Source organism: Anabaena sp. 54, from assembly GCF_017355725.1.
In the GTDB taxonomy this organism is placed as follows: Bacteria; Cyanobacteriota; Cyanobacteriia; order Cyanobacteriales; family Nostocaceae; genus Dolichospermum; species Dolichospermum heterosporum.
The window spans coordinates 1-57,071 of the sequence record NZ_JAAVWA010000027.1; the positions used below are offsets into that span (position 1 = coordinate 1).

At 38.4% G+C, this 57,071-nt stretch carries 59 protein-coding genes, 2 tRNA genes and 3 pseudogenes; 32 read left to right on the forward strand and 32 right to left on the reverse strand.

Annotation, left to right across the window (positions count from 1 at the left end; translation table 11 throughout):
* Nucleotides 1-193: 193 nt before the first annotated feature.
* A complete protein-coding gene (locus HEQ36_RS19760; protein ID WP_053540892.1) occupies nucleotides 194-532 on the reverse strand; it encodes a hypothetical protein in 339 nt (112 codons plus the stop codon).
* Nucleotides 533-856: 324 nt separating this feature from the next.
* Complete coding sequence (locus HEQ36_RS19765; protein ID WP_168635879.1) at nucleotides 857-1,744, reverse strand: alpha/beta hydrolase; 888 nt, start codon at nucleotides 1,742-1,744, stop codon at nucleotides 857-859.
* Between the two features lie 143 nt (nucleotides 1,745-1,887).
* On the opposite strand from HEQ36_RS19765, the gene HEQ36_RS19770 reads away from it, so the two are divergent.
* The 11 genes from HEQ36_RS19770 to HEQ36_RS26085 all read left to right on the forward strand — a co-directional run bounded on the left by HEQ36_RS19770 (nucleotide 1,888) and on the right by HEQ36_RS26085 (nucleotide 10,439).
* Nucleotides 1,888-2,199 (forward strand): carbon dioxide-concentrating mechanism protein CcmK, encoded by a 312-nt coding sequence (locus HEQ36_RS19770; protein ID WP_053540890.1) that lies wholly within the window; start codon nucleotides 1,888-1,890, stop codon nucleotides 2,197-2,199.
* An 87-nt stretch (nucleotides 2,200-2,286) separates the two neighbouring features.
* Nucleotides 2,287-2,634: a carbon dioxide-concentrating mechanism protein CcmK gene (locus HEQ36_RS19775; RefSeq protein WP_039199651.1), complete on the forward strand. Its 348-nt coding sequence runs from the start codon at nucleotides 2,287-2,289 to the stop codon at nucleotides 2,632-2,634.
* A 720-nt stretch (nucleotides 2,635-3,354) separates the two neighbouring features.
* Nucleotides 3,355-4,488 carry a HetZ-related protein 2 gene (locus HEQ36_RS19780; RefSeq protein WP_168635878.1) on the forward strand — a complete coding sequence of 378 codons (1,134 nt, stop codon included), beginning with the start codon at nucleotides 3,355-3,357 and terminating at the stop codon, nucleotides 4,486-4,488.
* Nucleotides 4,489-5,093: 605 nt separating this feature from the next.
* Nucleotides 5,094-6,389 carry an RNA-guided endonuclease IscB gene (iscB, locus tag HEQ36_RS19785; RefSeq protein ID WP_290708323.1) on the forward strand — a complete coding sequence of 432 codons (1,296 nt, stop codon included), beginning with the start codon at nucleotides 5,094-5,096 and terminating at the stop codon, nucleotides 6,387-6,389.
* A 130-nt stretch (nucleotides 6,390-6,519) separates the two neighbouring features.
* Nucleotides 6,520-7,203 (forward strand): Crp/Fnr family transcriptional regulator, encoded by a 684-nt coding sequence (locus HEQ36_RS19790; protein ID WP_168635876.1) that lies wholly within the window; start codon nucleotides 6,520-6,522, stop codon nucleotides 7,201-7,203.
* A gap of 111 nt (nucleotides 7,204-7,314) precedes the next feature.
* Nucleotides 7,315-8,235: a class I SAM-dependent methyltransferase gene (locus HEQ36_RS19795; protein WP_168635875.1), complete on the forward strand. Its 921-nt coding sequence runs from the start codon at nucleotides 7,315-7,317 to the stop codon at nucleotides 8,233-8,235.
* Nucleotides 8,228-9,205: a PrsW family intramembrane metalloprotease gene (locus HEQ36_RS19800; protein ID WP_168635874.1), complete on the forward strand. Its 978-nt coding sequence runs from the start codon at nucleotides 8,228-8,230 to the stop codon at nucleotides 9,203-9,205. Before HEQ36_RS19795 ends, HEQ36_RS19800 begins: the two co-directional genes overlap by 8 nt.
* 32 nt (nucleotides 9,206-9,237) lie before the next feature.
* The gene (locus HEQ36_RS19805; protein WP_168635873.1) at nucleotides 9,238-9,468 is read left to right on the forward strand and encodes a type II toxin-antitoxin system VapB family antitoxin; all 231 of its coding nucleotides are present in this window, start codon (nucleotides 9,238-9,240) and stop codon (nucleotides 9,466-9,468) included.
* Nucleotides 9,465-9,893, forward strand: a complete 429-nt coding sequence (locus HEQ36_RS19810) for a type II toxin-antitoxin system VapC family toxin (protein WP_168465443.1) — start codon at nucleotides 9,465-9,467, stop codon at nucleotides 9,891-9,893. The genes HEQ36_RS19805 and HEQ36_RS19810 overlap by 4 nt, the downstream gene beginning before the upstream one ends.
* 140 nt (nucleotides 9,894-10,033) lie before the next feature.
* A complete protein-coding gene (locus tag HEQ36_RS19815; protein ID WP_168635872.1) occupies nucleotides 10,034-10,324 on the forward strand; it encodes a type II toxin-antitoxin system Phd/YefM family antitoxin in 291 nt (96 codons plus the stop codon).
* A 22-nt stretch (nucleotides 10,325-10,346) separates the two neighbouring features.
* Nucleotides 10,347-10,439, forward strand: coding sequence for a type II toxin-antitoxin system YoeB family toxin (locus tag HEQ36_RS26085; protein WP_367142411.1), 93 nt, complete (start codon nucleotides 10,347-10,349; stop codon nucleotides 10,437-10,439).
* A 114-nt stretch (nucleotides 10,440-10,553) separates the two neighbouring features.
* Here the strand turns inward: HEQ36_RS26085 and HEQ36_RS19825 are convergent, their stop codons facing one another.
* Complete coding sequence (locus tag HEQ36_RS19825; RefSeq protein WP_168635871.1) at nucleotides 10,554-11,822, reverse strand: 6-carboxytetrahydropterin synthase; 1,269 nt, start codon at nucleotides 11,820-11,822, stop codon at nucleotides 10,554-10,556.
* Nucleotides 11,823-12,061: 239 nt separating this feature from the next.
* On the opposite strand from HEQ36_RS19825, the gene HEQ36_RS19830 reads away from it, so the two are divergent.
* On the forward strand, nucleotides 12,062-12,856 hold the full coding sequence (locus HEQ36_RS19830; RefSeq protein WP_039199638.1) for an RNA methyltransferase: 795 nt from the start codon (nucleotides 12,062-12,064) through the stop codon (nucleotides 12,854-12,856).
* Nucleotides 12,857-12,977: 121 nt separating this feature from the next.
* Here the strand turns inward: HEQ36_RS19830 and HEQ36_RS19835 are convergent, their stop codons facing one another.
* On the reverse strand, nucleotides 12,978-13,202 hold the full coding sequence (locus HEQ36_RS19835; protein WP_081981308.1) for a hypothetical protein: 225 nt from the start codon (nucleotides 13,200-13,202) through the stop codon (nucleotides 12,978-12,980).
* A gap of 65 nt (nucleotides 13,203-13,267) precedes the next feature.
* On the opposite strand from HEQ36_RS19835, the gene HEQ36_RS19840 reads away from it, so the two are divergent.
* Nucleotides 13,268-13,843, forward strand: coding sequence for a thermonuclease family protein (locus tag HEQ36_RS19840; protein ID WP_039199637.1), 576 nt, complete (start codon nucleotides 13,268-13,270; stop codon nucleotides 13,841-13,843).
* Nucleotides 13,844-14,150: 307 nt separating this feature from the next.
* On the opposite strand, the gene HEQ36_RS19845 is transcribed toward HEQ36_RS19840, so the two are convergent.
* The 5 genes and pseudogenes from HEQ36_RS19845 to HEQ36_RS19865 all read right to left on the reverse strand — a co-directional run bounded on the left by HEQ36_RS19845 (nucleotide 14,151) and on the right by HEQ36_RS19865 (nucleotide 18,061).
* Nucleotides 14,151-15,626, reverse strand: coding sequence for an ABC transporter permease subunit (locus HEQ36_RS19845; RefSeq protein ID WP_168635870.1), 1,476 nt, complete (start codon nucleotides 15,624-15,626; stop codon nucleotides 14,151-14,153).
* Between the two features lie 126 nt (nucleotides 15,627-15,752).
* Nucleotides 15,753-15,942 (reverse strand): annotated as a pseudogene (locus HEQ36_RS19850) (hypothetical protein).
* Between the two features lie 115 nt (nucleotides 15,943-16,057).
* Entirely contained in the window at nucleotides 16,058-16,609 is a 552-nt protein-coding gene (locus tag HEQ36_RS19855; protein WP_051155249.1) for a hypothetical protein, read from the reverse strand.
* Complete coding sequence (locus tag HEQ36_RS19860; protein ID WP_168635869.1) at nucleotides 16,606-17,217, reverse strand: hypothetical protein; 612 nt, start codon at nucleotides 17,215-17,217, stop codon at nucleotides 16,606-16,608. Before HEQ36_RS19860 ends, HEQ36_RS19855 begins: the two co-directional genes overlap by 4 nt.
* Nucleotides 17,171-18,061, reverse strand: a complete 891-nt coding sequence (locus HEQ36_RS19865; RefSeq protein ID WP_233455455.1) for an McrB family protein — start codon at nucleotides 18,059-18,061, stop codon at nucleotides 17,171-17,173. The genes HEQ36_RS19860 and HEQ36_RS19865 overlap by 47 nt, the downstream gene beginning before the upstream one ends.
* A gap of 154 nt (nucleotides 18,062-18,215) precedes the next feature.
* On the opposite strand from HEQ36_RS19865, the gene HEQ36_RS19870 reads away from it, so the two are divergent.
* The 9 genes from HEQ36_RS19870 to HEQ36_RS19910 all read left to right on the forward strand — a co-directional run bounded on the left by HEQ36_RS19870 (nucleotide 18,216) and on the right by HEQ36_RS19910 (nucleotide 26,004).
* Nucleotides 18,216-19,397 (forward strand): bifunctional 2-polyprenyl-6-hydroxyphenol methylase/3-demethylubiquinol 3-O-methyltransferase UbiG, encoded by a 1,182-nt coding sequence (locus tag HEQ36_RS19870; protein ID WP_168635868.1) that lies wholly within the window; start codon nucleotides 18,216-18,218, stop codon nucleotides 19,395-19,397.
* Nucleotides 19,398-19,522: 125 nt separating this feature from the next.
* Nucleotides 19,523-20,008 carry an ATP synthase subunit I gene (locus HEQ36_RS19875; RefSeq protein ID WP_172891155.1) on the forward strand — a complete coding sequence of 162 codons (486 nt, stop codon included), beginning with the start codon at nucleotides 19,523-19,525 and terminating at the stop codon, nucleotides 20,006-20,008.
* Nucleotides 20,009-20,105: 97 nt separating this feature from the next.
* Nucleotides 20,106-20,861, forward strand: coding sequence for a F0F1 ATP synthase subunit A (atpB, locus tag HEQ36_RS19880; protein ID WP_027403078.1), 756 nt, complete (start codon nucleotides 20,106-20,108; stop codon nucleotides 20,859-20,861).
* A 146-nt stretch (nucleotides 20,862-21,007) separates the two neighbouring features.
* Nucleotides 21,008-21,253, forward strand: coding sequence for an ATP synthase F0 subunit C (gene atpE / locus HEQ36_RS19885; RefSeq protein WP_013192016.1), 246 nt, complete (start codon nucleotides 21,008-21,010; stop codon nucleotides 21,251-21,253).
* 375 nt (nucleotides 21,254-21,628) lie between these two features.
* Nucleotides 21,629-22,060, forward strand: a complete 432-nt coding sequence (locus HEQ36_RS19890) for a F0F1 ATP synthase subunit B' (protein ID WP_168635867.1) — start codon at nucleotides 21,629-21,631, stop codon at nucleotides 22,058-22,060.
* Between the two features lie 153 nt (nucleotides 22,061-22,213).
* A complete protein-coding gene (locus HEQ36_RS19895; RefSeq protein WP_027403080.1) occupies nucleotides 22,214-22,780 on the forward strand; it encodes a F0F1 ATP synthase subunit B in 567 nt (188 codons plus the stop codon).
* A complete protein-coding gene (gene atpH, locus HEQ36_RS19900) occupies nucleotides 22,777-23,331 on the forward strand; it encodes an ATP synthase F1 subunit delta (RefSeq protein ID WP_027403081.1) in 555 nt (184 codons plus the stop codon). The genes HEQ36_RS19895 and atpH overlap by 4 nt, the downstream gene beginning before the upstream one ends.
* A 101-nt stretch (nucleotides 23,332-23,432) precedes the next feature.
* On the forward strand, nucleotides 23,433-24,953 hold the full coding sequence (gene atpA / locus HEQ36_RS19905; RefSeq protein WP_039200455.1) for a F0F1 ATP synthase subunit alpha: 1,521 nt from the start codon (nucleotides 23,433-23,435) through the stop codon (nucleotides 24,951-24,953).
* Between the two features lie 103 nt (nucleotides 24,954-25,056).
* Entirely contained in the window at nucleotides 25,057-26,004 is a 948-nt protein-coding gene (locus HEQ36_RS19910; protein WP_053540871.1) for a F0F1 ATP synthase subunit gamma, read from the forward strand.
* A 148-nt stretch (nucleotides 26,005-26,152) separates the two neighbouring features.
* Here HEQ36_RS19910 and HEQ36_RS19915 read toward each other — a convergent pair whose 3' ends face one another.
* From HEQ36_RS19915 to HEQ36_RS19955, 9 genes are all read right to left on the reverse strand, one after another.
* Nucleotides 26,153-26,503 carry a DUF5615 family PIN-like protein gene (locus tag HEQ36_RS19915; protein ID WP_168635866.1) on the reverse strand — a complete coding sequence of 117 codons (351 nt, stop codon included), beginning with the start codon at nucleotides 26,501-26,503 and terminating at the stop codon, nucleotides 26,153-26,155.
* Nucleotides 26,504-26,815, reverse strand: coding sequence for a DUF433 domain-containing protein (locus tag HEQ36_RS19920; protein WP_027403085.1), 312 nt, complete (start codon nucleotides 26,813-26,815; stop codon nucleotides 26,504-26,506).
* 67 nt (nucleotides 26,816-26,882) lie between these two features.
* A complete protein-coding gene (locus tag HEQ36_RS19925) occupies nucleotides 26,883-27,296 on the reverse strand; it encodes an HNH endonuclease signature motif containing protein (protein WP_168635865.1) in 414 nt (137 codons plus the stop codon).
* On the reverse strand, nucleotides 27,286-27,663 hold the full coding sequence (locus HEQ36_RS19930; RefSeq protein WP_168635864.1) for a hypothetical protein: 378 nt from the start codon (nucleotides 27,661-27,663) through the stop codon (nucleotides 27,286-27,288). The genes HEQ36_RS19925 and HEQ36_RS19930 overlap by 11 nt, the downstream gene beginning before the upstream one ends.
* 107 nt (nucleotides 27,664-27,770) lie before the next feature.
* The gene (locus tag HEQ36_RS19935) at nucleotides 27,771-28,010 is read right to left on the reverse strand and encodes a hypothetical protein (protein ID WP_168635863.1); all 240 of its coding nucleotides are present in this window, start codon (nucleotides 28,008-28,010) and stop codon (nucleotides 27,771-27,773) included.
* Nucleotides 28,011-28,119: 109 nt separating this feature from the next.
* Nucleotides 28,120-28,362: a YgiT-type zinc finger protein gene (locus tag HEQ36_RS19940; protein ID WP_027403088.1), complete on the reverse strand. Its 243-nt coding sequence runs from the start codon at nucleotides 28,360-28,362 to the stop codon at nucleotides 28,120-28,122.
* Between the two features lie 121 nt (nucleotides 28,363-28,483).
* On the reverse strand, nucleotides 28,484-28,768 hold the full coding sequence (locus HEQ36_RS19945; RefSeq protein ID WP_199308414.1) for a DUF4258 domain-containing protein: 285 nt from the start codon (nucleotides 28,766-28,768) through the stop codon (nucleotides 28,484-28,486).
* 202 nt (nucleotides 28,769-28,970) lie between these two features.
* On the reverse strand, nucleotides 28,971-29,144 hold the full coding sequence (locus HEQ36_RS19950; RefSeq protein ID WP_160170634.1) for a hypothetical protein: 174 nt from the start codon (nucleotides 29,142-29,144) through the stop codon (nucleotides 28,971-28,973).
* A 251-nt stretch (nucleotides 29,145-29,395) separates the two neighbouring features.
* Complete coding sequence (locus HEQ36_RS19955; RefSeq protein ID WP_168635862.1) at nucleotides 29,396-29,584, reverse strand: hypothetical protein; 189 nt, start codon at nucleotides 29,582-29,584, stop codon at nucleotides 29,396-29,398.
* Between the two features lie 695 nt (nucleotides 29,585-30,279).
* Between HEQ36_RS19955 and HEQ36_RS19960 the strand changes: the two genes are divergently transcribed.
* From HEQ36_RS19960 to HEQ36_RS19980, 5 genes are all read left to right on the forward strand, one after another.
* Nucleotides 30,280-30,339, forward strand: a complete 60-nt coding sequence (locus tag HEQ36_RS19960; protein ID WP_290708339.1) for a hypothetical protein — start codon at nucleotides 30,280-30,282, stop codon at nucleotides 30,337-30,339.
* Between the two features lie 256 nt (nucleotides 30,340-30,595).
* Complete coding sequence (locus HEQ36_RS19965; RefSeq protein WP_168635861.1) at nucleotides 30,596-30,997, forward strand: hypothetical protein; 402 nt, start codon at nucleotides 30,596-30,598, stop codon at nucleotides 30,995-30,997.
* 6 nt (nucleotides 30,998-31,003) lie between these two features.
* Complete coding sequence (locus HEQ36_RS19970; protein WP_168635860.1) at nucleotides 31,004-33,064, forward strand: SUMF1/EgtB/PvdO family nonheme iron enzyme; 2,061 nt, start codon at nucleotides 31,004-31,006, stop codon at nucleotides 33,062-33,064.
* A 354-nt stretch (nucleotides 33,065-33,418) separates the two neighbouring features.
* Complete coding sequence (locus HEQ36_RS19975) at nucleotides 33,419-33,724, forward strand: hypothetical protein (protein ID WP_233455454.1); 306 nt, start codon at nucleotides 33,419-33,421, stop codon at nucleotides 33,722-33,724.
* Nucleotides 33,725-34,016: 292 nt separating this feature from the next.
* The gene (locus HEQ36_RS19980; protein WP_168635859.1) at nucleotides 34,017-34,619 is read left to right on the forward strand and encodes a Uma2 family endonuclease; all 603 of its coding nucleotides are present in this window, start codon (nucleotides 34,017-34,019) and stop codon (nucleotides 34,617-34,619) included.
* Between the two features lie 108 nt (nucleotides 34,620-34,727).
* Here HEQ36_RS19980 and HEQ36_RS19985 read toward each other — a convergent pair.
* The 9 genes and pseudogenes from HEQ36_RS19985 to ffh all read right to left on the reverse strand — a co-directional run bounded on the left by HEQ36_RS19985 (nucleotide 34,728) and on the right by ffh (nucleotide 41,713).
* A tRNA-Thr gene (locus HEQ36_RS19985) sits at nucleotides 34,728-34,799 on the reverse strand.
* 79 nt (nucleotides 34,800-34,878) lie between these two features.
* Nucleotides 34,879-34,961 (reverse strand) — tRNA-Tyr (locus HEQ36_RS19990).
* Nucleotides 34,962-35,458: 497 nt separating this feature from the next.
* Nucleotides 35,459-36,235: a DUF6816 family protein gene (locus HEQ36_RS19995; protein ID WP_168635858.1), complete on the reverse strand. Its 777-nt coding sequence runs from the start codon at nucleotides 36,233-36,235 to the stop codon at nucleotides 35,459-35,461.
* A gap of 248 nt (nucleotides 36,236-36,483) precedes the next feature.
* Nucleotides 36,484-36,894, reverse strand: a pseudogene (locus HEQ36_RS20000) (ChuX/HutX family heme-like substrate-binding protein); the annotation flags it as partial.
* Between the two features lie 97 nt (nucleotides 36,895-36,991).
* Nucleotides 36,992-37,945: a PhoH family protein gene (locus HEQ36_RS20005; RefSeq protein ID WP_168635856.1), complete on the reverse strand. Its 954-nt coding sequence runs from the start codon at nucleotides 37,943-37,945 to the stop codon at nucleotides 36,992-36,994.
* 360 nt (nucleotides 37,946-38,305) lie between these two features.
* A complete protein-coding gene (locus tag HEQ36_RS20010; protein ID WP_053541388.1) occupies nucleotides 38,306-38,692 on the reverse strand; it encodes a KH domain-containing protein in 387 nt (128 codons plus the stop codon).
* Nucleotides 38,693-38,699: 7 nt separating this feature from the next.
* Nucleotides 38,700-38,960, reverse strand: coding sequence for a 30S ribosomal protein S16 (gene rpsP, locus HEQ36_RS20015; protein WP_027403099.1), 261 nt, complete (start codon nucleotides 38,958-38,960; stop codon nucleotides 38,700-38,702).
* A gap of 379 nt (nucleotides 38,961-39,339) precedes the next feature.
* Nucleotides 39,340-40,092, reverse strand: coding sequence for a Uma2 family endonuclease (locus tag HEQ36_RS20020; RefSeq protein WP_168635855.1), 753 nt, complete (start codon nucleotides 40,090-40,092; stop codon nucleotides 39,340-39,342).
* 172 nt (nucleotides 40,093-40,264) lie between these two features.
* Nucleotides 40,265-41,713 (reverse strand): signal recognition particle protein, encoded by a 1,449-nt coding sequence (ffh, locus tag HEQ36_RS20025; RefSeq protein WP_168635854.1) that lies wholly within the window; start codon nucleotides 41,711-41,713, stop codon nucleotides 40,265-40,267.
* Nucleotides 41,714-42,388: 675 nt separating this feature from the next.
* On the opposite strand from ffh, the gene HEQ36_RS20030 reads away from it, so the two are divergent.
* Together HEQ36_RS20030 and HEQ36_RS20035 are read left to right on the forward strand one after the other, a co-directional pair.
* Nucleotides 42,389-45,634: a type ISP restriction/modification enzyme gene (locus HEQ36_RS20030; RefSeq protein ID WP_168635853.1), complete on the forward strand. Its 3,246-nt coding sequence runs from the start codon at nucleotides 42,389-42,391 to the stop codon at nucleotides 45,632-45,634.
* A 427-nt stretch (nucleotides 45,635-46,061) separates the two neighbouring features.
* Nucleotides 46,062-47,022, forward strand: a pseudogene (locus tag HEQ36_RS20035) (IS110 family transposase).
* Nucleotides 47,023-47,201: 179 nt separating this feature from the next.
* On the opposite strand, the gene HEQ36_RS20040 reads toward HEQ36_RS20035, so the two are convergent.
* A complete protein-coding gene (locus HEQ36_RS20040) occupies nucleotides 47,202-49,061 on the reverse strand; it encodes a protein kinase (protein WP_168635852.1) in 1,860 nt (619 codons plus the stop codon).
* A 269-nt stretch (nucleotides 49,062-49,330) separates the two neighbouring features.
* On the opposite strand from HEQ36_RS20040, the gene HEQ36_RS20045 reads away from it, so the two are divergent.
* Both HEQ36_RS20045 and HEQ36_RS20050 read left to right on the forward strand, forming a co-directional pair.
* Nucleotides 49,331-49,825 (forward strand): hypothetical protein, encoded by a 495-nt coding sequence (locus HEQ36_RS20045; protein ID WP_053540854.1) that lies wholly within the window; start codon nucleotides 49,331-49,333, stop codon nucleotides 49,823-49,825.
* Nucleotides 49,826-50,100: 275 nt separating this feature from the next.
* The gene (locus tag HEQ36_RS20050; protein ID WP_168635851.1) at nucleotides 50,101-51,684 is read left to right on the forward strand and encodes a metallophosphoesterase; all 1,584 of its coding nucleotides are present in this window, start codon (nucleotides 50,101-50,103) and stop codon (nucleotides 51,682-51,684) included.
* Nucleotides 51,685-51,783: 99 nt separating this feature from the next.
* Here HEQ36_RS20050 and asnS read toward each other — a convergent pair whose 3' ends face one another.
* Both asnS and HEQ36_RS20060 read right to left on the reverse strand, forming a co-directional pair.
* Nucleotides 51,784-53,175 (reverse strand): asparagine--tRNA ligase, encoded by a 1,392-nt coding sequence (gene asnS / locus HEQ36_RS20055; RefSeq protein ID WP_053540852.1) that lies wholly within the window; start codon nucleotides 53,173-53,175, stop codon nucleotides 51,784-51,786.
* 88 nt (nucleotides 53,176-53,263) lie between these two features.
* Nucleotides 53,264-53,608: a hypothetical protein gene (locus HEQ36_RS20060; RefSeq protein WP_053540851.1), complete on the reverse strand. Its 345-nt coding sequence runs from the start codon at nucleotides 53,606-53,608 to the stop codon at nucleotides 53,264-53,266.
* 66 nt (nucleotides 53,609-53,674) lie between these two features.
* Here HEQ36_RS20060 and HEQ36_RS20065 point away from each other — a divergent pair, with 66 nt between their 5' ends.
* The gene (locus HEQ36_RS20065) at nucleotides 53,675-53,953 is read left to right on the forward strand and encodes a DUF6439 family protein (protein WP_039204523.1); all 279 of its coding nucleotides are present in this window, start codon (nucleotides 53,675-53,677) and stop codon (nucleotides 53,951-53,953) included.
* A gap of 106 nt (nucleotides 53,954-54,059) precedes the next feature.
* Here HEQ36_RS20065 and HEQ36_RS20070 read toward each other — a convergent pair whose 3' ends face one another.
* Nucleotides 54,060-54,509, reverse strand: a complete 450-nt coding sequence (locus HEQ36_RS20070) for an anti-sigma regulatory factor (protein ID WP_027403110.1) — start codon at nucleotides 54,507-54,509, stop codon at nucleotides 54,060-54,062.
* A 410-nt stretch (nucleotides 54,510-54,919) separates the two neighbouring features.
* On the reverse strand, nucleotides 54,920-56,302 hold the full coding sequence (gene rlmD, locus HEQ36_RS20075) for a 23S rRNA (uracil(1939)-C(5))-methyltransferase RlmD (RefSeq protein WP_053540850.1): 1,383 nt from the start codon (nucleotides 56,300-56,302) through the stop codon (nucleotides 54,920-54,922).
* Nucleotides 56,303-57,071 lie beyond the last annotated feature (769 nt).

The following is a 57,071-nucleotide window of genomic DNA, read 5'->3' on the forward strand; positions in this document are numbered from 1 at the left end:
TTTTTCCTTAACGATCGCTTGACAATCAAGACAGTCGCTACAAATCAAGGCTTTTTCTAATTTGGACAAGGTATTGTTACATTTTATCATATTTCCTAGAATTATTTTTAATATATCATGCTATAATCAGATTAGAAATTCAAGTCTCTTCCTTTGGCAATTGCCATAATTGAATTAGTTTCTAAATAAATAATCATAATAATTCTAACTCCTCTGTTGTACCATCAAACAAAAGAGTAAATAAGCCAATTTCCTTCATCTCCTCAATGTAAGGAGGGGTTTGACTTTTCCAATGATAAGCTAAATCTCTTAACCATGATTGAGTTAAAGTTATTAAAGTAGATTGATAGATGATTCCTTCGATGCTTTTTGGATTATAATGTTCTAAAACCTTTTTCGTGTCCAATCTTGCTACTTCTGTAAAAGTCGGACTCTTAAAGATTCTCATGACATTAGAATTAACAAACATTAAAAAAGGAATATGCTGGTATTGTTCCATTTTTAAGATATTAATATCTGGGGAAGAATACATTTCTGCAGATGAAATTTTGCCGAATCTAGGTAATTGGTTTATTGATATCTGTTTTGGAAAAACTTAACTTAACTTTTCATTTCAACTAAACACTTGATAATTTCAAATAGACATACTTCTCACTCGGCTACTTTTTTCTGAGTGTAGACTTTTCATGTGCTTTTTATGCCCTAAACTCAGCAACCGCAATATTTCCTCTAATCATGATTATTTTTATTTCTAGAATGACCATAAATTATTTTTTGGGACAATTTATTTCTTGGTAGTCCCTTAAATCTCACCCGTGTTTAGTATACCTTTTGCTTTTGTTGTCTAATTATGAAATTAATTCCGAAATTCTAATATATGTTGAGCGACAATTTGCGGTTGTTCCAAATGAGGAATATGTCCACAATCTTTAATCCAAATTAGCTTACTTTGGGGAATAGCTTTGGCAAACTTGGGAGCATCCCCAGTTCCCAAAATTTTATCACTATCGCCCCATAAAATTAAAGTTGGTTGCTCAATTTGGGCAAGTTGGGGAAATTTAAAAGCGCCATAACCGCCACTTTTGGTAAAAGCAATTAAGGCTTGAGTCCAATTAGGCATTTGTAAGTGTAATTCTCCGCAACACAAAGCATCCTCAGAGATGAGATCAGGGTTTTTGTATCCAGTTCGACAAATACTTTTACGCACTTTGGGATTCCGCAAAAATTCCGTTGCCCAATAGTCCAAAGGTGGAAATATATATTTGCTTAATGGGGAATTACCTTTTAATCCCGCACTATCTATTAATACCAGTTGTTTTACTGCTTCTGGATAGGTGAGGGTAAAATCTATAGCCGCAGCCCCACCCATTGATGCACCCACCAAAATCACAGGTTGGTTAATCAGGGTTTGCCAAAACGAGTGGAGATGGGTTTTAATGGCGATCGCACTGTAAGCAATCCCCGGTAATCTATCTGTAAAGCCAAATCCCAACAAATCTACAGCCCAAACTGCGTTTTTTTCTGCCAGTAACGGCAAAAGTCGGCGGTATTCTAACACCGAACTATCAAAACCATGAATTAATAAAATCGGTGTACCACCGTGACCCTGTTGGATATAAGTGGTATTAATGGATTCATTAGATAGAAACGTACTAATCGCCTGACTTTGGATATTTTGAGCCAAAGCGATGGATGTTGGTTCTGTGAGTTGACCAACGGCGGCAGGAAGAAAACTTGGAAACATAAATTCCAGTGTACATCAGTGCGTACCACCATGACCAATACCCAGTGATCAACTAAAAATTTTTAGGTTTTAATTCCGGGGCTTTGGCGCCCATTTTCTTGTAAAATAAGAATCGGTTATCCCAAACGTAGGAGATTCAAGCCATGCCAATGGCAGTTGGCGTAATTGAAACATTAGGTTTTCCTGCGGTTTTAGCATCAGCAGACGCAATGGTTAAAGCCGCTGGTGTCACCATTGTCTATTACGGTATCGCCGAAAGTGGTCGTATGATAGTTGCTGTCAGAGGCCACGTTGCGGAAGTGCAAACAGCCGTAGCCGCTGGAATTACTGCTGGTGAAGAAGTTTATGGTGGTGAGGTTATTACCCACTACATTATTCCCAACCCCCCGGAAAATGTGGAAACAGTTTTACCTATCCACTTCACCTCCAAATCCGAACCTTTCCGTATTTTCTAAGAGAGTTAGCTATCAAAAATTGAAGTATTCCTTCATAAAAATAATTTGTAGCAACCGATAACTTTATATTCATAACAGGAGATTAAAATGTCACTACAAGCTGTTGGATCATTAGAAACCAAGGGTTTTCCCGCCGTTCTCGCAGCAGCAGACGCAATGGTAAAAGCCGGTCGAGTTACCCTCGTTGGTTATATCAGAGTTGGTAGCGCTCGCTTTACCGTCAATATTCGTGGTGATGTTTCTGAAGTCAAAGCCGCTATGGCAGCCGGTGTGGATGCTGTAGAAAAAGTTTATGGTGGTACTCTCGAATCTTGGGTAATTATTCCCCGTCCCCACGAAAACGTAGAAGCTGTATTGCCAATTGCTTACACAGCAGACGTTCAACAGTATCGAGATTCTGTGGAAAATCCCATCATTGGTGCAGCTAGAGGCTAATTTGTATATTCGGCTGGTAATGGTTAATAGGTAATGGGTAATGGGTAATGACCGGGAATTTTAGATTTTAGATTTTAGATTACAAAAATTTGGTATAATTACCCGTACTTGAGGACGGAAAAATACTCGCTGCGCTGCGTACGCTTCGCTAACGTTAATTCCAAATTTTCAACCTCTACACTGGTTTGGTGGAATCAATCCAAAATCAAGTGACCTCCTATTCCCTCTTTCCCTAACTAGCAGAATACGGCGTAAGTAAGCCCACCATTCTCAATCGTTCAAAAGCCTATAAGTAGGTGAACACAATAAAACCAAAGTGTGTAAATAAAAGTAAAATCGCCCAAAGCTTCTTCACTTTTGCCTTTTGCCTTTTGCCTTTTACCTTTTGCCTCTTAGGGAACACCAAAAAATAAATTATCCAATTTTGTGGGATGGGCATCCTGCCCGTCCCTGATAATTAGCGGGCTTTTCGTCCCGCACCACAAGAAATTTTTGGGTATTTTTTTATTGGAAGTCCCTTACCCCTTGCCTATTACCTCTTGCCTATTGCCTATTACCCCTTGCCTATTGCCTATTGCCTATTGCCTCTTGCCTTCCCATAACGACAATTTTCAATGCTAACCTACTTAATTTGGTATTGCAGTCTATTGAACGAATTAAATAGGAGTTATTGCCTGCTACTAAATCGCTAAATCTAATTTCGAGGAGTGCAATATTGCTATGACAAAAGATGGGGCAAATCTAGCTCAATATTGGCAACAGCGACTAAGTACAGAATGTCCAGAACAAAGTCAGACTACTAGAGAAAGTATTCTTAACTGGCTTTTGGGAGTAGATTTAGAAAGGTTTAATTTACTTAACCCAAAAGAACTAGAAATTGCTAAACAAGCAATGGAATATCGGTGGCGAATTCTGCACAAACGTTATTTAGGTATAGGCAGAGAGAAGGCTTATCGTCAACTGATTAGCCGATTGGGTAGTGTAGTGGCAGTCAGAAACAAAATTCAAACTTGGATATCTCTCAGCCGCGATCGCCAACGGAGCGTTATTGATGTCCTGCAAGAAGTCCTCCAAGACCTGATACAAAGTGACTCATATATCCAACAACAAATGACTCACATTGCCGCATTAACAACGGACAAAAGGTTGCGGGACACATTACTATTTGCCAGCATCGAAGAATATTGTTTACGTCCAGTTCGGAATCAACCAATCTTAATATACCGCTTTGTTAACTACCTGCGAAGGATTCAGCGGGGAGGCTTAACACAAGTACCTAGCAGCGAATTAGTGAAACTTGTTTCCGAGGAAATTCTTGCCGAAAACAACGACAATCCAGTGAACTTAGTTGATAATCAGGCGATCGCTCAATATCAAGAAACCCAACACCTAGAAGAACAAATAGTCAACCGTCAACTCGTACAGGAAAAATTTGAACAATACCTGTTAGAAAATATTGGACAACAGGCAGTAGATTGGTTGCGCTTATATCTGCAAGGCACATCCCAAGAAGAAATTGCCAAACAACTCCATAAACCCATCAAAGAAGTATATCGTCTGCGGGAAAAACTCAGTTATCATGCCGTCCGCGTTTTTGCCATCAAAGGTCAACCAGAACTGATTGATAACTGGCTGTCCACTTCCCTAGAAGAACATAATCTAGGGCTAACAGAAACCCAATGGCAACAACTTCCAGAAAAAATCACCCCTCTAGGACAACAAATCCTCAACCTCCGCAAAGCAGGTAACTCCATAGAAACTATAGCCCAACAACTACAACTTAAAAATCATCAAGTTCTAGGTGAATGGACAAAAATTTATCTTGCCGCCCAAACTCTGAGAATTCAGAATTAACATATAGGAATCCGGTTTGATTCTGTGAATTTACTTGTGTGGTCAGGGAACAGGGAACTCTTAACTGGGAACAGGAAAGACAGAATTGATACCTACTGAGTCTTGTATGGCTACGCCACGCAGGCTATCAAAAATCAAATAGGAGTCCTATAGGTATACTCAAAACGGTTGGGACATGGACTTTTGTAAAATCACGAAAACCCTAGATTTGTAGGGGTTTAGCTCTTGCTTTACCCCTACCCGGAGAATCAAATAATTAAGCCGTGTTGGGTATAATTGATAATTGGTAATGAAAAAATTCCTATTCATTGCCCCCTGATCTCTAGTTACAATCCTTCCTTAGATATATTCGTCAACCACCCATCACTTCCCTTCGGGTAAGTGAGGGCTTGTAAAAGCCTAGTTGACCAGACTCAGTTCTTAACCGAACTACGTTAGAGGTAAGAGTTAAAGACCTACCAGGGGATGCGTAGCTAGTTCCCTGCTCTAGAACTTCAAAGTTAAACAGGCTTAAGGGTTAAACCAGTGCTTTTAAGATAGTTACCGACCTCTAACATTGTCAAAGCTAACATTACCCGCAAGGAGGCTCTTTGGAGCAAAATATTATGTCCAAAGTATTTGTTTTAGACACTGAAAAAAGACCACTAGACCCAATTAATCCAGCACAGGCTAGACAGTTATTGAGAAACAAAAAAGCAGCAATATTTAGACAGTTTCCATTCACAATTATTCTCAAAAAATCCTGTCCTGACTCCCCAGTATCGTCGCTAAGACTAAAGATTGATCCTGGTGCAAAATTCACGGGAATGGCATTAGTTAACGATTCAACTGGCGAGGTTGTATTTGCTGCTGAATTAAAACATAGAGGCTTTGCAATTAGAGATGCTTTAACCTCTAGAAGACAATTAAGAGGTTCTAGACGTGCCAGAAAAACTCGTTACAGACAACCAAGGTTCTTAAACAGAAACCTCCCAGAAGGATGGTTAGCACCGAGCTTACAAAGTCGGGTTGAGAATATTAAAACTTGGGTTGAAAGATTGCGTAAACTCGCACCAATTGAGGATATTAGCCAAGAGCTAGTACGCTTTGATATGCAGTTAATGGCTAATCCTGATATTCAAGGTAAGGAATATCAACAGGGAACTTTAGCTGGTTACGAAAGCAGAGAATACTTACTAGAAAAGTGGGGTAGACAATGTGCCTACTGTGGAGTGAAAGACGTTCCTTTTCAAGTAGAGCATATTCATCCACGAGCCAAGGGTGGTAGTAATTCAATTACAAATCTCACTTTAAGTTGTGAAAAATGTAACACTAAAAAAGGCACGAAAGACATCAAAGATTTCCTCAAAAAAGACCCTTTAAAGTTAGAAAAAATCTTGAAGCAAGCTAAAAGACCACTGGCGGATGCAGCGGCAGTAAACGCAACTCGCTTGGTATTACTATTCGTTTTCAAAGCAACCGGATTACCTGTAGAAACAGGTTCAGGAGGGTTAACAAAGTTTAATAGAAGTCAGCAAAATCTAGAGAAAACGCACTGGATTGATGCAGCTTGTGTTGGTCAATCAACTCCAATTCTCAATATCAAAGGTGTTAAGCCATTGCTAATTACAGCTAATGGTCACGGCACTAGACAATCTTGCCGAACTGACAAGTACGGTTTTCCTTCTAGATATGTCCCCAGGTTCAAATTTGTTAATGGTTTTCAAACCGGAGACATTGTCAAAGCTGTTGTCACAAAAGGTAAAAAGATTGGGGCATATATCGGACGAGTAGCGGTGAGGACTAGCGGTAGTTTCAATATCTCAACAACATCTGGACTGATTCAAGGTATCTCTTACAAATACTGTAAATCAATTCACAAAAAGGACGGTTACGAATATGGAAAATCAAAGATTTGTTAATTGCCCAACTGTCCCTTTCATTGTTTGTGCTGGCGCACAAAATTACTCAGGGGACGTTTCACAATTAACCCTCCATTCCTCCCATCACCAAACTGAGTACAGTTTTGGTGGGGGTCTCTTGGAGGTTTAGATGAAAAAAGATATTATTATTGATACTTTTCCACTCCTAAGTACATCAAGTCTAGAAACCAGAGAATGGCTGCTGAATATAGCAACTGAACATGATTACCCATCAGGACGGGCTGTTTTAATGGAAGATGCCTGGGGTAATGCAGTTTACTTTATTGTTTCCGGTTGGGTGAAAGTTCGCCGCACCCATGGAGAAGAATCCTTCACCATAGCAATTTTAGGACCAGGTGATTTCTTTGGAGAAATGGCTGTTTTAGATGAATTCCCCAGGTCAACGGACGTTGTTTCCCTTTCCAAAGTAAAACTACTAAGTGTTTCTAGAGAGAATTTTATTCACATCCTGTTTCAAGACTCACATTTACATCATAGAATGCTGCAACTGATGGTAGGCAGAATTCGTCAAATTAATCTGCGGCTACAAATGCGCTTGTCACCACCTGCGGTTAAACTTGCCCATACCTTAGTAAGTTTAACCGATAGTTATAGTCAAGAATCAGAACAAGTCCAGAAAATTTTTAACATTCCCCTGAAAGATTTGGCAGAGGTGACAGAAATCAGCTTGGAAGAAACAACCAAAATCATGGAAAAACTCTCTGAAAAGGAATGGATTAAAATTGATACTGCTAACAACACCATTAATCTGATTAACTATACACAACTCGCGGTTTTAGCCAGCAAGATCTAATCTTTCGGCAGAGTAAAAATACTTGAGAAAATACTAAATTTAGCCAGATATAGACTCAAATCCAGCCAATATGTCATAAGTTAAAAAGAGTGTTCCAGAGAAAATTGATTTATGACTACTACCATCAAGACCGAACCTGATTTAGCATCCCGTTTCGTCAATAGCATCTTAGCCATTAAACCCGTAGCTAATCTTGCTAAACACCGAGCTAGACAAATGATGATTAAACGGGCTGAAAAAATTGGTGTATTTTGGACAAAGGAAGTAGAGAAACTGCAAACCCGTGATTGGGGAAGCGATTTAGCGCAAGTCCAAAATCCGCAGCTAAACTACCCAGATTACTACGTCACCTCATTCCACGCCTATGAAACCGGAAATCTCAGTTGGCAAGCTGCTTTTGAAGTAGAATCTGCGGCTCATGCTGTCCACTCTAGGATTTGGCAGAAACCGGAAAATCAAGGTGACGCAAAACTTCGCCAAAGCTTTCACGATATCCTCAAAAATTCTATTTCTGAGCAGCCACAAGATGTTATAGACTTAGGGTGTAGCGTCGGCATGAGTACCTTTGCCCTACAGGCAGTTTATCCCCACGCCAAAATTACCGGTTTAGACTTATCCCCTTACTTCTTAGCTGTGGCTAACTATCGTAGCCAAGAACGTCAAACCCAAATTAACTGGGTACATAGTCAAGCAGAATCTACAGGCATAGCAGATGCTTCCTTTGATTTAGCTTCGATTTTTTTGATGTGTCATGAATTACCTCAATCAGCAACTCACCAGATTTTTGCTGAAGCTAGACGTATTTTGCGTCCCGGTGGACACCTAGCAATTATGGACATGAATCCCAAATCGGAAATTTACAAAAAAATGCCAACTTATATTTTGACGTTGCTTAAAAGTACCGAACCTTATTTAGATGAATATTTCAGTTTGGATATTGAACAAGCCTTAATTGGGGCAGGTTTCCAACCTCCTTCTATTACTAGCAATAGTCCTCGTCACCGTACTATCATTGCTCAGGTGAGTGGCTAATTTATATTTAGTGTTGTGGGCAGTTATCCCCCCCCTGCTGTTTTTGTGGTTTTATTACCGCAGAACTCCTGCTGCCCCACCTTGGTTCAATTTATGGGTTTTGTTCATTATTGGCGCTATCTCTGGTTTTGCTGCTCTGGGCTTAGAATGGGCTATGGAAAATGTGGCTAACCGAGTTTTAGACTGGCAACAGATCCAGCGTCATTTTTCTGGGGTCGTTTTCCGGCAAATATTAGCGATCGCTCCCATTGAAGAAGGTTGTAAATTAGTAGCAGTTATTCTGCCCATTTCCTATCTACAACGTCAGTATCATCTCCGAGCTACCACAGTTTTTTTGTTTACCATAGCCGTAGCTTTAGGTTTCACAGCGGAAGAAACCTGGATTTATTTATATCACGGCACATCTTCCATTCTCGACCGTAGCATTGGTACACCAGTCCATGCCATGTTTTCTGCTCCTTGGGGATATGCTTTAGCAATATACATTTCTGCCAGTAAAAGGTTTAATCGCCATCGGCATTTAATTTTTATTGCTTGGTTAAATTCTGTTTTCTTTCATGCTTTAGTCAATATTTTATCTATTTCTGTGAGGTTTTCACGACCCACAAATTTACTCATTTATTGTTTATTTCCTGTACTATTATGGATGTTTTGGCGGTTAGAACAACTACTGCGAAAACTCCAGAAAAAACATCCTTTAGAGTTAATTTCTGGACGTACATCCTCAGTCCGCACTTGGCAAAGATGTTTAGTATTGTCAATCCTATCACTAGGCGGAAATTCTCTATTTGGATTATTGATTCTCTCCAGAAAAATTAGTCCTTTGCGGTGGGAACTTTGGTTTGATCCGAAAATTTTCTGGTTTATAGTCCAAGAACTATTATTCAATTTTGGGTTAGGACTTTTAGCTTGGTTAATTTATCGCTATTTACGCAGTTTAGCCGGTCGTCGGTATTTGTTTAACCGATAATTAGCATTATGAAAAGAACGGAGAATAAAACAATGACCATGATCACAATAGATGATGAATTAATTAATGAAATTATCGCAGTCAGTCACTATGAAAATGCACAGGAAGCAGTCATCAACATATTATCCAACTACTTGCAGCAACAAAAAAAGGAACTGCCTTTATTTGAGCGATTACGTTTTATAGATGATGAATCTGCCGAAGATGATATCGCCTCATTGTTTGAACGTGATCAAGACACAGGCAGGAATTTTGAACTATGACTTATCTAATTGATACTTGTGTAATGTCTGAGTTTGTTAAAAAAGCTCCCAACCCCCAAGTTAGTCAATGGTTTAATCAGCAACCAATGGAACAGCTATTTTTAAGTAGTATTACCATCGCTGAAATAAAAAAAGGGATTTATAAAATCCAAAACTCACAACCTGAACGATATCAAAAACTAAAAATATGGCTGCAAAAAGTAGAAATTGAATTTTATTCCCGTGTTTTACCGATACATGATGATATTTTAGATAATTGGGCAAAATTTTCTGCAAATGCAGAATTGAAAGGTAAAAAATTAGCCGTAATGGATAGTCTGATTGCCGCAACAGCGCATTATCATAAATTGACTTTAGTTACTCGCAATATTGATGATTTTAAAATGACACCAGTTAAAATTATCAATCCTTACAATCTTGAGTGAATTTTATAATCCTGAAGACGGCTTTTTGCAGTTCGCATAAAATATCCAAATATATTTTTACTAACCAAATAATGATCTGATTAACTAGCTTTGAGTTCCTATGTTGTACAATATAGTTGTAAAACTTATTAAAAAAGAGAATGTTAAGCAAAGAAACCACTTACTCGCAAGCAAAGTTGAATTTAGCAACTATCTTATATCAGGTGTGTGACCAACGGGAAATTATAGTAATTAAACGTCGTAATCAGAAAAATGTGGCGTTAATTGCCGAAGATGAACTTTCCAGTTTATTAGAGTGTGTTTATTTATTAAGATCACCTGAAAACGCTAAACGTTTATTTCGGGCTTTAGAATGGACTCAAACAACAATAGAAACTCCTCAAACATTAGCTGAATTAAAAGAGGAGTTAGGAATGCAAAAAAGGGGATAAGATATTAGATTTAGTAGCTGATATTCTTGATGGTCAACCGTTTACGGGCTTAGGTAAACCTGAACCTCTTAAATATATTGTTCCTGATACTTGGTCACGACGCATTGATTTATAACATCGTTTGGTTTATAAAGTCATAGAAAATAAAGTTTATTTTTTACAAGCTCGTTATCATTATGAATCAAAATAGATCCCCGACTTCTCAAGGAAGTTGAGGATCTGGATAGGTTTAAACTATTGCCAATACTGGTTGACTTACTGCTGTATTAACAGATATTGATTCAGAATCAGCCGCATAGATTTCGCAAGCATTATTGGGACTTTCCACCAATTTAACTTTGTAAAGAGTTGCACCTAAGTCTTGAATAGGCGATCGCAAAGTATTACTAATATAAAGAGCAATATTTTCCGCAGTCGGCACAACTTGATTAAAGAAAGCAACATCCTTATTTAAGAAAGTATGATCAAATGGCTCAATCACGTAATCTGTAATTATCTGATTTAAAGCCCCTAAATCAATAACCATCCCCGTAGAGGAGTCAATTTCCCCTTTTATAGTTACTTCCAATTGATAATTATGTCCATGTCCATTTACACGGGCGCATTTACCATAAATTTCCGTGTTTTTGGCCAAACTTAAATCAGGGTGTGCCAATCTATGAGCAGAGCTAAAATGAGTGCTAATACTCAAATACCCCTCCATATCCTGACCCGAATAATCTGCCCACAGTTGATGACTTTCAAACAGTTTAACGTTGGATAGCTTCACCCCTAATCCATCAATGGGCGATTCTAAAAGACCATGAATGTAACGGGAAATATTCTCTGTCGTGGGGACAATATCGGCAAAATAAGGAATATCCTCATTTACACAAGAGTGATCAAATATTTTCACCACATAATCTTCCACCACTCGATTTAAAGCAGCTACATCCACAATCATGCCCGTACGGGAGTCTATTTCCCCTGCCACAGTCATCTCTAGATGATAATTATGTCCGTGAGTCTGAGTACATCTACCATATTTATCAGCACTGAGGTTGGGCGCTAGGCGGTGAGCAGCACTAAAATGAGTTCTGATAGTTAAATTAGCTTGTTTTCCCTCTCCCTGATAATCTGCCCAAAGTTGAGGATGTTCAAATAACTGGACGCGCACCAAAGGTAAATGGGGTGCTAACCGTTCCCAAATCACTCGCGCCATATTTTCCGTCGTGGGGAGAGTTTGTTGAAATTCTGTCCACACATCATTGAGATAGGAAAAATCTAGTTGACCGGTAACTTCCTCTTTGATGACGTGCTTCACATCGGACAGATTTAGTACCATCCCATACTCATCTAATTCCCCAATCATAGAGATGAACAAGACATAGTTATGTCCATGTCCAGGAAATTTCGAGTAAGCACCAAATTTTTCTAAATTCTCGATTTCACTCAGTTCGGGGAACCAATACCGACCAACTGCTGAAAACTGATCGCGGCGATTAACAATACATTGCATGAGTATACTGGGAAGAGAATTTAATATTTCTTAAACTTTGACTATTTACAGCATAAACCAATTTGTTACCTAGCGATCGCTGAATTTTCCGGTTGCTCAATTTTCCGAAAATACTTGGCAGTTGAGTAAATACAAGTAACGCTATAATCAGAGGTTGAGATTAACGAACGGGTTCAAGTCCGGGGTTCCGCATATCAATTTTGGATTAATCTCAAATCCGAAATTTAAAATCTAAGATTGTGATCACAAGTTTACAAAATTCTTTAGTTAAACAAATCCGCAAGTTGCACTCCACAAAGGAGAGAAATAAGCAACAACTATTTTTATTGGAAGGAACGCATTTGCTGGAGGAAGCTTGTGCGGTTTCCTATCCCTTAGATGCGGTATGTTGTACTTCGCAATGGCATGATACACATTACCAACTATGGGAAGTGATTTGTAGTCAGTGCTATCGGGTGGAAATTGTCAGTCCAGAAGTTCTAGCAGCAATGGCTACAACTGTCAATCCTGATGGTATAGTAGCTATCGCTCAACGAGAGGCACAACCAAGACAAATTCCTTTCACTGGCTTAGTTCTGGCCTTAGAAACTGTCCAAGATCCTGGTAACTTAGGAACTATGATTCGCACAGCCGCAGCCGCAGGTGCATCAGGTTTGTGGTTAAGTGAAGATAGTGTAGATTTAGATAATCCCAAGGTTTTACGAGCTTCTGCTGGACAATGGTTTCGCTTAAACATGGCTGTAAGTGCAGATTTGAAAACCACAGTTCGGCAAAGTCAGCAAGCAGGAATGCAAGTAATAGCTACCTTACCTAATGCCGATTCAACCTATTGGCAAGTAGATTGGCGTAAACCTAGTTTAATATTATTGGGTAACGAAGGGGCAGGATTATCAGCGGATTTAGCCGCATTAGCGGATATCCAGGTGAAAATTCCCCTCAGTCCTGGAGTAGAATCTTTGAATGTAGGGATCACTGCTGCTTTAATGTTATATGAAGCTCAAAGGCAGAAAATGCTGGATAAGCCGAAAACCTGAGTAAATCAAGAGTTTTCGGGTTGAAAAGGTGAATTAGGTGTAAGAAATCAGCTTTGAAACCGTTCATTTATCGGTTACTTTTCCAGATTTAATATTATTTCTTCCTCCTGAGTCCTGATTCCTATTTGTTTTTTTGCTCTAAATACTGTTCAATATCAGCAATTGCATCTTCCCAAGCGGCTAGATCAAAAGTATGAGTATTCTCACTGCTTTCTTGGTTTGTAGAATTACTTGTATCTGATATGGAATGATTTAGAACAATATCTTCTAACTGATTGAGGAATTCCTCAATATCTTGATCAACAGAATTGCTTTGAGAGTCTTTAATAGGCTTCATAATCTTCATAAGAGAATCATGATTGATGTATGTAATGATGAGTTGCAGTGACTAATCCAACCTTCTGTATGAAGATGAATAAATTTGTAAAACAAGGGTTAATTTGGCTGGGTACAGCTACCATTGCCTTGAGTTTAATGGCGTGCGATAACTTGTTTGCCCCTCAAGGTAATCTGGTTGAGAGAGTCAGTGATGGTGACACATTAGTGTTGAAAAATGCTGATGGTCAAAAGTTCACAGTGCGGTTTGCTTGTATTGATGCTCCAGAAATACCCCATTCTCAGAAAGAAAAAAAGAGTAAAATTACTAAAGATGTAAGTCAGTTTGTTTGGGGGATGAAAGCAAAAATACGGATAGAGGAACTGATCAAGCAAACAGATAATCGTGTACAGTTAAATATCACAGACAGCGATAGCTATGGCAGAAAAATTGCAGAGGTGCGTTTAAAAGATGGCACTTTTTTACAGCAAGTTTTGCTAAGAGAAGGATTGGCTAAAGTATATCGTTCTTATTTAAGTAAATGTCCGAGCAAGGACATAGTACAACAAGCCGAAGCACAAGCGCAACAGCAAAAAATTGGGGTTTGGAGTGATAAAAAATTTGTTGACCCTTGGGATTATCGGAAAATAAAAAGACAAATTAGAGATTAGTGGAATGTCACTCGATTTTGGATTGACTCTACCCTCAAGTGTATAAGTAGGTTAATACAATAAAACCAAACTGTGTAAAGAAACGTAAAATCGCAGCAATTCTCATTTTGAAACGAGTTTGCGCCATTTCGGCGAACTGCTTGCAGCAGCGCTTCGCTATCCCCGGATTTGTTAAGAATTGTAAAACCCTATGAATTTAAGGGTTTAAATGTCATGAAACCTTAAAATGAGAATTGCTGGTAAAATCGCTGAAAACTTCTTTACTATTGCCTATTGCCTTGCTATAGTGAGAATTTTTAACGCCAAGCTACTTACTTGGATTCATCCATATTTCTAATCGGCTAAAAAGTTGGGAAGAAATCAGAGTTAAACACAAATAAATTACAGCCACAGCCGCATAAACTTCAAAAGCGCGATAATTTTCTGAAACAATTAATTGTCCTTTTCTAAATAATTCCTCAAACCCAATTACAGCAACTAAACTAGTATCTTTCAATAAACTAATAAACTCATTACCTAAAGGTGGTATCATGCGGCGTAATGCTTGAGGAAAAATCACATAAGTCATAGTTTGCACAGAATTTAAACCGAGTGATTTGGCTGCTTCTGATTGTCCAATTTCAATAGATTGAATTCCTCCACGCACAATTTCCGCAATATAAGCTGCACTATTTAAACTTAACGCAATTACTCCAGCCGCAAGACGATTTAAAGTCAAAGTAAAACCCATCTCTTGAGAAATTGCTGGTAAGCCAAAGTAAATCATAAATATCTGTACCAATAACGGCGTTCCTCGGAAAAAATCTATATAAGCCCTGGCTAAAAACCGCAAAGGTTTAATATGAGAAAGCCGAATTATCCCAATTAGAGAACCGCTAGTTAAACCACATAAACCTGATATAAATGCTAATTGTAATGTTACCAATACACCCGTTAATAAAGTTGGCAAAGATTGCCAAAATACAATAAAAGAATTTAATCTAGTTGTGTTGTTTTTTATGAATGGTAATGTTTCTGGTAATATTGGCGGTGTAGATTTAAACCATTTTTGGTAAATTTGCTCATAGTTACCGTTTTGTAATACCTTTGTTAAACCTTGATTAATTAAAGATAAATAAGGAGAATTTTTAGCAGTTGCAATTCCATAAAATTCCTCAGTTAGTAATTGTTCTATAACTTTGATTCCTTGCAAATTACCTGTATTAATAGCATATAAAGTTACAGGTGCATCATTAATAACTGCATCTACATTGCCATTTTGTAATTCTTGGAGGGCTAATGGTGCAGAGTCAAAACTGCAAACTTCCGCCCCAATCACACTTTTAGCCTTTTGTGCGCCAGTTGTGCCAATTTGAACAGCAATTTTTTTATTTTGGAGACTGTCAAAACCTGTAATATTTTGATTATCTGCACGAATAGCTATGGCCAAACCTGCTTTAAAATAGGGACGAGAAAAAGCCACTGTCTTCGCCCTCTCTGGGGTAATAGTAATGGAACTAATCGCCCCATCTATAGTTTTAGCTTGCAGTGCGGGAATAATGCCATCAAAAGGTATACTCTGAAATTCTACCCGAAAATTAGCAGCAGTTGCTATTGCTCTGATTAAGTCAATCGAAAAACCTTCTAACTCGCCACCTTTACCTTGAAACTCAAAAGGCGGAAATGCTGGTTCAGTAGCTACTCGGAGAATGTAATTTCCGCGATAATTTCCACTACAACCAGCCAATAAACCACAAATTAAGACAATAAGCACACACAACCGACTAAAATCAAATCTTACCATCTCCCCCTCGGTCGCATCATCTGCACTTAGAGTAGTTCATTCACAAGACTACAACAAAGTCATAGATTATATGAACTAAAAGAGAATGAAGAAAGTTAAGATATGTATCTTCTCTGTTTTGAATTTTTATAAAAATTCACGCAAGAACTCAAAAGGATTATCCTCCCAACAGGGTTCGGGTACTAACCAAACCAATTTGCTTTTAATCTCGTCTTCAATTTCATCGCTATCGTCTCTATCAAATAGTGAAGTTAAAAGTTAAAGCTTCCCAATCGCGTTCTCTTAAGGAGTTCAAAGAGCAATGAGTTGTGTAAATGCGGGATAAGTTAAAGCATTTTCAAAATTGGTAACTGGTTCTGCTGTTTGCATCAAGCAATTTTATATTAAAATTGCCAGTAAATTATGAAAAGTATATTGCCAAGTTAATATATTCAGTATAAGTGAGGTATTTCTTTTACCACATCTAATATTTCCTGAATTGTGAAATAAATATAGTAAAATACTGGTTCTCCATTAATTTCTATAGTACCGTATTTTCGATGTGGACGGCCTTGCACGTCTTTATCGGAAAAATCGTTAGGCTTAGGATCATAACCACGATAATCTTTCCGAAAACTTACCAACTTAATTGGAGTGCATTCTTCATCAAAAGTGATACTCCATTTTATTTTTAATTTTAATTTACCATCAGAATCTCGTTCTAAGTCATGAAAGAAGTTTTTATAAAAATAGTTTATTTCAATTCTTTTGGAATCTTGAAAATCTTTTTCTGTAATAAGTTTTGAATACGGTAATTGAGTTCTATTAATAACAGCAGGATTGATTTTTTCGATTTTCTTGAAAAATTTATCCGCTTGCCAAATTATGTAATTTTCTACAGCCTTCTTTTGCTTCTGGTTAGCAAAAGATATAAAAGGAATATAAAGACTCTCAAAGGCTGTATCTGTAGATCGGATTCCAATTATATCTGACTCAAAATTCATAGATTATCTTCTAAATAAATATTTTGTATTAAAGAGAAATTTGCCCTAAAAATTACTATACCATTTAGGTTTAGTTTTTGTTCCAATTCACCTAATGGATTAGATGGTTCTACATTATAGTAATAAGGAATAAAAAACTCACTTGCAGAAACCTCGTGTGTTTGCTGGAGAGCATATTCGTATGTAAGTTGCTTGATGATATCTAAATGATATTTGTTCGCTGATTTTGGAGCTAGTTTTTTATTTTTATAAAACTTTAATGGTACATCTTTATAATCAATTATTTTGATGAAATTACCCTCTATAACATTATTGTCAATTTTTTTAGTATTCGATTCTATAATTAAATCAGGACGGATAAAACGACGTAATGCTTGACTTCTATTTCGTTTTTCAAACTTATTATACTTGGGTTGTTGGTAAACTAATGTTCCATCATTTAAATCAAATTCAATGCAAAACAGTTCATCCCATTGAAATTTTTCGGCTACTTTTCCTGAAGATTTAGAAATATTGGAATTTGTGCAGTAAACCCATTGATTCCAACGTGCAGATCCACCATTAGCTTTGCGGTTTCCTAACTGAATCTTTGATGAAGTAATACCCAATTTGTTTGTCTTCAATTCCCCTAATTGAGTCATGGTATTTTTTGATGAAGGTGTTAAGTTTTGTAATAAGATTTCTCCATTCTTGTTCGTTTAAAACTCCATCTTTTCCATAGGTAGCCTTAAGAGGCTTGCTATGATCCCAGTTTACAAACTCCCAATCCCAACGACGCTTAAAGGCACTGTCCATGAAATAAATCGAATTATCAGAAGTGTTCATAGTCGCCAGAATAGAAAGATTAGGTGGAATTTTAATGCTTCTGTTTACCAAATCAAAATTTAAAAATTCAATTTTCTTTTGTAATGTTTCTAATTTAGCTACTTCTTCATAAGGTTGTAGCTTATAACTATTGATATTTCCTCTTTCATCATAACCAAATTTAGTTCCTACCAATTCTAATAGCTTGAAAAATTCGATAGTAGTTATATTAATTCCATAACTTGACCAACCATCTTTATCTCTATCTAAAAGTTGAAAAACAGTACCAAATATCGCGGAAGAATTACCCCGATTTATTTCATCAATAACAAGAGCAACATTTTTGGGTTGGTTGATTTGTTTACCTTCTTTATCGTAGGCATCTTTTATATTTTTATAAGCTTGAGATAGGGCTTTTAGAAAATGTCCTTCATAATAGTTGTACTCTACTTTACCAGACTTGGTAATTGGCACTAACTTACCCATGAAATCCCCATAAGTATATTCTGGATGAAAAACTGTCTTAATGATGTTTTCTGGATTTTCTTTACCTATATCTAAATCATTAGGGATAATCTCGGTAACAATTCTGTAACTTTTGCCAGTTCCAGGGCTACCGAAGATAATTTTTTGAATGGGTTGATTCATGATTGCGGACACCTGATAAGCAACTATTAAAACTCAATGCAAACATTATACATTAATACTTGGTATGTCAACTAGCTATATGTAAGCTGTAAAACTTTTTTACTCTCATCACCCCCTATCCGGTAAACTCAGAAATGCTGCGTTATTCCTAATCATGTCTGACTCCCAAGTAAGTGCTGCTGTTGCGAAACTCTACGATACCTATCCATTCCCTCCCGAACCCATCCTCGACGAACCACCACCAGGTTACAATTGGCGTTGGAATTGGTTAGCTGCTTACAACTTCTGCACAGGTAGAAAACCACAAAAGCAAGATATCCGCATCTTAGATGCTGGTTGTGGTTCAGGAGTCGGCACAGAATATTTAGTACATCTCAACCCACAAGCGCAGGTAGTGGGAATAGATTTAAGTGCTGGTACATTGGAAGTAGCAAAAAAACGCTGCCAAAGTTCCGGCGCTGACCGTGTAGAATTTCATCATCTGAGTATTTATGATGTGGATAAGATACCAGGAGAATTTGAATTAATTAATTGCGTTGGTGTGCTTCATCATTTACCAGATCCCATTCGGGGTATTGAAGCATTAGCGAAAAAACTCGCCCCCGGTGGATTAATGCACATTTTTGTGTATGGAGAATTGGGAAGATGGGAAATACAACTCATGCAAAAAGCGATCGCTCTTCTTCAAGGTAACAAACGCGGTGACTATCGTGATGGCGTTCAAGTCGGAAGAAAAATCTTTGCTTCTCTACCAGAAAATAACCGCATTGTCAAGCGTGAAAAAGAAAGATGGTCAATGGAAAACCAGCGGGATGAATGCTTTGCTGATATGTACGTCCATCCCCAGGAAACAGACTACAATATTGATACATTGTTTAAATTCATAGATGCTTCCGAATTAGACTTTGTAGGTTTTTCCAATCCCGGATTTTGGCAACTAGAAAAGCTTCTAGAAAAAGCACCAGAACTAATTGAAAGAGCCGCCGAACTCACAGAACGTCAACGTTATCGGTTGATAGAATTACTGAATCCTGAAGTAGCACATTACGAATTTTTCCTCAGTCGTCCCCCCCTACCCAAAACCGACTGGTCAGCAGATAAGACTTTATTAACTGCAATCCCCGAACTTAACCCTTGCATAGATGGGTTTCCCAGTCAATGTTTATTTAACTATGATTACCAAATTGTTAATTTATCAACAGCCGAATTTGAGTTTATGCAAAAATGTGGTAATAATGCCACAGTGGCTGAAATTTTAGCCCAAGTCAAGCTAGACTTAGACGGAGTAAGAAACCTCCTCAAACAACAACTACTCTTACTAACCCCCGCTTCATGAAAAAAATCAGTAACTAGGCGATTATCTTGCCACTGACAACTGACCAATAACAACTGACAAAAAATAAGTTAATTGTTTTTTTCTAAAGTAGTGTTACCGGATCGTGATATGATTCAACTGACTGAATGTGCAGTCATCTCATATTAGCTGTACTGGTTTCAAGTCTCGTGAGCTTGTCAGAAGAATCAATTGCACCGACTCAGACAACACAACAAGATGAGAAATCTGGTTTTGCTCAAACAGAACCAGTAAGCTCTTCCATGCAAGAGTTCTATCAACTCTATCAGAAGTTGTTAGTAATCACACTTGTGTTGACGGGGATTATTTTTATCTCTGTGTGGATTTTTTATTCCTTAAACATAGCCCTAAATTATTTGATTGGGGCGTGTACAGGTGTGGTTTACTTAAAAATGCTGGCTAACGATGTCGAGAGACTTGGTGGTGAAAAACAAAGTTTGAGTAAAAATCGTTTTGCTCTGATCATGATACCGATTATATTGGCGAGTCAATGGCATCAGCTACATATTCTGCCTATATTCTTGGGATTTCTCACCTACAAAGCTACCCTCCTCATCTATATGGTGCAAACTGCATTCATTCCTGAAGCTTAAAGGGTGTAGGGGTCTAGCAGTGCTAAACATAAACCTCTACAGACTACAGACAATCCTCCAATCCTCGATTTTTGGGGAAAACCCTTGAAGAACGCCCATGCTTAGTGTATTAAACGCTTTTAACGCTTTTCCCCTCGCCGAATTAGAAGTAGGTCATCACTTCTTGTGGCAACTGGGCAGTCTCAAAATACATGGGCAAGTATTTCTCACCTCATGGTTTGTGATTGCTATCCTAGTAATAGCATCACTAGCTGCCACCAGAAACGTCCAAAAAATTCCTCGTGGCATCCAAAATTTGATGGAATATGCCCTAGAATTTATTCGGGATCTAGCTAAAAACCAACTCGGAGAGAAAGAGTATCGCCCCTGGGTACCATTTATTGGTACGCTATTCTTGTTTATCTTCGTATCAAATTGGTCAGGAGCATTAATTCCCTGGAAGCTAATCCACTTGCCTTCTGGTGAACTAGCAGCACCTACCAACGACATAAATACAACAGTCGCATTGGCATTGCTAACCTCCTTGGCGTATTTTTACGCTGGATTTAGCAAACGAGGTTTAGGCTACTTTAAAAAATATATCGAGCCAACACCGATTCTATTGCCAATTGCCATTCTCGAAGATTTTACCAAGCCCCTCTCCCTAAGCTTCCGTTTATTTGGAAATATATTGGCGGATGAATTGGTAGTGGCGGTATTGGTATTGCTCGTGCCTCTCTTTGTGCCTTTGCCAGTAATGGCTTTGGGTTTGTTTACTAGTGCCATTCAAGCCCTAGTATTTGCGACCCTAGCCGGAGCGTATATTCATGAGGCTTTAGAGGGACACGGCGAAGAAGGACATGAGGAGCATTAACGCCCTCAGTTGATAGCCCAGTTTAGACGAGCAAACTTGCTCAAAACATCGCCACAGCGATTTAAAAAACCTAGTGCAGTGTAAAAACACACATCTAGTTGTTACGTACATTTGTAATTTTTGTAGTTAAAGCAAGGAAAATCGTCATGGATCCATTAGTACAAGCTGCCTCAGTTCTAGCTGCTGCTCTCGCTATCGGTTTAGCTGCAATTGGACCCGGTATTGGTCAAGGTAATGCAGCAGGTCAAGCAGTAGAAGGTATTGCCCGTCAGCCCGAAGCAGAAGGCAAAATTCGCGGCACACTACTTTTAACCTTAGCCTTCATGGAATCCTTGACAATTTACGGTTTGGTAATTGCCTTGGTATTGCTATTCGCTAACCCTTTTGCCTAAGACCGAAAAAGTTTTGTTAGTGTAGAGACGTGAAAGATGTCACTAGATTTTGGATTTTGGATTGACGATTTTGGATTGACTCCACCAAACAAGTGTAGAGATTGAAGATTTGGGATTGACGTTAGCGAAGCGTACGCAGCGCAGCGAGTATTTTTCCGTCTTGAAGGACGGGGTTTATACCAAATTTTTTGAATCTAAAATCTAAAATCTAAAATCTAAAATTCCCGGTGACAGACAGCGAAAAGCTTGACATCTACACGCCTCTACAAACTAGCAACTTATTGATCATTAGTCATAACGGGATTCGTAAAATTATCAAAGGCTAGATCATCTCACTAGCCAAGAAAATTAGTATTCCAGCCAAAGAGGAGAGAAATGTTTGATTTCGATGCTACCTTGCCATTGATGGCATTGCAATTCCTGTTGTTGGCAGCTTTGTTGAATGCAATTTTCTACAAGCCTATGACTAAGGTATTGGATGACCGTGATAACTATGTCCGTACCAATAACCTTGATGCTCGTGAGCGCTTGGCTAAAGCTGAAACCTTAGCAAAAGAGTATGAGCAGCAACTGTCATCTGCGCGTAAGCAGTCTCAATTGACTATAGAAGCTGCCCAGAATGAAGCTAAGAAAATTACGGCACAAAAAATAGCCGAAGCCCAACAGGAAGCCCAAGCCCAACGCGAACAAGCTGCTCAGGAAATAGAGCAGCAAAAGCAAGCAGCTATGGCTACCCTAGAAGGACAAGTTGATGCCCTCAGCAACCAGATTCTAGAAAAACTATTAGGACCAGCTTTGGCGAAGTAGTTCCGACTATATGACCAAATTGGTGCTACGAAAGCATAAACACATTAGGGTGTATGCCCAAAAATGTGGCGAAATTTAAGTGTCCAAAAAATTGGCACTTTTTTCCCTGTCGGGAAAAATTAACGAATTACCAAGCGAGCAGCGCACTTGTAGATGGGTAACATGGGCAATATTTTATTACTTGCCGCAGAAGCTGTTCACTCTGAAATGGCAGAAGGCGCAGCAGAAGGCGGTTTTGGTCTAAACCTAGACATCCTGGAAACCAATCTAATTAACTTAGTAATTCTGATTGGCATACTATTCTACTTTGGACGCAAAGTTTTAACTAATATCTTGACTGAAAGACGCTCCGGTATTGAAAGCGTTATTCAAGATGCAGAAGGACGCTTGCGGGAAGCACAAACTTCTTTGGCTAAAGCCCAAGGACAGTTAACCCAAGCACAGCAAGAGGCACAGAGAATCACTCAAGTAGCTGAACAAAATGCTCAGGCTGCTAAAGAGGCTATTTTAGCTAAAGCAAATTTAGATGTAGCCCGGTTAAAAGAAACCGCAGCATCTGATTTGAATGCAGAACTAGAGAAAGCTATCTCCCAACTTCGACAAAAAGTAGTGCAGCAAGCACTACAAAAAGTAGAAGGACAACTCAAGGGTGGTATTAGCGCAGATGCTCAACAAATTTTAATTGATCGTAGCATCGCACAACTGGGAGGGGAGACATGAAAAGTGATGCAGCAACCGCTGAAGTATCTCAGCCTTATGCACAGGCATTGTTATCCATTGCTCAATCTCAAAACTTAACAGAAGAAGTTGGGGGAGATGCACGGACTTTCTTGAGCTTATTAACAGGGAGTCAAGAACTCACAGGCTTTTTGAGCAATCCCTTTGTGAAGCCAGAAAACAAGAAAAATGTCCTCAGACAATTACTTGGCGAAGGTGTAAACCCCTGCCTCCGTAACTTTTTACTGCTGTTAGTTGACAGAAGACGGATTGCTTTTTTAGAACCGATTTTACAGCAGTATTTGGCGTTATTACGCCAGCTAAATCAAACTGTATTGGCTGAAATTACTTCTGCGGTTCCCCTCACAGAAACCCAACAGCAAGCAATTACAGAAAAGGTAATTACTCTGACCAAAGCTCGTCAAGTGGAATTAGCCACCAAAATAGACAGCGATTTAATTGGTGGTGTAATTATCAAAGTTGGTTCTCAAGTAATTGACGCTAGTTTGCGTGGTCAACTACGTCGTCTTTCCCTACGTTTAAGCAGTAACTAGAAAGTTCTGAATAAATGTCAATAGTCATTGGTCAATAGCTCATAAAAAACAACTGACAACTGACAACGGACAACTAACAACTAACAACTGACAACTGACAAATGAGTATTTCCATTAGACCTGACGAAATCAGCAGCATCATCCAACAACAAATCGAGCAATATGACCAAGAGGTTAAAGTTGCTAACGTTGGTACAGTGCTACAAGTTGGTGACGGTATTGCCCGGATTTATGGCTTGGAAAAAGCTATGGCTGGGGAACTCCTGGAATTTGAAGATGGTACAATTGGTATCGCCCAAAACTTAGAAGAAGATAACGTTGGTGCGGTACTGATGGGCGAAGGTCGGAGTATTCAAGAAGGTAGCTCTGTAACCGCTACTGGTAGAATTGCCCAAGTAGGCGTAGGTGACGCTCTCATTGGTCGAGTTGTTGATGCTTTGGGTCGTCCTATTGATGGTAAAGGTGATCCTAAGACTACTGAAACTCGGTTAATTGAATCCCCAGCCCCTGGGATTATTGCCCGTCGGTCTGTACATGAACCGATGCAAACAGGGATTACCGCTATTGACTCCATGATTCCTGTAGGCCGTGGTCAACGGGAATTAATTATTGGTGACCGTCAAACTGGTAAGACAGCGATCGCTATTGACACCATCATTAACCAAAAAGGTGAAGATGTCGTTTGCGTTTACGTAGCTATCGGTCAAAAAGCTTCCACCGTTGCTAACGTAGTCCAAACCTTACAAGAAAAAGGCGCGATGGACTATACAGTAGTTGTCGCAGCTAACGCCAGTGACCCAGCTACCCTGCAATTCCTCGCTCCCTACACAGGTGCTAGTATTGCCGAGTATTTCATGTACAAAGGCAAAGCGACCTTAATCATCTATGATGACCTTTCTAAGCAAGCCCAGGCTTATCGCCAAATGTCCTTGCTCCTCCGTCGTCCACCCGGTCGGGAAGCGTATCCTGGAGACGTATTCTACATTCACTCTCGCTTGTTGGAACGTGCTGCTAAACTCAGCGATGAATTAGGTAAAGGTAGCATGACTGCATTACCTATCATTGAAACCCAAGCTGGTGACGTATCTGCATACATTCCTACCAACGTAATTTCTATTACCGACGGTCAGATTTTCTTGTCTTCTGACTTGTTTAACTCTGGTATCCGTCCCGCTGTAAACCCCGGTATCTCTGTATCCCGTGTAGGTTCTGCGGCTCAAACCAAGGCAATGAAGAAAGTTGCCGGTAAGATTAAACTAGAATTGGCGCAATTTGACGACTTACAAGCTTTCGCTCAATTCGCTTCTGATTTAGACAAAGCCACCCAAGATCAGTTGGCGCGTGGTGTGCGTTTACGGGAACTCTTAAAACAGCCCCAAAACGATCCTCTCTCCGTAGCTGAACAAGTAGCAGTTCTTTACGCTGGTATTAACGGTTATTTAGATGACATTGCAGTTAATAAAGTAACTACCTTTGCTAAGGGTTTACGTGATTATCTGAAAAATGTTAACACTGCCTATTACCAAGGCGTACAAGGTAGCAAAGCCCTTGGTGATACAGAAGAAGTAGCTTTGAAAGCCGCTCTCACTGAGTTCAAAAAGACCTTCCAAGCAGCAGCGTAACAGGTAACAGGTAATAGGTAGTGGGTAATAGGTAATAGCAATAACTTTTACCCAATTACCAATTACCAATTACCAATTACCAATTACCAATGACCTAAAAATTATGGCTAATCTCAAATCAATACGCGATCGCATTCAGTCGGTCAAAAACACCAAAAAAATTACCGAAGCCATGCGGCTAGTAGCTGCGGCGCGTGTCCGTCGCGCTCAAGAACAGGTAATTGCCACCCGTCCCTTTGCAGACCGTTTAGCTCAAGTATTATTTGGCTTGCAAACCAGACTGCGGTTTGAAGATGTTAACCTACCCCTACTGAAAAAACGCGAAGTTAAAACAGTAGGTTTGTTGGTAATTTCCGGCGATCGGGGTTTATGTGGTGGTTACAACGGTAACGTGATCCGTCGTGCCGAAAATCGTGCTAAGGAACTCCAAGCTGAAGGCGTAAACTATACTTATGTATTGGTTGGACGCAAAGCTACTCAATACTTCCAACGCCGGAATCAACCTATTGATGCTACCTACAGCGGTTTAGAACAAATTCCTACCGCCGCAGAAGCTACAAATATTGCTGATGAACTACTTTCTCTCTTCCTTTCGGAAAAAGTAGACCGGATTGAGCTAGTTTATACAAAATTTGTCTCCTTAGTTAGTTCCCGTCCCGTCATCCAAACCCTTCTACCTTTGGATACCCAAGGTTTAGAAGCAGCGGATGATGAAGTTTTCCGTTTAACTACTCGTGGTGGTCAATTCCAAGTGGAACGGGAAAAGGTAGCTAGTACAGTGACGGCTTTACCTAGTGACATGATTTTTGAACAAGATCCAGTGCAAATTCTGGATTCTTTGTTGCCATTATATCTGAGCAATCAGCTATTAAGAGCATTACAAGAATCAGCAGCTAGTGAACTAGCCGCACGGATGACAGCAATGAGTAACGCCAGCGAAAACGCCGGTGAGTTGATTAAAAGTCTATCTTTGTCTTACAACAAAGCTCGTCAAGCCGCAATTACCCAGGAACTTCTGGAAGTTGTCGGTGGTGCGGAAGCGCTTACTTAATTTGGTGATTGGTGATTGGAGGTAGTTGTAAAATGAACTATGGCCAATCATCAATTATTAATAATTATTGAACTTCAATTTATACTCTATTTTTATTGGTAAAGTTAATGATGATGTGATAATTCATGATATTTTTCTTCATATTAGATTATTTGAAAGGAACATATTCAACTACATTCATCCATTCGTCAATTTCAGAAGCCTGAGCAATAAATTCTAAATCTTTAACAAATTGACCAATTGTGCCACCTAATTGATGTCCAAAAATTAATCCTGAAAATTGTTTTCCTTCTATTTGCCAAGTTTCAGCTAATACGCGAAAACGGATATCTTGAGTAAACAGGACTCGTTTTAGTTCAGTCACTCTTTCTAATAATTTATCATCAGGAAGTTCTTGGGTTTCATCATCAAAGGCAGTTAATACATCTACACCACGACGGCACAATTGTGATGTAATAGCTTGAGGCACATGAACATCCATATATAAGGCAATAGGCATTTACAACAGTCCTTTCGCTTTCATTCTGCTGTAAAAAGGGGATGGTACTGATTCCTTAATACTTTCCTGTACTTGTTCCCATTCTTGTTTAATTTCTTGGTCAATCTCTTCTTGGTGGTCGAAGTAATAACCCATAGTAGCATGAGCTTCACTATATGTTAAATAAGGATGTTGACGGCACATTTCCTCTACTGACCAACCATAAGCAAGATAATCCATGACAATTTGCGCTACTCTAATTCTCGGTAAACGCTGTAATCTTGCTGACTGATGATCGTTTTTAACGATATGTGGGTAATTGAGGGTTAACATATTATTTTATCTAGCTAGGTTGCTATATGTTTATAGTATGATAGAATCAGCAGTTATAGTCAGCCAGTCATGGGTACAAATTTTGATCAATTAATGATTTACGCGATCGCATTCTGCTTGAAGTATTAAACATCAATAAACGTGATGTAGCTTGACCAATATCAGTAATACCAATAATTTCGGCATTTTTTAATGTAAAATGTTCATCCCAAACTTGTAACCGAGGATTAAATAAGCGAATAATTTCCCCATTATTGGGATCAAGAGTAGCAAAATCAGATCCTTTATGACGATTACAAGGTAAACAAGATAAAGCCAGATTTTCTGATAAAGTTTGACCTCCATGTTTAACAGCAATAATATGATCAATTTCGTGGGTGTAAATAGAAAAATCTTGATGAATTAAACAATATTCACAACGTCCTTGAGCGCGTTCAATGACTAATTGACGTAGACTAAAAGAAATGGCATTATTTGTCATTTTTAATTACGCTGTAAGCTCTAGCTTTAAGTAAAATCATTAATTGATCTAGCTGTTCATAAATATCTAATTCGCTATTTTCTGCTTTGGAAATTGTCCCCATACGGTTTTTTTCTAATAAGTCTTCTAACCGTGTTTGTGCTTGGGTTGAAACTTTAAATTTAGCTATTTGTTCCGGTGTTGGTTGTTTAATTAAAAAGTCTAAAACCTCAGTATAAGTGTTAGCAGTATCACTAGAATTAGTGAATTCTAATGTTTCTGGTGTATGTGTTTCTATCAATTGTGAAAGCAATTCTGGAAGACGATGTAATATGGGTTGTAAGCGGTTTGCTAGTTCATCCGGTACTTGAATTGTTAATTGTGCCATTTTCGTTAGGGATGGTATGTTTATTGTTTATTTATAGGTTAGCGTGAAAATTCCCGAAATAATATTAGTGTCTAAAAGAAAACGAAAACTCACAGTTCTATCTCCCGTCATGGACTAGGATCTCTAAGATTTGCAAAATCTTCATCTGTAAATTCAATTCCTTCTCTTTCAATTGTTTCTCGAAATCTTAAAACCCCTTGCCAAAAGCTATCTCCCTTATTTTGTAACGGTTTTGCCTGTACCTGTTCCTTTATTTGTGATAACTGAGATTCAAGTACATTAAACAGAGAAGTTTTATCTTCCACAGATAAATCATCCAGAGATTTAATTATTTCTTGTAATGTCATTTTCCAACCTCCTCTAAAGGTTATCTAAACATTTTACAATACTCAAAGCAGTTATGATAGCGTTGATATTTCAACTCTGAGATCGTCATCATTTATGTTAATTTAATGATCATGCAACTTCAAAAGATTGTCCTACTGGAATTAAGTCTTGTGTTTCTTGTTTTTCTAATTTAAGTTTAATAGTTTCAAATCTTCTGATTGTATCTGCATGATAAAAACGCTCTCCACAATTTTGACAAACTAAAGCCTTAACTTTTAATGTTGCGGTGTTACCACCACCTTTGATAATTTCTGTAACGTTAGTTTCTAATAAGTTGCCATTACAAACAACACATTTATCAATGGGAAGCATAATTATTGACTCCTATATATTGGAACTATTACTAGATAAGACTTAGACAGTCCTATCTAAGATAGTAATTTAGTTTGATTTAGATTTTCAGTCTTTTTTTCTAATCCGCCAATTAATCCATTTATTTGGTTGGATCAGGACAATAGACAGTAATTAGCACTGCGAACCCAGTATCTTTATTATATGCCCACACACTATGAATAGGATCACCTTTCCCATTGAGTCCATGAATCAAGCAACTAGGATAGGGGGTATCACTTGGATAATCTTCGATTATCTCTCCTCCTTGAGTGACAGAAAAATTAATTTCGTCTATGAATAAGTTACGCTCCTCTGCTCTTTCTCTTGCATGACGACGAACAATTACTTGATTCGAGTTAATTGCAGTAATAATATTGTTAATCATAAATTAGGGTAAGTAAATATAAAATTAATTAGTATATAGTTTTAATTGTAACACGCTTTAGTCAAATTTGTGGTTATAGGATGTATGATTTTTGCCGTCAGATAGCAAGTGATCGCTCTTCACACTTCACAGCTAAAAAGCGATCGCACTCTCAAAATTAGGGCGTTGCTGATTTGAGGTATGAAAATGATTTTTGATGATTTCAAAACCCTTGTAGAGACGTTCCATGGAACGTCTCTACACCTAAATTCATACCTGGTTTCAGCAACGCCAAAATTAGTTGCTTATTAAAATTTCTTCGTGGTGGATAGGTCATTTCAAAATAGGAACGAAATGTATATTCGCGTTCTTCTTGGAGAATTTTGGGTTTAGTCATAATTAGTCACCAAATAAATTTTAAAGAGTGCTGTACCTTCTGATCACGCAGCCTAAAAAAAGCGATCGCACTACAAGATCGGCTGGACTGCTGGTTAAAGCTTACCAATGAGCCAATGAGCCTGTCATATTCTGCGTGAGTTCCGATCCAAAGGTACAAGAAGTAATAATTAAACGCAGATATTTTTGTAATTCCTTATAACAGGTTTATTCTTTATCAAGAATCAGACTAACACCACGGCGAACCGCTGCTTATGCTAACCGATTATCAAGTGTTGCTAATGGCAATTGTAAGCGCTTTAGGATATCTCTAGCTATGTCATTTCCTTGTTTATAGGCGACGTAAGCGAGTTGAGAAATACAAGCCATTTCTAGGGTGCGTTGTCTGTCGGTTGATGTTTTCATGTTGGTTAAAGAAGTAAATTTTTGAGATAATTTCATAAAGCTAGTGGTCTGTCAAGCTAAAAATTGTGAGATTGAGGGAAAATAGAGAGGCTATTAACTGTAAACCTCATCCATAAATAGAAATTTGACAGACCACTAGTTATAGTTATAGATATACCCATTACTGTCAACTTAACGTAAAACCGATATTCCAACTGGGAATGAATTCCCAGTCTCATAGCAAAAGTCATCTGAAGATGACTGAATAACCAAAAAATTAAAGATTTTTTGAGTTTACTTTAGTAAACTTTAGCTATTAGCCTGTAACTTCAGTTACAGGTGGGTTAAGAAGCAAATCAGATAAGTCATCTGTTATAAATATAATAGTTGCTAATCCAATGATCTGGTTAGCAGAAGCTACCAATAATATTGTACAAGAAGGAGAAAATGACCCCAATTGAACTATATAGGAAAGGATTTAAATCTCTCGTAAGTAGGTGAACACAATAAAACCAATCTGTGTAAAGAAAAGTAAAATCGCCCAAACCCTCTTCACTCTTGCCTCTTGCATGAGTGCCTCTTGCCTTGCCATAACGACGATTTTCAAGGCTAACCTACTTAGATGCTTTAGGATATGTTAACGCTATCAGATTTATTCGTCAATTTGATAGTGGTAGTGGAGACTATACAGAAGAACGTCATCAATGGTTAGATAATGTAACAATAGATGAAATATTAGCACTAAAGAAGATATTGTTTTAGGATTTCATGCTCGTTATAAACGGCAATTTACGGGTTTTGCGGTGGGATAATAAATACTTTGAGTAAATTAGCAATTAATGTTAAAAATTGGGGATTTTTTCGTGGGTTTTAAGATCCCCGACTTCTAGCATAAATTAATCGTTTATAAATAAGATTGAAAACAGAAGTCGGGGATCTGGAGGTGTGGTAAATATTCCCGGCTTCTGTTTGATTTACCGAAAATTGTAACTGGATCAGGTTTATATTGACGTATTACCTTGAAAATAGTATTATCTTCCGTGTAGATGGTAATAAGCAGTAAATTTTATGTCAGCAGAATTTCCTACCCCAGACAGCTTATGGATTATTACAGAAGAAGTGGCAGAAACCTCAACGACGACTATTGGCGCTAGAGGTAGTCATGATACAGGTGGATTATTGGGAAGTAAAACTACTGAGGAACAAATAATAGTCACTAAAGAAAAAGACAAAGTAGTAATTACTAGGCGTAAAGTTGAGGTAACAAAACTCAAGCAGGAAATGAGGGGATTTATACAAGCTATGCGAGAATGTTTAGATGAAGCTGATACCAATGACTCTAAAATCCGCCTAGACGAAGTGGAAGTTTCTGTAGAAGTCAATGGGGAAGGACAACTGAGTTTATTCGGAACAGGGGGAAAAGTAGGCGGTAAAGGTAGTCTGACATTTAAATTCAAGCGACAATCATAGATTAAAATGGGTAAGAATTGGGCAATTAGTATTGGCATTAATCAATATGACAACCTGCAACCCCTAAACTTTGCTAAACGGGACGCAGAAGCAATGGCCGCTTGGTTTCGGGAAGAAGCCAAATTTGATCAGGTGTTTTTGTTTACAGCGGACTCTCCACCCATTTCCGCTAATACACCAATTCCCACTCAACCAATTTACGGACGAGTGCGGCGATTTTTGCAAGCACAATTTGAACAACCTCTATTAAAACCAGAAGATAATTTATGGTTCTTTTTCGCTGGACATGGTATGCGTCATGCTGACAAAGATTATTTAATGCTTGCAGATAGTGATCCTGGTGCTATTGAACAGACAGCTATTTCCGTTGAATACATTACTGAAAGATTGCGTCGTAGTCGTGCTGATAATGTAGTTTTGTTATTAGATGCCTGTCGAGAAGAAAGTAGTCGTAGCGGTTTAGGAATAGGTGAAGAAAAGCATCAAGGAGTAATTACTTTTTATTCCTGTGCTGCTAACGAAAAATCTTGGGAAATTGCCGAATTACAACATGGTTCATTTACACACACACTATTAACAGGTTTAAGATTACATGGTGAAGCTAATTGTGCCACTGTGGAACGATTAGATAGATATATTAATTCTTTCGTTCCTCAATTAAATATTAAATATCAGAAACCAATTCAAAATCCTTATCTCAAGGCAGAACCGCCATATAAAATGTATTATATTTTGTTAGAGCAATCTGCTACGCTTAAAGATGTTGAATCATTAAAATTACAGGCATCTTTATCGGAAAATGCTGGAAATTTTGAGTTAGCAGAACAAATATGGATTAGAGTTTTAGGTGTGTCCCGTGCTGATTTAGATGCAATATCGGCTATTCAAAGAATTGCAATTAAAAAGAATAATTCAACACCATTACCAATTTCTCAACCTGTTGGTAATTCTGAATCTCCTGGTTCATCTAGAAGTGGGGATACTATGTCATCTACACAGATACTTGAACTTGCTGAAAAGATTGAAGAAAATAATGCTAATTCTTCAAGAATTGGAGAGGAGGTAACTGCTGAAATTAAATCATTAAAGTACCCACATGGAGGATTAATTTTCCTATATTTAATAAAAAATCGCAGACAATTTTTAACCTATATTGGTTTAGGAGGTACAGGTTTATTAACAGCTTTTGGATTGAAGGAGATATTTAAGATAACAACTATCCCTGGAACTATACCTAAACCTGAATTATTAACATCTGACTTTCTAACGGTAACAGTTGACAAAACAGGGAAAATAGTTAATAAAGAGAATCACCAAGCTAAATATCTTAAAGAAGATTTGGGGAATAATATCACCCTGGATATGGTACAAATCCCTGGTGGTTCTTTTAAAATGGGTTCACCAGAATCAGAAAAAGGTAGGTATGAAAGTGAAAGTCCACAACATGAGGTAAATGTACCTGCTTTTTCTATGGGTAAATTTGTTGTGACTCAAGAGCAGTACCAACAAATCATGGGTAACAATCCTTCTCATTTTACCGAAAAAGGAGCAAAACGTCCTGTAGAACAAGTGTCTTGGAATAATGCTGTAGAGTTTTGTCAAAAGTTGAGTGAAAAGACAGGACGGGAATATCGTCTACCCAGCGAAGCAGAATGGGAATATGCTTGTCGTGCGGGGACGACTACACCCTTTCATTTTGGGGAAACGATTACAACTGACTTAGCTAATTATAATGGAACTTACACCTATGCTTCTGAGCCAAAAGGTAAATATCTTGAACAAACAATAGATGTAGGTAGTTTTCCTCCTAATGCTTTTGGTTTGTACGATATGCACGGGAATGTCTGGGAATGGTGTCAAGACGATTGGCATGATAATTATATAGATGCGCCTAAAGATGGTAATGTTTGGACAAGTCAAAGCGTTAAGAGAAAGTTGCTGCGCGGTGGTTCGTGGGGCAGCGGTCCTGAGAATTGCCGTTCTGCTTATCGCTTCAGCTACCTCCTCGATAGCTACTACTACGATATTGGTTTTCGGGTTGTATGTAGTGGTGCGGCGAGGACTTAGTAGCCCTTTGCACTATTGCGCTTTTGCCCTTTTTCCTTCTTTTCTTTCCCCTTAATAGCGTAGTGGAACGGAGCGATCTAAAAATTTTTATTTGAAAAAGCGGTTAGTTTGACTTTTATAAATGTGAATGCTACGACGAACTTGATTTTCTCTTTCCTGAACTTACCCGCATTCATCATCATGATTTAGTGATCATCGCATGGCAAAATCATGTATACTGCAAACTGTTCATAGTTGAACCAAATATGAAACCCCTCTGGTAAACCTCTCCTTTGCACCTCTCCCTAACCCTCTCCTAAGAGGAGAGGGAAAAGGAATAATATTTAATACTGGAGAGGCTTTGAACCTTGTTCTTTGTATGATAAAAAAGTCCAGCTTCTAGCCGTTTTGAGTATAGATTGGGTAAAATCTCTACCTCCAGCAGAATTAAAACTTTTAAATAGTGCTGATTTTCATAATTCAGAAACTACCCAAACCATAACTAATTCAGAAATACCACCAGAACAAATCAGCTACGAAAACATAGCCGAAAAATCTCATTTTTATTCCTTACGTGATCAATTATTATTTATGTTTGCGCCAGAATTACGCCGGGAATATGAAAACTATGTCAGTCAACAAGCCGCAAATTCTGGATATATAACCTTAGAGGTTGTTTGAAAAGTATCAGATGAAACCCATAATTTCCAAAAACCTAACCCCCCTGCCCCCCTTCCCTACCAGGGAATGGGGTTTTCAAAGCCTCTCCCCGCGTCGGGGAGAGGTTTGGAGAGGGGTCAATTTATACATTCAAAACTTTTCAAACATCCTCTTAGTTATTTCTAATTTACAACAAGCATCAGATTTAACCGAAGAACCATCTTTTTCACTACTTTAATATTAGAGATGAATCACAGGCAGATGAGTCAAAAGTTAGTTAAAATAAACCTAACATGAGAAACAATCTAAAATTATGACCTATACCCCAGTAAAACCACTCACCTTTGAGCAATTTTTAATTGAATATGGGGACAATACCCGCTATGAACTAATTGACGGAGAATTAAGAGACATGGAACCAACAGGACCCCATGAAGAAGTTGCTGGAAATATTGCCGGGAGAATTTACACTGAGATTATTCATAATAATTTAAACTGGTTGATTCCCAAAAATTGCTTAATTAAACCCTTCGCCGCTGAAGCTACAGCACTTCGTCCAGATGTAATTGTCTTAGACAAAGCAAAACTTAATCAAGAACCACTTTGGCAAAAAGAACCAATAATTTGTCATGGAAATACTATTAAATTAGTTGCTGAAGTTGTGAGTACAAATTGGCAAGATGATTATGCCAGAAAAATAGAAGAATATGCTTTTTTAGAAATACCAGAATATTGGATTGTAGACTTTCGGGCATTAGGTGGAATTCAATTTATTGGCAACCCTAAACAACCGACATTAACAATTGGTCAATTAATTAATGGTGTCTATCAACAAGAAAAATATCGTTTAGGAGATAGGATAATTTCTCCTCTATTTCCAGATTTGAAACTTAAATTAGATGACATAATGCCATAGAATCGTAGGTTGGATAGAAAAAAGATTAAACCCAACAGACTCCATGTTTTCGTGTTGCTTAAGGAGTTGGTTTATAAAACAAAATTGATAATTTTCGTCATTTTAAAAAGCCCGTGACGAGGATTGAACTCGTGACCTCACCCTTACCAAGGGTGTGCTCTACCACTGAGCCACACGGGCGAAAGCTGAAACAAAATTAAGGCTTATAATGCTGTACACTTATGGTACAGCATTTATAATTCTTAATCTTTGTAGGATATGGGCCGAGCTGGATTTGAACCAGCGTAGGCGTAAACCAACGGATTTACAGTCCGTCTCCATTAACCACTCGGACATCGACCCGTTTGTTTCCCACTGCTTAACTATAATAGCAGCACTCTCTGGATTTAGCAAGGGGTTAGAGAAAATATTTTTTGATAACGTCTAAATCCTTTACTCCCAGCTAGTTTCAGAAGTTTACGCCATTAGGGACTTCCAAGAAATAAATTATCCTGATTAACGAACCACAGAGGCGCAGAGGACACAGAGGAATAAGGGTTTGAGAGATTTTTGCGTTAGGTGGTTGAGTATTTTTTTATTTGGAAGTCCCTTAGTTCGTACCCATTGGTGTCAACTTAACGTAAAACCGATAGCCCGCCTGGGAATGATAGCGTAGCGTGGCGTTAGCCATATTCCCAGTCTAATAGCAAAAGTTGTCTGTTGATGACTAAAAATCCCCAGTTTACTTTAGTAAACTTTACTTATTAGCCCGGAAATTCATTTTTGGGTGGGTGTGGAAGCCAACAAATAAGCCATCTGTAGCCTAAGTTGACACCATTAGTTCGTACCATTTACGAGGTTCAGCTTGCGGGGACAAATTCTAGGCGATACCGATATAATGCCACTGGTCGAGAACCTGCGGTAAAATAATCGGGATCTTGGGGTGAAAGGTAGACGGCGGTTACTTGATCTGCGGTAATGGCTGGAGAGGGTGTGGAGAGTTTTTGATAGGCTGTGGTTGACTCTACAGTATTCAAATATGGACGAGAACTGCCTTTAAATAATTGTTGGAAAACTTCTGTGGTGATGAATTGATTATCTGCTGTTATTTCGGTGGCGCGATCGCTGATAATGGAAATTAATTGCCGTTCACCCCGCAAAAATGTAATTTGCCGATTGGGAGATTGAGGATCTACTTTGGATGATAATACAGCCTCATCGCCTAAATAAGCTCTGGATAAATTTAAACTATTAAATTCTCTGTCAGCTACTAATATTGATGCTTGATTTTGAAAGTTACCAAAAATTTTAAACCCAGAATTAGTTGGTTTAACTTTGATGAATTTAACTAAAAAACTAATTGGTTGATTTAATTGACTGCGATTACCTTCAAAGCCTGGTGTCACTATATCCGGTGCTAAAGGTGCGGCTAAATCTACTAATGTGCTGGTAACTTTCCAAGTCCCAGCTATCCAGTCAGGGTAAACTAAATCTCCTTTGGCTGGTTTGACTGATGTTAATTTTTCCCATTGGGGGAATTTGGCTAAATGTTCTGCTAATTCTCCAGCTTGTGCTTCGTTATTTCCTAAGAATAATAAAAGCATTAAGCAAAAACTAACAATTATTTTCATCAACATATTCAACAATTAAAAGTTAAATTTATTTAAAAGGATGTTTTAAAAGTGGTATTCCGTAATTTTCATCACATTGCTACCCCCCTTTACAAGGGGAAAGGGGGGAAACAATAAAAATCCAGTTCCCTCCCCTTTACAAGGGGAGGGTTAGGGAGGGGTAAAAAATATTTGATACATCAACCATAACTTTTCAAACACCCTCTAAATATCCCCAACTTCTCAAAGAAGTCGGGGATCTGAATCTTATGAATTTACAAGGCTTCTAGGGCTAAAGGTTGCCAAATTTCTCCATATTTTTCCTTTAAAAGTTGCCAAGCTTCTACTTGTCCTGGTTCGTATTCTCCGGGTTTACCCCATTGTAAAAAGAGGCTTAATGCAGGTTTTTCTTCTGCATCTAAAAACCGAATCGCATAGGTTGTAAAATTTCCTCTTTTGGCTTCACCTGTTTCAAATTTCACTTGTTGAATCATATCCATATTCAAATGAAATTCAAAGCCTTCGGTGTGCATATTCGCATATTTACCTTTTGGTAATTCGGCGTAAAATAGCTTTTCTATTTTTCCTCTAGCTTCTAAAACAGCGGCGCTGCTGGTGACAATTAAGCGCAAAGTTCCCAAGGTTTCACAAGCTTCTAAAAATTCTTTCAATGTTGTACTCATAGGTGTTGATTTTTTAGTTGTTAGTGTTCAATTTCAGATTTATAGCGTTTTTTTGGATCTAATACAATCCAGAAGGCAAGAGGGCGCAGACCCTGCGCCCCTACGTTTCGTATTTTTCATAAGCAGCAACAATCCGCTGCACTAAGGGATGACGAACAACGTCTTTTTGAGAAAATTCGCAAATGGCGATTCCTTCCACATTTCTGAGAATCTGTAAGGCTACATCTAAACCTGATTTTTGATGGGGTGGTAAATCGGTTTGGGTGATGTCACCTGTGATTACCATGCGGGAGTTAAAACCCAATCGGGTTAAAACCATTTTCATTTGCGCCGGTGTGGTATTCTGGGCTTCGTCAACGATGATAAAGGCGTTATTTAATGTCCGTCCTCGCATATAAGCTAGTGGTGCGACTTCGATGATTTCCCGTTCGATTAGGTTGGGGACTTTTTCGGGGTCTATGAATTCATTTATGGCATCATACAGGGGACGTAAATAGGGGTTGACTTTTTGCTGTAGGTCTCCTGGTAAAAAGCCGAGTTTTTCTCCTGCTTCGACTGCGGGACGGGTTAAAATCAGCCGTTCAAATTGATTACTGAGTAGGGCTTGGACTGCCATAACTACAGCGAGATAGGTTTTCCCTGTTCCCGCAGGACCAATACAAAAGGTTAAATCACGTCTACGAAGTGCGTCTATATATTGGCGTTGGTGAAAGGTTTTGGCGCGAATTTCAAAACCCCGGCGAGTTTTGGCGAGGATATCCCGTTGTAGGTCTTGGAGTTGGTCTTCTGTATTTGTATCGAGGGCTTGACGGGCTGTGAGAATATCGGCGCTAGAGATATTATTACCTTTACTCCACAAATTTTCGAGCGATCGCACTAACCGCTTTGCTAATTCTACCTGTTTGGGTGTTCCCGAAATTAATAATTCTTGCCCCCGGAGGACTAAGTTAGCCCCTGTTTGTTGGCATAAAAACTTGATATTTGCCTCACCATAACCAGCTAGAGCGATCGCACTGGACATACTAGGCAGTTGAATTATGGAATCATCTGCCATATTATTGCTGAATTGGGTAAAAGGTGGTTTTTAACAAAATTAATATTTTCCTATTAAATGTAAATTGAAAATTCTATAATTTTCTCTCAATTAAGGCTTATTAAATAAAACTAAAACTCGAACAATTTATCAGCAGGTTCTACATTCTTCTTTCTTATTTTCTTTCTTCCTCCTGACTCCTGACTCCTGACTCCTCTTAAAATATTGGAAAATAGGCTGACAACATTTGTTAATTCTTGGCTGGTAAATCCGCAGTGAACACGGAAATATTCGCCAAGACTTGACAATTTTGTTGTCCCCTTTCTCCATCTTTCCCAGAAAATAATCTGTAATCAACCATTTAAACTGACCAGTTATGATCTAGCGTAAACGTGGTTTAACAACAGGTTTGGGAATATTGCTCTCTCTTTCTTTCGACTTGGGTGGTAGTATCCGCTCTTCCTGGTCTTCATCAAAAGACATACTATCTCGACTGTGGGAACTGCCGCCGTAAATATCCAGGTATACTGATTGCCCAGCTAGTTCTGCTGCTGCGGAAATTACAGTGCGAATTGCCTGGATATTTCGTCCCCCCCGACCAAACACTTTTTCTTTATCTATGCTGTTAAAAGCAATGCGAACCCAAGCCCGCTTAAGGGTTTGAGACATTTCACAATCAACGCTTAAAGATTCTGGAGATTCTAAAAACGGTTGCACAAGAAACTTCACCAGCCCCACATAATTGGGATTGGTTGTTAGGGATTTAATCTCAAGACTATGATGCGGCTGTTGCACTGACCTGTTCAAAAACGTTAGCTTTTACGAGGATACGACGAACTGTATCGGTAGGTTGAGCGCCTTGTTGCAGTCGCTTAACAATACCAGGAATATCTAATTTTACTTCATCAGTTCTGGGGTTATAAAATCCTAGTTCTTCTAGGGGGCGACCGTCACGACGGGCAAGATTGTTAATAGCAACAATCCGGTAACTTGCTTCGCGCTTTTTGCCAAATCTTTTTAAACGCAATTTGATCATGTTGAGAACTGTTTCTCCTGTTCCTAGTGAGTGAGTTTGTAACTGATTGATAGGGAAGTGATGGGGATATTATACCCGCCTTCACAACTTCCAACACTGAAATGCTAATTTTAGCACTTTCTAGCCGTGAATGGCTATTAGTTTAGTTGTCAGTTGGAAAGATATTCTCTTCATTCCCTGTTCCCGTCGTTTCGGGATAAAACAGTTGTAGTACCTCAATCTTTCCTCCATTACCTGCACTAACTCATTATAAACAATTTCGATAAATTATTGATTAGAGCATAGACTACGTGCTTATTTCCGCACAGACCAAGAGCGAACTTGACCTAAAGTCACAGGAATTCTGTTACTAACATCAATGGTAAACAAAAACACCTTTTTAGAGATTATTGATATCAATACCTTTAGCTGCTAATTTTGCTAATAGGTCTTGATAATTTTTGTGTTCTTGTTCAGCACGTTGTTGTTCTTGGTCGGCACGTTGTTGTTCTTGGTCGGCACGTTGTTGTTCCTGGTCGGCACGTTGTTGTTCTTGTTCGACACGTTGATTTAATTCCACAGATGTGAGAAACTTAGCGCCATGAGGATAATAAATTTCTAAGTTATCTGCTGTGAGTTTAAAACGTATGTCTAAACGCGGGCTGACCCAATTATTAATATCCTCAATTGCCTCTAAACATTCTTGTTCAAGAATAAATCCTGTTAATTCAATTGTGTCTGGATTGTATATATAATACTCTTCTACCCCATAACGCTGATAAAAGAGGATTTTTTTGGCCATTTCTTTGGTGCTATTTCCCGGAGATAGGATTTCAAATACCACTTGGGGAGGAATATTATTTTCTTGCCATTGTTTATAAGAACCTCTATCACCTTTGGGTCTTCCAAACACTACCATGACATCAGGTGCTTGTCGGGTTTTTACACTTCCTTCTACAGGATACCAAAGTAAATCACCAGCTATAAATACATCATTGTTTGGGGCGAATAATATTTCTAAATTTTCCTTAATTTTAACAATCCATTCATATTGTTTAGTATTATCAGACATAGGGTTGCCATCACTATCAGGGTAGATGATTTCTGGTTTGATTTCTGGTTTGATTTCTGGTGGTATAAGTTGCTGTACCATATCTGAATCTCCATTTTACCAAAGGTAAATAAAGTTTTGAACACAAGCAGTGGCACTGATGAATATATTAACAATTATAGTGATTTGCGATAGACCCTGAACAAACACCATAATTATTGCATTTGGCAAATCCCGAATTTATGGAAGAAATTCGGGATTTTGTGCTTAAATTCTAAAGAGTCCCAAAACCTTTTTTCTTTTTCTCCTTCTTTTTCTTCGCTGGTGGTGCGCCACCGGGGTAGCCACGCCAGCCGGCTGAGGGGCGATTACCACCTGCGGCTAAGGGATTACCACCACCAAACATTCCTGGCATTCCTGGTATACCACCTTGTCCCATTTGCTGCATGAGCGATCGCATTTTTTGGAAATCTGCTACCAGTTTACTCACATCCGCTTCTCTGTACCCAGAACCAGAAGCTATGCGGCGACGGCGACTGGGAGAACTCGATAATAAATCTGGATCACGGCGTTCTTTGCCCGTCATGGAATTAATCATGGCTTCACAGCGTTTTAGCTGGGTTTCTCCATGCTTTAACTGGTCATCAGAAAGCTTGTTCATGCCCGGAATCATCTTCATAATTCCGCCCAAAGAACCCATGTTTTTCAACAACCGCATTTGCTTGAGAAAGTCAGTAAAATCAAATTTCGCTGACAGGATTTTCTCCTGCATTTGCTCCGCATCTGCCAAATCTATCTCTTCTTGGGCTTTTTCAACTAAGGTGAGAACATCCCCCATACCCAAAATCCGCGAAGCCATCCGGTCAGGATAAAACGGTTGTAGAGCCTCGACTTTTTCCCCTACACCCACAAATTTAATCGGCGCACCGGAAATTTGCCGCACAGACAACGCCGCGCCACCTCGGCTATCCCCATCCATTTTGGTCAGGATTGCCCCAGTAATACCGATTTTATCATGGAAGGTGCGCGTGAGATTTGCCGCCTCTTGCCCGGTCATTGCATCCACAACTAACAGGGTTTCATCGGGCTGGACTATTTCTTTGATGCGGGCTAATTCCGCCATCATATCTTCGTCAATTTGTAAGCGTCCGGCAGTATCAATAATTACTGTATTTATGCCTTCGGCTCTGGCACGTTCCACACCTTGACGGGCTATTTCTACGGGGTCTGCTTCAATTCCCAGTTCAAATACTGGGACATCAATTTGCTTACCAAGGGTAATTAACTGGTCAATAGCTGCGGGACGATATATATCTGTAGCCACTAGCAGACAACTACGATCTTGTTTTCGTAAATGCAAAGCTAATTTAGCAGTAGCTGTGGTTTTCCCTGTCCCTTGTAAACCAGCCATAAGAACAACGGTGGTCTTACCTGGAACTTCTGCGAGGGGAACATTTTCTTCCCCCATCACCTGCACTAATTCATCATGAACAATTTTGATGAATTGTTGGTCAGGACGTACACCAGCGATAACTTCAGCCCCTTGTGCCTTGGTTTCAACTTCGCTAATAAAATCTTTGACTACCTGGAGATTAACATCTGCTTCCAACAAAGCCCGACGCACTTCCCGTAAAGCGTCTTGTATATTGGATTGGGAGATTTTATCCTGTCCTCGCAGTTTTTTCCAGGCGGATTCTAAACGGTCAGATAGTGCATCAAACATATTTCAGTTACAACGTAGTTCGTCTGTTGGGAATATTTACTCAGTTTTTAAGGATCTTCTTTACTAGCTTATCTGAGTCTAGCAACTGATGAATCTGGTAAACCGTAATTTTGAAGGTGTTTTAGTTGGTAATAGGTTTTTTCTTACGTAGTAGGAAAGGAAAAACGAACCACAGAGGACACAGAGAACACGGAGAAAGGAGATTTAACAGGGATTTTTGGGTAAGTTTGACCAATAGGACTTACCCACAAGTTACGAAAGAATGAACCACGAAGGCACGAAGGTATGAAGGACACGAAGATAAAGAGAGTTTTAGAGGTATTTTGCCTAAGGGACTTCCAATTAAAAAAATACCCAAAAATTTCTTGTGGTGCGGGCCGAAAAGCCTGCTAATCATCAAGGACAGGCAGGATGCCCATCCCACAAAATTGGGTAATTTATTTTTTGGTGTTCCCTAAGTTCTGGTTTATATAAAAGTGGTAAATCCCAAATTATAGATCCCCGACTTCTTAAAGAAGTCGGGGATCTGTCCATGAATGATCGCTATAGCTGCATTCTTACCTAAAATCTATAATTGTAATTTTTTACTAAGACTAATAAAATTTTATTTTTATCAATGCGAAATGAACAAATATATGCTATTCTGAACACTCAATAATCTAAAAAATAACAACTATGTTTAACTTTAATAACTACATCCAAAACCTACAAAAAAATATTAAACATGGTGGAGAACGTAGTCACTACTCCAGTTTACAAGGTTTAATAGAAGGTTTAGAAATTGGCATTAATACCATAGTAGAGGAAAAAGGTAATCAAGCAGGAATACCTGATTTAACTATCAGAAAAAATGAGCGCGTTGTGGGATATATAGAAGCTAAAGATATTAATATCAACATTACTAAATTAGATAAACAAAATGAACAGCAAATTAAACGTTATTTAGAATCAAATATAGGTTATAACTTCATTTTAACTAATTATCTACAATTCCGTTGGTATGTTAATGGAGAATGTGAAAAAATCGCTGAACTAGCTACTTTAGAACAAGGAGAAATTACTCTAGTTGATGATTTAACACCTATCACAGAATTATTACAATCATTTCTGAATCAAAAAGCTAAAGATATTAATAATTATTATGATTTAGCTAAAGAGATGGCTGCTTATACTAAAACTATTAGAAATGCCATTGAATTATCTTTATTAATAGAAGATCATAACGAAGAATTAAGTCAGTTAAAAGAAACCTTTAAAAAATTACTATTGTTAGATATAGATAATGATAAATTTGCCGATATGTACGCCCAAACTATTGCTTATGGGTTATTTACCGCAAAAATTGGTCATGCACAAAACCCTGGAGAATTTACATTTAACCGCACAACAGCAAGTATTTATATTAGTGATAGAATCCCCTTTTTGAAAGGCTTATTTGATTTAGTTTTAGGAACTAATAGTGTTAGTAAAATTCACAAATCAACTGAAAATTTAATAGATTTATTCAACAACATAGACATGACCAATATTTTAGAAAATTTTGGTCAAGAAACCCGCACAGAAGACCCAGTTATTCACTTTTATGAAACATTTTTAGCAGCTTATCAAGCATCATTAAGAAAAAGTAGAGGAGTTTATTATACTCCTGAACCTGTGGTTAATTTTATTGTTCGTTCTGTTAATGAACTTTTAGTAAATGAGGAAATTTTTGATTTACAATACGGTTTAGGAAATCGCAAAGTAACAATTCTTGACCCCGCAACCGGAACAGGAACTTTTTTATATGCAGTTATTAAACAAATTCGTGATAATGTTGCTAAATATGGTGTTGATAAATGGAATAGTTTTTTAAGAGATGCAAAACTTTTAAACCGCTTGTTTGGATTTGAATTATTGATGACTTCTTATACTATAGCACACTTAAAATTAGGTTTGTTATTAGGAGACTTAGATTATAAATTTGCACCAGAAGAAAGATTAAAGGTTTATTTAACCAATACGTTAGAAGAAGGAATAAAACAAGGTGATTTAATTCCTGGTATTACCCAAATTATTGCGGAAGAATCAAGTCAAGCAGCAAAAGTGAAAACAGAAATTCCCATTACTGTAGTATTAGGGAATCCCCCCTATTCTGTCAGTTCTCAAAATACTAGTAAACGGAAAAGAATCTTAAATCAAGATGAAAAATATTTAGCAGATGTGGAATATACTGGTTCAGTGTGGAATAGAATTTATAAAACTGGTAAAGTAGGTAAAACTATTACGGAATTAACCCACATTGGCGAACTTTTAGAATTATATAAAGGTAGGGTAAGATTAGAAGGTGAGAAAAATATTCAACCTTTGGATGATGATTATATTAAATTTATTAGATTTGCTCAATATCAAATAGAAAATAATAGTCACAATGCGGGTATTATTGGTTTTATTACTAATCATTCCTATCTTAATGGGTTAGTTCATCGGGGAATGAGAGAAGAATTATTAAAGTATTTTGACACTTTATATATTATGGATTTACATGGTAATTCTTTATTAAAAGAAACTACTCCAGATGGTAATATTGATCAAAATGTTTTTGATATTCAACAAGGTGTAGCTATTTTAATTGCTGTGCGAGAAAAAAGTAAACCTGATTATGGTTCTACTGCTTATAAATCTAGAGATAGGATTAAGGAAATGGCTAAGGTGTTATATTATGATTTATGGGGAAATCGTGAGGATAAATATAATTTTTTAGAGTCTGCAAGTTTAGATAATGTTGATTGGATAGAGTTACAACCAACTGCACCTAATTACTTTTTTGCACCGAAAAATTTTGATTTAGCAACGGAATATAATCAAGGTTGGAATGTTACAGATATTTTTCCTGTAAATTCAACAGGAGTTACAACTCATCGAGATCATTTTGTTATAGATTTTGATTTAGATCAACTTCGTAAAAGAATAGAGGACTTTATAAATTTACAAATCACAGATGAACAAATATCTACGATATATGATCTAAAAGATACTCGTGATTGGAAACTTTCTCTAAAAAGATTGTCCCTAAGTAAAAATTTAACCTGGGAGAGTTATTTTACTACATATTTATATCGTCCGTTTGATAAAAGATTTTATTATCATCATAAAGATATTGTGGAATTGACAAAACAAGAAGTTATGAGGAATTTACAATTTAATAATTTAGCATTAATTTTATGTCGTCAGCAAAAAGAAATAGGTTTTCAACATTGTTTTGTTGCTGAAGATATAGGAGACGGTAATAGTATATCAATTAATTCAAGAGAACGAAGTTACTATTTCCCACTTTACACATATCCAAATACAGAAAATAAACAAACTAACCTTTTCCTAGAAAAAACTCCTAATTTATCTCCAAAATTCTTAGAAGCTATCAAAGAAAAACTGGGTAAAACACCAACTCCAGAACAAATATTTTACTATGCTTATGCAATATTTCATAGTCCCACTTATCGCACTCGCTACGCTGAATTTCTCAAGATTGATTTTCCCCGTCTTCCCCTAACCAGTAACGAAAACCTATTTAACGAATTAGCTATTAAAGGAGAGGAATTAGTTAATTTACATTTAATGAAATCGGATATACTCAATAATTTAATTACAACCTATCAACAAATAGGAGATAATCAAGTTAGTGAAGTTACTTATAATTCAGAATTGCAAAGGGTTTATATAAATAAACAAAGTTATTTTACCGATATTCCCCCACATATCTGGGAATTTAAGATTGGTGGATATCAAGTATTAGATAAATGGCTAAAAGACAGAAAAAACGCCAAGCGAGAATTATCTCCAGAGGAAATTAACCATTATCAAAAAATTGTCATTGCTTTAACAGAAACTTTACAACTAATGCAGGAAATTGATATAATTATTCCTGGGTTTCCCATAGAGTGATGAAGTATATAATTTATTTTGCACCACTAATTATAGCGGTTATCGGTAGGATGCAATATAATTGAGGGCGCAGACCCTGCGCCCCTACAGACTTTGCGATTTGCTGATTGTATCTCACTCACGAGCATACTGCTATAATCATTTTTGATTTCATCATGTTGGGTTTCCTTGCGTCAACCCAACCTTGTATCTTAGAGGTATGTTAGAAGAAGTGGTAGACCGTCCCAACCTGGGTCAGAAAAGACCGCTTTGTAGCAAGGATCACCACAACAATCTCCATGACAGAACTCGAACAGTCGCCTGGGGTAAAAACTATGAACAAAGACATAGATAATATAGCCCGTATCGTGCAAGGATGAGTGAAATCAAGGGGATGAATAAAAACAAAACAAATTAAAAAGAAGTAATTGAAATTGGAGAGTTAAAAATGGATTATATCTCCCAATGGGTAGGCATTGACGTAAGTAAAGCAACACTTGATGTTTATATCCGTCCAATGGGTAAAGCATTTCAATTTGCTAATACTGAAACAGAAATAGCTAATCTAGTTAAGCAACTTCAATCTAACGATTTAAACCTAATCGTACTGGAAGCAACAGGAGGACTAGAAACAGAATTAATCATTCAATTGCAAGCGGCTCTTTTACCAGTAGCATTAATCAATCCTCGTCAGGGAAGAGACTTTGCTAAAGCTACAGGTAAGTTAGCCAAAACCGATGCCATTGATGCACAGATTTTGGCGCATTTCGGTGAAGCAATGAAACCGGAGGTGTTAGCATTTTGATTGTGAAATGTCACGTCAATTAGGCGAATTAATTAGTCGCCGAAGACAATTAGTAGAAATGTCTACAGCGGAAAAGAATCGCCGTGACCGCGCTCGTGGTAAAGCTTTGACAGATATTGAATCCCATATTGATTATCTTGAGCAACATCTTCAACAACTCAATCAAGAAATTGAGACGTTGACCCAAAATAATCAACAATGGATTGATAAAGTCAATCTACTCAAAACTACTCCTGGCATTGGTCAAGTAATTTCTACCACTTTAGTTTCTGACTTACCAGAATTAGGTCAATTAACTGCCAAACAAATCTCTCGCTTAGTTGGTGTTGCACCAATTAATCATGATAGTGGTCAGCACAAAGGTAAGCGCATGATTAATGGTGGTCGCGCCCATGTTCGTGCCATTCTTTATATGGGTGCTGTTGTTGCCATGCGTCATAATCCTGTTATCAAAACTTTTTATGAGCGCTTGGTTGAACGTGGTAAACCCAAAAAATTGGCCATTACTGCTTGCGTTCATAAAATGTTAGTTATTTTAAATGCGATGATTCGAGATCATCTTCCTTGGTCTATTTCTCAAGACTCACAACCAATTTCTGCATAAAGTTCTACTGTCGTTTTTATACCTCCAATCTAGTTTGGTAATTTATGGCAATCTATAATTTACCTGTTTTGTTCTGTTCTGTTTTTCTCCTCTATTTTCTGACTTTTTTCCTAGACTTTAAATTTTTCCTTAACGATCGCTTGACAATCAAGACAGTCGCTACATTATAATCTAGTGTTTTAAACCCCATCTTTTGGTGTTGCTGAAGGAGTTGGTTTATTTTCTTGGGGTAATACTTGTTTAGCGGCATTATCAGCAGCTTGTTTAAACATTGGTTCTAATTTATCACGCCAGTATTTAATATTAGGTAGCTTTTCTGGATGATCTCGATAAGCTAAAACCTCATCCCATTGACCATTATCAATAGCTTTATTAATATCTTTAGCTAACGCTTCGGCTTTTGCCCAATCACTCTGCCATTGATTAACAGTATCAACTGTGTCTTTAATCCCAGAAACAGCATTGCCCGAAGTTGATTTTAAAAGAGAAATTGCTCCTTGTAAATCTCCTGATTCAAACTTTTGTCGAGCTTTTGCTACCGTTTTTGTCTTATCTTCGATGGCTGGTGGAGATGATTCAGGAGTGGGAGTTTCTACCGCAGATTTGGCGGAAACTTGAGGAACTGGACGAGATGCAATTAAAGGACTATCATCTACAGTTTGAATAGCCAAACCTTTATCTCGACGGCAAGAAATCCATGTTTCGTTATTAGCAATAATATCAGAATGCGCCCATGCTAAACGTCCAGATGACAGTTTAATTTCTACCCAACCTCGATTTGTGCGTTTACCTGTCACCTCAAATTCACTGGCTACACCCAAGGTTTTCAAAATATTATCAGAATTGATGGCACTGGGTTCAGAACGGATATTAGAATTAGCCGCAACTACAGCCATACAGTTATTTGTTAATTTGGTTTTTTCTCCCGTTGGATTACCAGTTAAACTCTTAAAATTGGGATATACATTTGTAAATAAAGCGGCTACACTACCAACTAATAATATGCCAATTAATAAAGGTAAAGGATCTGGTTTATTAGATTCTTGGGGAATATATTGTTGAGGTGCAGGTTGAACAGGAACATGATTAGCGGGCGAAACCGCCATTGTTTTCTGTGTAAATCTTGAAGCTAGATTTTGCGGAGACTGATAAATAATTTGAGGAGATACGGAAGGTTGGGCAAGTTCGGGGGTGATATTTACCAACTCTTGACAAGCTTGTAAAGCTTCCGTTGCTGTTTGATAACGTTCTTTGAAATGGTAACGTACCATTTTCGTTAAAATTGCGACTAGACCAGGATTCACAGGAATTAAATGTTGCCAGTTAATTTCCCCTGTATCTGGATCTTCTTGTAATTGACTAGCTGGGACTCCTGTTAATGCCTGAATGGCGATAATCCCTAAAGCGTAAATATCACTATTAGGACGGGGTTTACCTTGTCCCTGTTCTGTCGGCATATAGCCAGGTGTGCCAATGGCTACTGTAGCTGTTTGCTGTCCGCCGACCATAACCAAGGGCGATGCCTGCGGCGGGCAAGGCCAACGCAATTGTTTAACTGCACCAAAATCTACTAAAACTAATTTATAATCAGCCGCACGGCGAATAATATTATCTGGCTTAATGTCGCGGTGAATCACACCTTCCTGGTGAACAAACTCTAAAATACTCAAGATTTCCAGCAGCATTTGCATGACTTGGGCTTCACTCCAAGGCTGTCCAGGGATAAGTTCTTCATTGAGAGTATGACCGTCAATAAATTCTTGAACTAGAAAGAATTCCTTATTTTCGTCAAAATAGGCAAGAAGTCTGGGTATTTGGTCATGGTTACTCAATTTTTCTAACGTTTCTGCTTCGCTATTAAACAGGCGTTTAGCAGTAACAAAGATGTTAGGGTCAGAATTAGCTGGTTTCAGGTGTTTAACCACGCAGATGGGATTGCCTGGCCGTCTGGTATCTTGGGCAATATAGGTTTGACCAAATCCCCCTGTCGCCAAGACGCGAATGACTTGGTAGCGATGATCTAGTAATTTGCCTATCATAATTTCCCTCCCCAGCTTTACAGCTTAATTTTCCCGCTAGTAGTCAATATCTCCAAATTTCTCTTTCTAAAATCAGGTATCTTGAGAAAAGATTTAAATTATGTCAGCAGTCAGGAGTAAAGAGGAAAGAAAACAGAAGAAAAATTCCCTCGTCTCAACCAGCAATTTAAATGCCTGACAGCTTAACTACTTTGGCGATCGCTATGAAGTATAGTTTTTTTATTGAACCAAATTGTTAATTTTACGATCAGTATCCCTATTGACTAGCTATGCCACCTAAGATAACTAATTCTACCTCATGGCAACAAGCTGAAATCTTGATGCAACCTGCGTTCATTCGTGTGATTGATAATCTTCGCAAGCAGTTGGATATATCTGATTGGCAAGGCACTTATCAAGATGTATTAACTTGGCCTGCTAATACCCCTGATGAAACCAAAGCCTTGGTAACTCAGTTGGTACAAGAAATAGAAACCGCAACACCCATACAAGCGGAGGAAATTAGAAAAACTCTGGCGAGTTTACCTATGCCCCATGCAGGATATCATTTGCTTTTACAACGTAATGGACAACAAGTCAATCTAGATTTGTGGGATTTGTGTTATCAATTATGTTTTCTGAATTATAGTCCAGAGAATACAGCAGTTAATATTGATACTAGCTTAATTGATGAATATGGGGATGTGGATTGGCAACAATTAGAAAATAAAACTCAGCAATTGGTGAAACAGGTTTTCGCTAGTTTATCAATATTAGGCGACTAGAAGTCGCAGCTACACAAACAAAGTCCGCCTACGCGGACTAATTTAAACCGGGCGTTGCTGATTAAGGGTATGAATTTTAGTCTCACGCAAAGGCGCAATCACGCTTCGTGATCTCGAAGAGTAGACGCACTGAGGTTTGAGTTTTAAAGGTTCAATTTGGGAATTTAATACCTCGATTCAGCAACGCCTTTAAACCGTAATCCTGTTAATCCTTAAATCCTGGATATCCTGATAGCGTAGCGTGGCGTTAGCCATTTCTGACAATATTATTTCCTATGAAATTGATTTCTGAACCACCGATTTCTGTCAAAATTCAAAAGATGAAACAACGGGTGCGCTGGCAGCATTCGAGTATTTTACAGCAGGGAATTGACCAAACCTGCATGGTGATAGATGATGGCAACTCAGAAAGTCCAGATTTTTCGTTTATGGTGATGGGTGATACTGGCACTAAGTCCTATTCTGGACACCATCCCCAACGGGAAGTTGCCAAAATGATGGTAAATCATGGTAATGATTGCCGCTTTGTGCTGCACACTGGTGATGTGATTTATATGGTGGGTTCTCGTGAATATTACCCAGCCAATTTTATTGAACCTTATCGGGAATTTTTGGTTGGTGGTCATCAGCCTCAAGATATCGCTTATGATCAGATGGTATTTAAGCTGCCGATTTTACCAGTGCTGGGTAATCATGATTACTATGATGTGCCTTTACTCTATCGGTTGTTAACTGGTCCAACTTTGCCTTTGCGGCGGATGTTGCGTTATAAAGATATTGAGATTGGTTGGCATGGTTCAAATCAAGGTGATGCTTATGCTAGAGCATTTTTAGATTATTTGGCGGCAGTTTCTCCAACTAACTTAGAAGAATATTTAAAACAGCATTACAACGCTAAAACTGGTACGGGTAAATGTTTGCGTTATCAGCCAGGAAATTTTACTCGTTTACCTAATCGCTACTATAATTTTTGTTACGGTGGTATTGACTTTTTTGCCTTAGATTCTAACACTTTCAATACTCCAGATCCTTTACCTCATAACCAAGCTGGGGATGATTTCCGTCGGGAATTAGGGCAACGTCGTCAGGAAATTGACAAGGAAGAATTACGGATTTTGACGGAATGTGACAAACTCAATCCTGAAAAGTCTGATGACGCGGAATTATTGGCTGAACTTGGGGCAAAATTAGACCAAATCAATGAAGTGAAAATTGATATTGAAAAGCAATTAGATTCTCATACAAATACTAATGTTGATTTTGAACAATTGACTTGGTTAAAAGAAAAGTTAATTGCATCTTGGCAGAATGACGCAGTTAGAGGACGGGTAATATTTTTCCATCATCCACCTTATGTGACGGAAGGTAGTAAATGGAATCAAAGGCAAACTTTAGCGGTTCGTCATCGGTTACGGGATGTTTTTGATGAGGTGGCGACAAGTTTAGGTAATATAACTCAGAAACGCCCAATAGTAGATATAATATTCAGCGGACACGCACATTGTTTTGAGCATTTGCAAACTGTTAATACAGGACACGCAGATTCTTATATTAATTATATTATTGCCGGTGGTAGTGGTCGTCGTCTTCGTCGTCAACGTCAAGAAGGAGGAGAATTGCTGGAAACTTTCAATAATAATGGGGATCTTGCCATTCGTAAGGTTGCTGATTCGCTGTTGTATGTGGGACGGAGTGGGAGTGGTTTTGAGAGTAAACAGCCTTATTCTTGTGTGCGAGTGGATGTATTGGGGGGTTTTCCAGCTAAATTTATGATTACACCTTTAGTGACAGAGTTAGTTGCGGGTAAATGGTGCGATCGCCAATTAAAACCTTGGATAATTTATAATGCAGGAGGATAGAAAATAGATAGCCAAAAATTTGCTAAAAACAAACCAATATGCCCCTCTCCGCGTCGGAGAGGGGTTGGGGTGAGGTTCAATGAATTCACGTTAAAATAATTAAAAATCCGCGCTTTGTGGTGTGCGAGGAAACGGAATGACATCCCGAATATTTCCCATGCCCGTCATAAATTGCACCAATCTTTCAAACCCCAAACCGAAACCAGCGTGGGGAACAGTACCATAACGACGTAAATCTAAATACCACCACAAATCCTCTGGTTTCATACCCTGTGCTAATACCCGTTTTTCTAAAACATCAAGTCTTTCTTCCCGTTGTGAACCACCAATAATTTCGCCTATTTTCGGTGCGAGAATATCCATAGCCCGGACGGTTTTTTCATCATCACTCAACCGCATATAAAAAGCTTTAATTTGGGCAGGATAATCTGTAACAATGACCGGCTTTTTGAACAATTGTTCAGCTAAATAGCGTTCATGTTCTGATTGTAAATCTGCACCCCAACTCACAGGGTAATCAAACTTAACATCAGCTTTTTCTAAAAGTTTGACTGCTTCTGTATAAGTCAATCGTGCAAACTGATTGTTAATAATATTATTGGCAGTTTCTAAAACAGTATTATCAATCCGTTCATTAAAAAATTCCATGTCTTCGGGACAGGTTTCCATCACATATTTAAAAATGTGTTTGAGAAACTCCTCAGCTACATCCATATCACCTTCTAAATCACAAAAAGCCATTTCTGGTTCAACCATCCAAAATTCGGCTAAGTGACGAGAAGTATTAGAATTTTCAGCCCGGAATGTGGGACCAAAGGTGTAGACATTCGTAAAAGCCATAGCCATAATTTCGGCTTCTAATTGGCCACTAACTGTTAAATATGCAGGTTTACTAAAGAAGTCTTGGCTATAGTCAATTTCTTGATTTTCGGTTTTGGGAACATTCTTTAAATTGAAATTAGTCACACTAAATAATTCACCTGCACCTTCACAATCACTGGCGGTAATAATGGGAGTATGTACCCATAAAAAACCCCGTTGTTGAAAAAATTGGTGAATAGCGATCGCGCAAGCATTTCTGACTCGAAATACTGCACCAAAGGAGTTAGTTCGCGGACGTAAATGGGCTATGGTTCGGAGAAACTCAAAGGAATGGCGTTTCTTTTGCAGAGGATAAGTATCAGGATCAGCATCTCCGTATACTTTCACTGTATCTGCTTTTAATTCTATTCTTTGTCCTTTACCCTGAGAAGCTACTAGGACTCCTGATACTTCTATAGAACCACCTGTATTGATCTGTTTTAATATTCCTTGATAGTCTGGTAAATCTTGATTAATGACAATTTGTAAATTACCTAAAGATGAACCATCATTAACTTCCAAAAATGCAAATCCTTTTAATTCGCGTTTTGTTCTTACCCAACCTTGGACTACCAAAGTTTGTTCTGGTTTACCACTTCTTAATATTTCTGCAATACGAGGATTTAGCATTTTCTACAATTTGTATTTTTTAAAGAATTTCAGATCCCCGACTTCTCAAAGAAGTCGGGGATCTTAAAGAAGTCGGGGATCTTTTAAATCAACCAACCCAAGATTTTAATAACCAACCTATAATAACACCTAAACCGCCAAAACGAATAGCTTGCCAAAAAGGTCTTTTCAGACTTACCCAAGAAAACAACTGGCTTTCTAGGTTGATTTCTAATACTTCTAATTGTTTTTGAAGGCGATTTAACTCGGCTTTAATTTCTGGAGTCTGCTTTCTATTTTCCTTTAAATTTTTTAATTCTTGTTGCCATTGTGCCTTTTGTTGTTGATCTTTTTGCACTTGAGCATATCTATCTTTCAAGAATTGGAGTTCAGCCTCTATTTCCTCTAATTCCTGTGCAAAATCTGGCTGGGAATTTTCCTCTAAATTAGTCATTGGTGATTAATCATTAGCTATGATGGTTAAATCATAACTTTTACTCTTAACTCGGCACTTAGTCTTATGTCACAAACTAATCAACTAAATGAAATCAGCACTCTAGAACTAGCACAGGCACTCATGGAACGGTTGAGTATCTCTCCCGATGATTGGCATCGCCTCAAGTCTAATCGCAATGCTCGCGCTAGTGAACAGGCAGCCGCCGCAATGGTGTTTTTGGTCAAAAATGAACCCCAAGAAGCACAGGCTAGGCTAGAACAGGCTGTAGGCTGGCTAGATAAGTCAATCTCCGCCCCTCCTTGCCCCACGCACGGACATCAGCGCGAGGTAATAAAGAAATAGCTCTCACCTGTTCCCTGTCCCCGTGGCGTAGCACCTGTCCCCGTGGCGTAGCACCTGTTCCCTGTCACCTGTTCCCTGTTCCCTGTTCCCTGCCCCCTGCCCCCTCTTATCTTCGCAAAGATAGTAAACGACGGCTTTCTACTTGCTTACAAAGGGTAAGTTCTGTCCCTTTGCCATTCCATTTTACTTGATCAAAAATCTGATGCAGTAAGGACATACCCCGCCCACTTTCTGCTTCGTCTGGTGGTAAATAGTCATCGGGATCACTATGATCTTCGAGGGAGGGTGTGAAACCGCTGCCCTGATCTGAGATAATCCACCAATACTGATTATTTATTAATGAGAACTGAACTACGACTAATTTGCCGGGATCAAGATTATTCCCATGTTTAGCGGCATTTACTAGGGCTTCTTGGAGTCCTAGTCGTAGTTCCGATTGTAATTTTACGGGAATATCGTTCAAGAGTAAATCTAGGATTGGACAAAGATAGAGGGTGGAGGCAAAACTAATTGTCCCCCAATAACGCCCAACTGGACGAAGAGAAATGGTAATCACAAGAGAAACCCCGTAGCTTTTATTTAGCTAGACATCAGGAAAGCTTTTTCAGGCATTCTGATAAAAATTAGGTAGCCATGCTGCCTTCAAACTTGAGTCTGTAAAACTAAATTTATAAAAATGCTCTTGGCCGATAACTGGGAATGAGAATTCATATTGTTGATGTACAACTTGCTAAAGTCAATCCGTTCATTTGCTAGATGAATAAGAATTGCTATTTTTAAACAGAATGGGCAGGACGCTCTGATTAGCTGCTAGTTTGTATTTAACACAATTTAATCTCTTCCTTCAGATTCTATACAGCTTCGATTTCTTTAAAACAAAATGAGTTTCTATTTTTATGTAATTCCATTTTACCATTATGAGTATCCACTAGAGTACAAATTTCTGATTTTTATTTTTAGAAAGAATTAACTATTCTGATCATTTTCCGACAGGACTAGAAAAGCGGCTGCTTCTACATGGGCAGTTTGAGGAAAAAAGTCGGCAGGTTGCACTCTTGTGAGTTTATATAGCCCATCTTCGCAAAGTAATCTGAGGTCACGGGCGAGGGTGGCTACTTTACAACTGACGTAAACAATTCGAGATGGTTTCAGGTTTCTTAATGTTTTAATAACGTTAGCTTCACATCCTTTGCGGGGCGGATCAAGTAAGACGACATCTGGGATAATTTCCAAATTCTGGAGAATCTTTTCTACTGCGCCTACTTGGAATGTGACATTATTGATTCCATTTTCTTTGGCATTGATAGTTGCTTGTTGTACTGCTGTGGATTGCAATTCTAACCCTGTGACGTGCCGTGCTTGTTTGGCTAGGGGTAAAGTTAATGTTCCTATACCACAATAGGCATCAATGAGGATTTCATCTCCTTGTAGGTTCAGTTCTGACTGAATTACTGCTAGGAGTGCTTCGGCTGTTTCTGTGTACACTTGGAAAAATGTATCTGGTCCGATTTGAAAATCTAGTCCGGCGAATTTTTCTTGGAGGTGGGGGGTTCCAGCTAGACAACGGGTTTCTGATCCAAATATAGCATTTGTGCGATCGCTATTGCGGTTAAGTGACACACCAACTAACTCAGGATAACGCTGTAACCATTGCTGTGCTTGGGTTTCAATTCCTGGTAAATTCCAATCTTTGACGACCAAAGTTAGCAGCATTTCTCCTGTGCGACGACCAATGCGTAAACCCAAATGGCGAATTAAGCCTTTATGTCGGGTTTCGTCATAAATTGACCAACCTTGCTTTTCAATATCCAATTTTACTTCAGCTAATAGGGGATTTAATCGCTGGTCTTGGACGGGGCATTGATTCAAGTTGATTAATTTATGAGTACCTTTGTGATAATATCCAGCTTGGACATGACCTGTGGCTGACCTACCGATAGGATAGGTGACTTTGTTGCGATAGCCGAAGGATGCAGCAGTTACTAAGACGGGATCTATCTGTGGATTCACAAAACCGCCAATTCTTTCTAAAGCTTGAGTTACTTGATTGTGTTTGGCGATTAATTGGTAGTCATAATTAATATGTTGCCACTGACAACCACCACATTTATCAGCGACAATACAACTGGGACGCACCCGTTGAGGCGAGGCTTGCAATAATTCCTGCACCTGACCATAGGCATATTTTGGCTTAACATTGAATAGTTTAACAAGTAGGCGATCGCCCAGAACAGTATCAGGAACAAAAACCACCCTCTGTTCAAAGCGTCCCACACCATCCCCAGTGTCGCTTAAATCAGTAATTTCCAGTTCAATAATTTCATCTTGTCGCCACATTATATTAGTCATTAGTCAGTTGCTAGAGAACAGGGAACTTTCTCACTAGGAAGCGGAAGTTGCCCAATGTGAAATTTTGACACTCCCCGGTCTCAAGACACGGGGATTCTTGGTTCGACGAGACCACTTAAACTAGATTCCTTGCGTTGTCTAACCCAGAGGTGGGACTCTCCCCAAGCGTTAACTTTCGGTCTGCCCGACCGTAGTTGCATTACTGCAAGTCCTGTTTAACTTGAAACGAGAAAGTTTCAAAATTCTGATTTGTCTAGTGGTCTGTCAAATTTATTTTGACGGGTAATGATCGGAAAAAACTTCTGTTCTTCCCTCCCCTGCCCCCCCTGCCCCTCTTCTCCCCCTGCTTGCCTTCACCCGTCATTTTCGGGTTGACAGACTACTAGTCCCTATAAATCTTTTAACTACTGCTAGGAAGAAGCTAGAACAATGCAGTAGAAACGCATAGATCTAATTGTCAAGGTACAAATTACCGTTAGGTAGTTAGGTTTTTATACAGGTTGATTACCTTTCCTGTTACAAATAGTGTAACACCATAAGTCACTAGGGGATAAATCCCCCACACGGCTTTCATTTCCGGATTAAAAAACATTAGAATTTAAGAGTATTTAGGATTTTTACAGCGATTTCCAATCATATAAGGTACATCTTAACCCCCTCATCGCTTGCGGGGAGGGGGTTGGGGGTGGGGTTCTTTTTCCGGGTTTGATGACAATTTGCTGTAGGTTTTAATTTCGGGGCTTTTAGCCCATTTTTTTGTAAATTAATT

Coding starts and splice junctions, on each gene's coding strand:
- HEQ36_RS19770 (WP_053540890.1), top strand. CDS start 1,888: ATGCCAATGGCAGTTGGCGTAATTGAAACATTAGGTTTTCCTGCGGTT.
- HEQ36_RS20060 (WP_053540851.1), bottom strand. CDS start 53,608: ATGACTAATTTAGAGGAAAATTCCCAGCCAGATTTTGCACAGGAATTA.
- HEQ36_RS19775 (WP_039199651.1), top strand. CDS start 2,287: ATGTCACTACAAGCTGTTGGATCATTAGAAACCAAGGGTTTTCCCGCC.
- HEQ36_RS19870 (WP_168635868.1), top strand. CDS start 18,216: ATGTCTGACTCCCAAGTAAGTGCTGCTGTTGCGAAACTCTACGATACC.
- HEQ36_RS19765 (WP_168635879.1), bottom strand. CDS start 1,744: ATGTTTCCAAGTTTTCTTCCTGCCGCCGTTGGTCAACTCACAGAACCA.
- HEQ36_RS19910 (WP_053540871.1), top strand. CDS start 25,057: ATGGCTAATCTCAAATCAATACGCGATCGCATTCAGTCGGTCAAAAAC.
- atpH (WP_027403081.1), top strand. CDS start 22,777: ATGAAAAGTGATGCAGCAACCGCTGAAGTATCTCAGCCTTATGCACAG.
- HEQ36_RS19795 (WP_168635875.1), top strand. CDS start 7,315: ATGACTACTACCATCAAGACCGAACCTGATTTAGCATCCCGTTTCGTC.
- HEQ36_RS20045 (WP_053540854.1), top strand. CDS start 49,331: ATGCCACCTAAGATAACTAATTCTACCTCATGGCAACAAGCTGAAATC.
- HEQ36_RS19895 (WP_027403080.1), top strand. CDS start 22,214: ATGGGTAACATGGGCAATATTTTATTACTTGCCGCAGAAGCTGTTCAC.
- HEQ36_RS19790 (WP_168635876.1), top strand. CDS start 6,520: ATGAAAAAAGATATTATTATTGATACTTTTCCACTCCTAAGTACATCA.
- HEQ36_RS19875 (WP_172891155.1), top strand. CDS start 19,523: ATGTGCAGTCATCTCATATTAGCTGTACTGGTTTCAAGTCTCGTGAGC.
- HEQ36_RS20020 (WP_168635855.1), bottom strand. CDS start 40,092: ATGGTACAGCAACTTATACCACCAGAAATCAAACCAGAAATCAAACCA.
- HEQ36_RS19925 (WP_168635865.1), bottom strand. CDS start 27,296: ATGACAAATAATGCCATTTCTTTTAGTCTACGTCAATTAGTCATTGAA.
- HEQ36_RS19950 (WP_160170634.1), bottom strand. CDS start 29,144: ATGACTAAACCCAAAATTCTCCAAGAAGAACGCGAATATACATTTCGT.
- HEQ36_RS19955 (WP_168635862.1), bottom strand. CDS start 29,584: ATGAAATTATCTCAAAAATTTACTTCTTTAACCAACATGAAAACATCA.
- atpB (WP_027403078.1), top strand. CDS start 20,106: ATGCTTAGTGTATTAAACGCTTTTAACGCTTTTCCCCTCGCCGAATTA.
- HEQ36_RS19840 (WP_039199637.1), top strand. CDS start 13,268: ATGAATAAATTTGTAAAACAAGGGTTAATTTGGCTGGGTACAGCTACC.
- HEQ36_RS19915 (WP_168635866.1), bottom strand. CDS start 26,503: ATGCCTATTGCCTTATATATGGATGTTCATGTGCCTCAAGCTATTACA.
- HEQ36_RS20005 (WP_168635856.1), bottom strand. CDS start 37,945: ATGGCAGATGATTCCATAATTCAACTGCCTAGTATGTCCAGTGCGATC.
- HEQ36_RS19865 (WP_233455455.1), bottom strand. CDS start 18,061: ATGAATCAACCCATTCAAAAAATTATCTTCGGTAGCCCTGGAACTGGC.
- HEQ36_RS19780 (WP_168635878.1), top strand. CDS start 3,355: ATGACAAAAGATGGGGCAAATCTAGCTCAATATTGGCAACAGCGACTA.
- HEQ36_RS19845 (WP_168635870.1), bottom strand. CDS start 15,626: ATGGTAAGATTTGATTTTAGTCGGTTGTGTGTGCTTATTGTCTTAATT.
- HEQ36_RS19980 (WP_168635859.1), top strand. CDS start 34,017: ATGACCTATACCCCAGTAAAACCACTCACCTTTGAGCAATTTTTAATT.
- HEQ36_RS19920 (WP_027403085.1), bottom strand. CDS start 26,815: ATGTTAACCCTCAATTACCCACATATCGTTAAAAACGATCATCAGTCA.
- HEQ36_RS19945 (WP_199308414.1), bottom strand. CDS start 28,768: ATGATTAACAATATTATTACTGCAATTAACTCGAATCAAGTAATTGTT.
- asnS (WP_053540852.1), bottom strand. CDS start 53,175: ATGCTAAATCCTCGTATTGCAGAAATATTAAGAAGTGGTAAACCAGAA.
- HEQ36_RS19835 (WP_081981308.1), bottom strand. CDS start 13,202: ATGAAGATTATGAAGCCTATTAAAGACTCTCAAAGCAATTCTGTTGAT.
- HEQ36_RS19930 (WP_168635864.1), bottom strand. CDS start 27,663: ATGGCACAATTAACAATTCAAGTACCGGATGAACTAGCAAACCGCTTA.
- rlmD (WP_053540850.1), bottom strand. CDS start 56,302: ATGACTAATATAATGTGGCGACAAGATGAAATTATTGAACTGGAAATT.
- HEQ36_RS19935 (WP_168635863.1), bottom strand. CDS start 28,010: ATGACATTACAAGAAATAATTAAATCTCTGGATGATTTATCTGTGGAA.
- rpsP (WP_027403099.1), bottom strand. CDS start 38,960: ATGATCAAATTGCGTTTAAAAAGATTTGGCAAAAAGCGCGAAGCAAGT.
- HEQ36_RS19810 (WP_168465443.1), top strand. CDS start 9,465: ATGACTTATCTAATTGATACTTGTGTAATGTCTGAGTTTGTTAAAAAA.
- iscB (WP_290708323.1), top strand. CDS start 5,094: ATGTCCAAAGTATTTGTTTTAGACACTGAAAAAAGACCACTAGACCCA.
- ffh (WP_168635854.1), bottom strand. CDS start 41,713: ATGTTTGATGCACTATCTGACCGTTTAGAATCCGCCTGGAAAAAACTG.
- HEQ36_RS19825 (WP_168635871.1), bottom strand. CDS start 11,822: ATGCAATGTATTGTTAATCGCCGCGATCAGTTTTCAGCAGTTGGTCGG.
- HEQ36_RS20065 (WP_039204523.1), top strand. CDS start 53,675: ATGTCACAAACTAATCAACTAAATGAAATCAGCACTCTAGAACTAGCA.
- HEQ36_RS19760 (WP_053540892.1), bottom strand. CDS start 532: ATGTATTCTTCCCCAGATATTAATATCTTAAAAATGGAACAATACCAG.
- HEQ36_RS20040 (WP_168635852.1), bottom strand. CDS start 49,061: ATGATAGGCAAATTACTAGATCATCGCTACCAAGTCATTCGCGTCTTG.
- HEQ36_RS19940 (WP_027403088.1), bottom strand. CDS start 28,362: ATGCTTCCCATTGATAAATGTGTTGTTTGTAATGGCAACTTATTAGAA.
- HEQ36_RS19805 (WP_168635873.1), top strand. CDS start 9,238: ATGACCATGATCACAATAGATGATGAATTAATTAATGAAATTATCGCA.
- HEQ36_RS20030 (WP_168635853.1), top strand. CDS start 42,389: ATGTTTAACTTTAATAACTACATCCAAAACCTACAAAAAAATATTAAA.
- HEQ36_RS19970 (WP_168635860.1), top strand. CDS start 31,004: ATGGGTAAGAATTGGGCAATTAGTATTGGCATTAATCAATATGACAAC.
- HEQ36_RS19995 (WP_168635858.1), bottom strand. CDS start 36,235: ATGTTGATGAAAATAATTGTTAGTTTTTGCTTAATGCTTTTATTATTC.
- atpA (WP_039200455.1), top strand. CDS start 23,433: ATGAGTATTTCCATTAGACCTGACGAAATCAGCAGCATCATCCAACAA.
- HEQ36_RS19890 (WP_168635867.1), top strand. CDS start 21,629: ATGTTTGATTTCGATGCTACCTTGCCATTGATGGCATTGCAATTCCTG.
- atpE (WP_013192016.1), top strand. CDS start 21,008: ATGGATCCATTAGTACAAGCTGCCTCAGTTCTAGCTGCTGCTCTCGCT.
- HEQ36_RS19815 (WP_168635872.1), top strand. CDS start 10,034: ATGTTAAGCAAAGAAACCACTTACTCGCAAGCAAAGTTGAATTTAGCA.
- HEQ36_RS20050 (WP_168635851.1), top strand. CDS start 50,101: ATGAAATTGATTTCTGAACCACCGATTTCTGTCAAAATTCAAAAGATG.
- HEQ36_RS19965 (WP_168635861.1), top strand. CDS start 30,596: ATGTCAGCAGAATTTCCTACCCCAGACAGCTTATGGATTATTACAGAA.
- HEQ36_RS19855 (WP_051155249.1), bottom strand. CDS start 16,609: ATGAATTTTGAGTCAGATATAATTGGAATCCGATCTACAGATACAGCC.